Source organism: Hymenobacter sediminicola (assembly GCF_014250515.1).
Taxonomy (GTDB): domain Bacteria; phylum Bacteroidota; class Bacteroidia; order Cytophagales; family Hymenobacteraceae; genus Hymenobacter; species Hymenobacter sediminicola.
Window position 1 is genome coordinate 1,108,464 of record NZ_CP060202.1, and the last position, 56,546, is coordinate 1,165,009.

57 protein-coding genes (2 of these 57 cut by a window edge) are annotated in these 56,546 nt (G+C 57.1%); 30 read left to right on the plus strand and 27 right to left on the minus strand.

Features of this window, described 5'->3' with window-relative positions; genetic code table 11:
• Window positions 1-499 carry the 5' portion of a glycosyltransferase family 9 protein gene (locus H4317_RS04735; protein WP_185889000.1) on the minus strand. The gene continues 527 nt to the left of window position 1, outside the view, so only the first 499 of its 1,026 coding nucleotides appear in the window; the start codon lies at window positions 497-499; its stop codon lies off the left edge, out of view.
• 211 nt (window positions 500-710) lie between these two features.
• On the opposite strand from H4317_RS04735, the gene H4317_RS04740 reads away from it, so the two are divergent.
• From H4317_RS04740 to H4317_RS19455, 3 genes are all read left to right on the plus strand, one after another.
• Complete coding sequence (locus tag H4317_RS04740; RefSeq protein ID WP_185889001.1) at window positions 711-2,006, plus strand: aminopeptidase P N-terminal domain-containing protein; 1,296 nt, start codon at window positions 711-713, stop codon at window positions 2,004-2,006.
• Window positions 2,007-2,333: 327 nt separating this feature from the next.
• The gene (locus H4317_RS04745) at window positions 2,334-3,815 is read left to right on the plus strand and encodes an OmpA family protein (protein ID WP_185889002.1); all 1,482 of its coding nucleotides are present in this window, start codon (window positions 2,334-2,336) and stop codon (window positions 3,813-3,815) included.
• A gap of 266 nt (window positions 3,816-4,081) precedes the next feature.
• Window positions 4,082-5,662 carry an OmpA family protein gene (locus H4317_RS19455; RefSeq protein ID WP_185889003.1) on the plus strand — a complete coding sequence of 527 codons (1,581 nt, stop codon included), beginning with the start codon at window positions 4,082-4,084 and terminating at the stop codon, window positions 5,660-5,662.
• A gap of 339 nt (window positions 5,663-6,001) precedes the next feature.
• Here the strand turns inward: H4317_RS19455 and H4317_RS04755 are convergent, their stop codons facing one another.
• The 4 genes from H4317_RS04755 to H4317_RS04770 all read right to left on the minus strand — a co-directional run bounded on the left by H4317_RS04755 (window position 6,002) and on the right by H4317_RS04770 (window position 9,301).
• Window positions 6,002-6,547 (minus strand): DUF4252 domain-containing protein, encoded by a 546-nt coding sequence (locus H4317_RS04755; protein WP_185889004.1) that lies wholly within the window; start codon window positions 6,545-6,547, stop codon window positions 6,002-6,004.
• Between the two features lie 162 nt (window positions 6,548-6,709).
• Window positions 6,710-8,314, minus strand: coding sequence for a hypothetical protein (locus H4317_RS04760; protein ID WP_185889005.1), 1,605 nt, complete (start codon window positions 8,312-8,314; stop codon window positions 6,710-6,712).
• Window positions 8,315-8,425: 111 nt separating this feature from the next.
• A complete protein-coding gene (locus tag H4317_RS04765; protein WP_185889006.1) occupies window positions 8,426-8,833 on the minus strand; it encodes an EVE domain-containing protein in 408 nt (135 codons plus the stop codon).
• 72 nt (window positions 8,834-8,905) lie between these two features.
• A complete protein-coding gene (locus tag H4317_RS04770) occupies window positions 8,906-9,301 on the minus strand; it encodes a hypothetical protein (RefSeq protein WP_185889007.1) in 396 nt (131 codons plus the stop codon).
• 183 nt (window positions 9,302-9,484) lie between these two features.
• On the opposite strand from H4317_RS04770, the gene polX reads away from it, so the two are divergent.
• The 5 genes from polX (at window position 9,485) to H4317_RS04795 (ending at window position 13,465) form a co-directional block, all read left to right on the plus strand.
• Window positions 9,485-11,239, plus strand: coding sequence for a DNA polymerase/3'-5' exonuclease PolX (gene polX, locus H4317_RS04775; protein WP_185889008.1), 1,755 nt, complete (start codon window positions 9,485-9,487; stop codon window positions 11,237-11,239).
• Between the two features lie 9 nt (window positions 11,240-11,248).
• Window positions 11,249-12,313, plus strand: a complete 1,065-nt coding sequence (locus tag H4317_RS04780) for a glycosyltransferase family 9 protein (RefSeq protein WP_185889009.1) — start codon at window positions 11,249-11,251, stop codon at window positions 12,311-12,313.
• A gap of 94 nt (window positions 12,314-12,407) precedes the next feature.
• Complete coding sequence (locus H4317_RS04785; RefSeq protein WP_185889010.1) at window positions 12,408-12,719, plus strand: phosphoribosylpyrophosphate synthetase; 312 nt, start codon at window positions 12,408-12,410, stop codon at window positions 12,717-12,719.
• Window positions 12,720-12,722: 3 nt separating this feature from the next.
• Complete coding sequence (locus H4317_RS04790; RefSeq protein WP_185889011.1) at window positions 12,723-13,184, plus strand: OsmC family protein; 462 nt, start codon at window positions 12,723-12,725, stop codon at window positions 13,182-13,184.
• 11 nt (window positions 13,185-13,195) lie between these two features.
• Window positions 13,196-13,465 (plus strand): UBP-type zinc finger domain-containing protein, encoded by a 270-nt coding sequence (locus H4317_RS04795; protein WP_185889012.1) that lies wholly within the window; start codon window positions 13,196-13,198, stop codon window positions 13,463-13,465.
• Between the two features lie 129 nt (window positions 13,466-13,594).
• Here the strand turns inward: H4317_RS04795 and serS are convergent, their stop codons facing one another.
• Complete coding sequence (gene serS / locus H4317_RS04800; RefSeq protein WP_185889013.1) at window positions 13,595-14,869, minus strand: serine--tRNA ligase; 1,275 nt, start codon at window positions 14,867-14,869, stop codon at window positions 13,595-13,597.
• 485 nt (window positions 14,870-15,354) lie between these two features.
• Between serS and rho the strand changes: the two genes are divergently transcribed.
• Window positions 15,355-17,499: a transcription termination factor Rho gene (gene rho, locus H4317_RS04805; protein ID WP_185889014.1), complete on the plus strand. Its 2,145-nt coding sequence runs from the start codon at window positions 15,355-15,357 to the stop codon at window positions 17,497-17,499.
• Window positions 17,500-17,657: 158 nt separating this feature from the next.
• Complete coding sequence (locus H4317_RS04810; RefSeq protein WP_185889015.1) at window positions 17,658-18,314, plus strand: DsbA family protein; 657 nt, start codon at window positions 17,658-17,660, stop codon at window positions 18,312-18,314.
• A gap of 75 nt (window positions 18,315-18,389) precedes the next feature.
• Here the strand turns inward: H4317_RS04810 and H4317_RS04815 are convergent, their stop codons facing one another.
• The 5 genes from H4317_RS04815 to H4317_RS04835 form a co-directional block, all read right to left on the minus strand.
• On the minus strand, window positions 18,390-19,013 hold the full coding sequence (locus H4317_RS04815) for a hypothetical protein (RefSeq protein ID WP_185889016.1): 624 nt from the start codon (window positions 19,011-19,013) through the stop codon (window positions 18,390-18,392).
• Between the two features lie 85 nt (window positions 19,014-19,098).
• Window positions 19,099-19,971 (minus strand): UbiA family prenyltransferase, encoded by an 873-nt coding sequence (locus H4317_RS04820; RefSeq protein WP_185889017.1) that lies wholly within the window; start codon window positions 19,969-19,971, stop codon window positions 19,099-19,101.
• Between the two features lie 131 nt (window positions 19,972-20,102).
• Entirely contained in the window at window positions 20,103-20,894 is a 792-nt protein-coding gene (locus tag H4317_RS04825) for a class I SAM-dependent methyltransferase (RefSeq protein ID WP_185889018.1), read from the minus strand.
• A gap of 83 nt (window positions 20,895-20,977) precedes the next feature.
• Window positions 20,978-21,418, minus strand: a complete 441-nt coding sequence (locus H4317_RS04830; RefSeq protein ID WP_185889019.1) for a hypothetical protein — start codon at window positions 21,416-21,418, stop codon at window positions 20,978-20,980.
• Between the two features lie 142 nt (window positions 21,419-21,560).
• Window positions 21,561-22,013, minus strand: a complete 453-nt coding sequence (locus H4317_RS04835; RefSeq protein ID WP_185889020.1) for a hypothetical protein — start codon at window positions 22,011-22,013, stop codon at window positions 21,561-21,563.
• Window positions 22,014-22,087: 74 nt separating this feature from the next.
• On the opposite strand from H4317_RS04835, the gene H4317_RS04840 reads away from it, so the two are divergent.
• The 10 genes from H4317_RS04840 (at window position 22,088) to H4317_RS04885 (ending at window position 29,810) form a co-directional block, all read left to right on the plus strand.
• Window positions 22,088-22,729 (plus strand): hypothetical protein, encoded by a 642-nt coding sequence (locus H4317_RS04840; protein WP_185889021.1) that lies wholly within the window; start codon window positions 22,088-22,090, stop codon window positions 22,727-22,729.
• Between the two features lie 98 nt (window positions 22,730-22,827).
• The gene (locus H4317_RS04845) at window positions 22,828-23,127 is read left to right on the plus strand and encodes a winged helix-turn-helix domain-containing protein (RefSeq protein ID WP_185889022.1); all 300 of its coding nucleotides are present in this window, start codon (window positions 22,828-22,830) and stop codon (window positions 23,125-23,127) included.
• 116 nt (window positions 23,128-23,243) lie between these two features.
• Window positions 23,244-24,860 carry a DUF4153 domain-containing protein gene (locus tag H4317_RS04850; protein WP_185889023.1) on the plus strand — a complete coding sequence of 539 codons (1,617 nt, stop codon included), beginning with the start codon at window positions 23,244-23,246 and terminating at the stop codon, window positions 24,858-24,860.
• Between the two features lie 37 nt (window positions 24,861-24,897).
• Complete coding sequence (locus tag H4317_RS04855; RefSeq protein ID WP_185889024.1) at window positions 24,898-25,137, plus strand: hypothetical protein; 240 nt, start codon at window positions 24,898-24,900, stop codon at window positions 25,135-25,137.
• Window positions 25,138-25,149: 12 nt separating this feature from the next.
• Window positions 25,150-25,554, plus strand: a complete 405-nt coding sequence (locus tag H4317_RS04860; RefSeq protein ID WP_185889025.1) for a hypothetical protein — start codon at window positions 25,150-25,152, stop codon at window positions 25,552-25,554.
• A 62-nt stretch (window positions 25,555-25,616) separates the two neighbouring features.
• Complete coding sequence (locus tag H4317_RS04865) at window positions 25,617-26,141, plus strand: hypothetical protein (protein ID WP_185889026.1); 525 nt, start codon at window positions 25,617-25,619, stop codon at window positions 26,139-26,141.
• A complete protein-coding gene (locus H4317_RS04870) occupies window positions 26,138-26,524 on the plus strand; it encodes a hypothetical protein (RefSeq protein WP_185889027.1) in 387 nt (128 codons plus the stop codon). Before H4317_RS04865 ends, H4317_RS04870 begins: the two co-directional genes overlap by 4 nt.
• Window positions 26,525-26,558: 34 nt before the next feature.
• Entirely contained in the window at window positions 26,559-26,885 is a 327-nt protein-coding gene (locus H4317_RS04875; RefSeq protein ID WP_185889028.1) for a hypothetical protein, read from the plus strand.
• 166 nt (window positions 26,886-27,051) lie between these two features.
• Entirely contained in the window at window positions 27,052-27,288 is a 237-nt protein-coding gene (locus H4317_RS04880) for a hypothetical protein (RefSeq protein WP_185889029.1), read from the plus strand.
• Window positions 27,289-27,437: 149 nt separating this feature from the next.
• Window positions 27,438-29,810: a transglycosylase domain-containing protein gene (locus tag H4317_RS04885; RefSeq protein WP_260625824.1), complete on the plus strand. Its 2,373-nt coding sequence runs from the start codon at window positions 27,438-27,440 to the stop codon at window positions 29,808-29,810.
• A 10-nt stretch (window positions 29,811-29,820) separates the two neighbouring features.
• Here the strand turns inward: H4317_RS04885 and H4317_RS04890 are convergent, their stop codons facing one another.
• The 4 genes from H4317_RS04890 to H4317_RS04905 form a co-directional block, all read right to left on the minus strand.
• Window positions 29,821-30,087 carry a BPTI/Kunitz domain-containing protein gene (locus tag H4317_RS04890; protein ID WP_185889030.1) on the minus strand — a complete coding sequence of 89 codons (267 nt, stop codon included), beginning with the start codon at window positions 30,085-30,087 and terminating at the stop codon, window positions 29,821-29,823.
• Between the two features lie 255 nt (window positions 30,088-30,342).
• On the minus strand, window positions 30,343-31,257 hold the full coding sequence (locus tag H4317_RS04895; protein WP_185889031.1) for a TIGR01777 family oxidoreductase: 915 nt from the start codon (window positions 31,255-31,257) through the stop codon (window positions 30,343-30,345).
• Between the two features lie 111 nt (window positions 31,258-31,368).
• Entirely contained in the window at window positions 31,369-32,040 is a 672-nt protein-coding gene (gene folE / locus H4317_RS04900) for a GTP cyclohydrolase I FolE (RefSeq protein ID WP_185889032.1), read from the minus strand.
• Window positions 32,033-32,440 (minus strand): 6-pyruvoyl trahydropterin synthase family protein, encoded by a 408-nt coding sequence (locus H4317_RS04905; protein WP_185889033.1) that lies wholly within the window; start codon window positions 32,438-32,440, stop codon window positions 32,033-32,035. The genes folE and H4317_RS04905 overlap by 8 nt, the downstream gene beginning before the upstream one ends.
• Window positions 32,441-32,702: 262 nt before the next feature.
• On the opposite strand from H4317_RS04905, the gene H4317_RS04910 reads away from it, so the two are divergent.
• A complete protein-coding gene (locus H4317_RS04910) occupies window positions 32,703-33,410 on the plus strand; it encodes a hypothetical protein (RefSeq protein WP_185889034.1) in 708 nt (235 codons plus the stop codon).
• 83 nt (window positions 33,411-33,493) lie between these two features.
• On the opposite strand, the gene H4317_RS04915 is transcribed toward H4317_RS04910, so the two are convergent.
• Both H4317_RS04915 and H4317_RS04920 read right to left on the minus strand, forming a co-directional pair.
• The gene (locus H4317_RS04915; protein ID WP_185889035.1) at window positions 33,494-34,087 is read right to left on the minus strand and encodes an inorganic diphosphatase; all 594 of its coding nucleotides are present in this window, start codon (window positions 34,085-34,087) and stop codon (window positions 33,494-33,496) included.
• Window positions 34,088-34,113: 26 nt separating this feature from the next.
• Window positions 34,114-37,098 (minus strand): M1 family metallopeptidase, encoded by a 2,985-nt coding sequence (locus tag H4317_RS04920; protein ID WP_185889036.1) that lies wholly within the window; start codon window positions 37,096-37,098, stop codon window positions 34,114-34,116.
• 151 nt (window positions 37,099-37,249) lie between these two features.
• Between H4317_RS04920 and H4317_RS04925 the strand changes: the two genes are divergently transcribed.
• On the plus strand, window positions 37,250-37,672 hold the full coding sequence (locus H4317_RS04925; RefSeq protein ID WP_185889037.1) for a hypothetical protein: 423 nt from the start codon (window positions 37,250-37,252) through the stop codon (window positions 37,670-37,672).
• A gap of 133 nt (window positions 37,673-37,805) precedes the next feature.
• On the opposite strand, the gene rplS is transcribed toward H4317_RS04925, so the two are convergent.
• From rplS to H4317_RS04965, 8 genes are all read right to left on the minus strand, one after another.
• Window positions 37,806-38,183 carry a 50S ribosomal protein L19 gene (gene rplS, locus H4317_RS04930; RefSeq protein WP_185889038.1) on the minus strand — a complete coding sequence of 126 codons (378 nt, stop codon included), beginning with the start codon at window positions 38,181-38,183 and terminating at the stop codon, window positions 37,806-37,808.
• A 183-nt stretch (window positions 38,184-38,366) separates the two neighbouring features.
• Window positions 38,367-39,041, minus strand: a complete 675-nt coding sequence (gene trmD, locus H4317_RS04935) for a tRNA (guanosine(37)-N1)-methyltransferase TrmD (RefSeq protein WP_185889039.1) — start codon at window positions 39,039-39,041, stop codon at window positions 38,367-38,369.
• 20 nt (window positions 39,042-39,061) lie between these two features.
• Window positions 39,062-39,643 carry a ribosome maturation factor RimM gene (gene rimM / locus H4317_RS04940; protein WP_185889040.1) on the minus strand — a complete coding sequence of 194 codons (582 nt, stop codon included), beginning with the start codon at window positions 39,641-39,643 and terminating at the stop codon, window positions 39,062-39,064.
• Between the two features lie 124 nt (window positions 39,644-39,767).
• Window positions 39,768-40,310, minus strand: a complete 543-nt coding sequence (locus H4317_RS04945) for a 30S ribosomal protein S16 (RefSeq protein ID WP_185889041.1) — start codon at window positions 40,308-40,310, stop codon at window positions 39,768-39,770.
• Window positions 40,311-40,499: 189 nt separating this feature from the next.
• Window positions 40,500-41,258 (minus strand): acyl-CoA desaturase, encoded by a 759-nt coding sequence (locus H4317_RS04950; RefSeq protein ID WP_185889042.1) that lies wholly within the window; start codon window positions 41,256-41,258, stop codon window positions 40,500-40,502.
• 242 nt (window positions 41,259-41,500) lie between these two features.
• Window positions 41,501-42,208, minus strand: a complete 708-nt coding sequence (locus H4317_RS04955; RefSeq protein ID WP_185889043.1) for an RluA family pseudouridine synthase — start codon at window positions 42,206-42,208, stop codon at window positions 41,501-41,503.
• A gap of 99 nt (window positions 42,209-42,307) precedes the next feature.
• On the minus strand, window positions 42,308-43,123 hold the full coding sequence (panB, locus tag H4317_RS04960; RefSeq protein WP_185889044.1) for a 3-methyl-2-oxobutanoate hydroxymethyltransferase: 816 nt from the start codon (window positions 43,121-43,123) through the stop codon (window positions 42,308-42,310).
• A gap of 159 nt (window positions 43,124-43,282) precedes the next feature.
• Complete coding sequence (locus H4317_RS04965) at window positions 43,283-46,189, minus strand: putative LPS assembly protein LptD (protein WP_185889045.1); 2,907 nt, start codon at window positions 46,187-46,189, stop codon at window positions 43,283-43,285.
• A 181-nt stretch (window positions 46,190-46,370) separates the two neighbouring features.
• On the opposite strand from H4317_RS04965, the gene H4317_RS04970 reads away from it, so the two are divergent.
• From H4317_RS04970 to H4317_RS05000, 7 genes are all read left to right on the plus strand, one after another.
• Window positions 46,371-47,084: an N-acetylmuramoyl-L-alanine amidase family protein gene (locus tag H4317_RS04970; protein WP_185889944.1), complete on the plus strand. Its 714-nt coding sequence runs from the start codon at window positions 46,371-46,373 to the stop codon at window positions 47,082-47,084.
• A 64-nt stretch (window positions 47,085-47,148) separates the two neighbouring features.
• The gene (locus H4317_RS04975) at window positions 47,149-48,153 is read left to right on the plus strand and encodes an MlaD family protein (RefSeq protein ID WP_185889046.1); all 1,005 of its coding nucleotides are present in this window, start codon (window positions 47,149-47,151) and stop codon (window positions 48,151-48,153) included.
• A 124-nt stretch (window positions 48,154-48,277) separates the two neighbouring features.
• Window positions 48,278-49,906, plus strand: coding sequence for an acyl-CoA carboxylase subunit beta (locus H4317_RS04980; RefSeq protein WP_185889945.1), 1,629 nt, complete (start codon window positions 48,278-48,280; stop codon window positions 49,904-49,906).
• A gap of 23 nt (window positions 49,907-49,929) precedes the next feature.
• Entirely contained in the window at window positions 49,930-50,505 is a 576-nt protein-coding gene (locus H4317_RS04985; protein WP_185889047.1) for a hypothetical protein, read from the plus strand.
• A gap of 515 nt (window positions 50,506-51,020) precedes the next feature.
• Complete coding sequence (locus H4317_RS04990; protein WP_185889048.1) at window positions 51,021-51,593, plus strand: DUF1572 domain-containing protein; 573 nt, start codon at window positions 51,021-51,023, stop codon at window positions 51,591-51,593.
• A gap of 250 nt (window positions 51,594-51,843) precedes the next feature.
• Entirely contained in the window at window positions 51,844-53,571 is a 1,728-nt protein-coding gene (poxB, locus tag H4317_RS04995; protein ID WP_185889049.1) for a ubiquinone-dependent pyruvate dehydrogenase, read from the plus strand.
• 196 nt (window positions 53,572-53,767) lie between these two features.
• The gene (locus H4317_RS05000) at window positions 53,768-54,643 is read left to right on the plus strand and encodes a transglutaminase-like domain-containing protein (protein ID WP_185889050.1); all 876 of its coding nucleotides are present in this window, start codon (window positions 53,768-53,770) and stop codon (window positions 54,641-54,643) included.
• An 83-nt stretch (window positions 54,644-54,726) separates the two neighbouring features.
• Here H4317_RS05000 and H4317_RS05005 read toward each other — a convergent pair whose 3' ends face one another.
• Together H4317_RS05005 and H4317_RS05010 are read right to left on the minus strand one after the other, a co-directional pair.
• On the minus strand, window positions 54,727-55,335 hold the full coding sequence (locus H4317_RS05005) for a redoxin domain-containing protein (protein ID WP_185889051.1): 609 nt from the start codon (window positions 55,333-55,335) through the stop codon (window positions 54,727-54,729).
• Between the two features lie 82 nt (window positions 55,336-55,417).
• Window positions 55,418-56,074, minus strand: a complete 657-nt coding sequence (locus H4317_RS05010) for a 4'-phosphopantetheinyl transferase superfamily protein (RefSeq protein WP_185889052.1) — start codon at window positions 56,072-56,074, stop codon at window positions 55,418-55,420.
• A gap of 170 nt (window positions 56,075-56,244) precedes the next feature.
• On the opposite strand from H4317_RS05010, the gene H4317_RS05015 reads away from it, so the two are divergent.
• A protein-coding gene (locus tag H4317_RS05015) for a WD40 repeat domain-containing protein (RefSeq protein ID WP_185889053.1) crosses the window boundary here: on the plus strand, window positions 56,245-56,546 show its start. 625 nt of this gene lie beyond the right edge of the window; only the first 302 of its 927 coding nucleotides appear in the window; its start codon is at window positions 56,245-56,247; its stop codon lies beyond the right edge, outside the window.

The window sequence follows — 56,546 nt, forward strand, 5'->3', positions numbered from 1 at the left end:
CCACAGCCGCTTCATCAGCGGCGGAAGGGTAGAGGCGGGGCGGCGTGATAGTGCTGCCAGAATTTGACCCTAGCAGGTGCAGGTTGCGCGACACCTCATGCACGCCCGGCCCGATAATATGCGGCACCACCTGCGTAAACCACCGGGAAAACGGGTTCTTATCAAACCCAACCCGCTCCCGCGCCTCAGAAAAAGCCGTCAGAAAGCCTGTGGAGGCAAAGCGCTGCAGCGTAATAACCCGGTCGTAGCGAGTTTTTCGGATCTGCTGGAGCAGGCGCCACAGGCCGCGGTATTTGTCTTTCTTCTTGTCCCAGACCAGCACGTTGCGCACGTGTGGGTGGCCCTGAAGGAGCCCTTCATTGCCTTTGCGCACCAGAAAATCAACGGGCGTGTCCGGCTCGGTGCGGTGCAGTTGCTCCAACAGCGCCGTTGCCAGAATAACGTCGCCAATAAATGCTGTTTGGATCAGCAGGATGGCTTGGCTGGCAGGGGCGGGCATAGAAGGAGCGAGCGGAAAATGGAAGGCAAAAGTACGGTGTCTGCGCCAGTACAGCAGGCAACTAGGTAACGAATAAATAGAACTATGGCTGAAATTAAAAGAGCATGTCCGTTTCTGCAATGCGGCCATGTGCGGCACTCAGAAGCATTCTTCTAACTTGCAGCCGACACTCTTTTAGTGTGTCCCTGAACTTTCACTAAGTCCCGCTCCTATGCGCTACGGCCGTATTGCCCCCGAGCTTTTCACTGAAAACCGCCGCCGCTTCCGCGCGCAACTGCCGCCTGCCTCGCTGGCTATTTTCCACTCCAACGACGTGATGCCGACCAACGCCGACGGTACCATGACGTTCCGGCAAAACAACGATCTGTTCTACCTCGCCGGCGTCGATCAGGAAGAAAGCATCCTCGTCATCTTCCCCGATGCCGTGTTGCCCCAGCACCGCGAAATTCTGTTCCTGAAGGAAACCTCCGAACATATTCTGGTTTGGGAAGGCTACAAGCTCACTAAAGAGCAAGCCCGCGAGCAGTCTGGTGTGCCCACCATTATGTGGCTGGAGTCGTTCAAATCGGTGCTGCCAGCCCTTATGAACGAGGCCGAAAACGTGTTTCTCAACTCCAATGAGCACATCCGGGCCACAGTAGAAGTCGAAACCCGCGACGCCCGCTTCATCAAATGGATTCGGGAGGCCTACCCGCTGCACTTATACCGCCGCGTGGCTCCCATCATGCATCATCTGCGTGCCATCAAGAGTGCCGAAGAAATCCGCCTGATGCAGAAAGCCGCCGACATCACCGGCGACGCTTTCCGCCGCCTGCTAGGCTTCGTGAAGCCCGGCGTGATGGAGTATGAGATTGAGGCCGAAATCTTCCACGAATTTCTGCGCCAAGGCTCCCGCGGGCCAGCCTACGGCAGCATCATTGCTTCCGGGGCTAACGCCTGCATTCTGCACTACGTGTCGAACGACCGGGAATGCAAGGACGGCGACGTGATGCTGCTCGATTTCGGGGCCGAATACGCTAACTACGCCGCTGACCTGTCGCGCAGTATTCCGGTAAACGGCAAATTCACGAAGCGCCAGCGCGACGTGTACGAGGCCGTGCTGCGGGTGATGAAGTATGCCACGTCGCAGCTTGTGGCCGGCAACAGCATTGAAGAATACCACGCCGGAGTGGGCCGCTTCATGGAGCAAGAGCTGATTAAGCTAGACTTGCTCAACGAGCAGGACGTGAAGAACCAGGACCCCGCCGCACCGCTCTACAAAAAATACTTCATGCATGGCACTTCGCACTATCTCGGCCTCGATGTGCACGATGTAGGCGCCAAGTACCGCGTGTTCGAGCCGGGCATGGTGTACACCTGCGAGCCGGGTATTTATATCCGCGAAGAAGGCCTTGGTATCCGCCTCGAAAACGATATTCTCATCACTAAAACCGGCAACGACGACCTAATGAAGAATATCCCGCTCGAAGCCGACGACATTGAGCGCCTGATGCGCGCCGCCCGATAACGCCTCCGGACTTTCGCAAGAAGCCGCTTGATTGAATCAAGCGGCTTTTTTGTTGGACTCAGTCAGGAAGTTTTGGTAGGCTTCAGATGAGAAGTAAGGACGTAGTGGCGTAAGGTCTCGCCGTAGCTCAGCAGTTGGGAATCAGCCAGCAAACGTGGCTGGCAGGAGTGCCGGCAAAGCGGAATAATGCAGTCTGCTCGGGCTTACCAGATGTACTGCACAGTAACTTTCCGCTTGCTCAACAGGTATAGGATGCTACTTCCGGGCGGTTTTGCCTTACGAGGCAGGGCCCGCCGCTGAAGGTTCTGTTCACCAAAACTTCTGGTTATGAGAAACCTCTTAACTCCCACCTTAGCCCTGGGACTGACGCTGCTGGCAGCGGCCCCAAAGGGGCACGCCCAGACTGCCGACCGCAAAACGGCCATCAGCCTCTACGGCAGCGCCTACCAGTACAAAGGCAACTTCGGCTCCAACTTCTGGAAGTGGGGCGACAACAACTACGGCCCCGGCATCAGCATCAACCGCTACCTCACGCCGGGCTTGGACCTGGGCCTGAGCGGTGCCTACGTGGAGCTGAAAAGCACGCCTGAGCAAAGCGCCTCGCGCTTCGGTTCTAACTTCAACACTAACGTGGTGAATGTGAATCTGGCGTTAAAGCTCAAGCTGAATAATGGCTGGGCTCTGAAAGAGGATGCCGTGATTCAGCCGTATTTGCTGGCTGCGCCGGGCTGGGCTTTCACCAGCCGCGAGGGTAGCTTCGTCAGCAATGGTACAACTACTAATCTGGCCGAAGACAAAAGCTACTTCGATGTATTTGGCGCGGCTGGTATCAACTTCCGCGTCAGCGACGCCGTTGGTATTTTCATCCAGACGGGTCAGCACATTCCGCTAAAAGCCAATTTGGACGGTGACCCGGTCCGCGACGATAACAGCTTCGACGACCGGTACCTGCAGCATACTGCTGGCCTGACCGTGGCTTTTGGTAAAGCCAAAGACGAAGACGGTGACGGCGTGCCCGACCGCAAAGACAAATGCCCAGCCACGCCGGCCGGCGTAGCGGTGGATGAGAAAGGCTGCCCACTAGACGGCGACGGCGACGGTGTACCAGACTATCAGGACCAGTGCCCCACGGAAGCTGGCACGGCTGCCCTCAACGGCTGCCCCGACCGGGACGGTGACGGCGTAGCCGATAAAGACGACGAGTGCCCCGACCAAGCTGGTACGGCTGCTCTGCGTGGCTGCCCCGATACGGACGGTGACGGCGTAGCCGATAAAAACGACAAGTGCCCCGACACCCCACGTGGTACCCAGGTAGATGCCAACGGTTGCCCGCTGGTACTCGACTTGGACAATGACGGTGTGAAAGACGACGTGGACAAGTGCCCGAACACTCCGGCCGGTGCCCGCGTCGATGCCAACGGTTGCCCGCTGACTATTGACCCTGCCGTGAAGCAACTCGAGAAGCCTATCCGCTTCCGCACCAACAGCACGGTTATTACGTCCAGCTCGTATCCGGCCCTGAACAAGATGGTACAGGCCCTCAAAGACCACCCCGAGTACAGCCTGCGCGTAATCGGCCACGCTGATAGCCGTGGTACTGATGAGTACAACCAGGGTCTTTCGGAGCGCCGTGCTGGGTCGGTGAAGCGCTACTTCACTGGCAAGCAGGTGAATCCGGCTCGTATCGTAACGGAAGGCCGTGGCGAAGGAGAGCCAGCCGCGCCAAACACGTCAGCCAAGAATATGAGCCAGAACCGTCGGGTAGAATTCCAGTTCGAATTCTTCATTCCTGACAGCCCGCAGCCATAAGTTCAGCTGACACCATTTATCACAAAAGCGGCGAGCCATACGGTTCGCCGCTTTTTTTTCTTTGCCAGTGCCAAAAAGGCGTTGGGAAGTGCCAACGGTAGCTGAACCACAGTGACCTAGTCTGTTTTCAGAGTTACCGGAGGCTATATGTGAAAAACAGAATCCTGTTTAATCACAACCTTACCGCAAGAGAGAAAGTATAGGACCCCGTACTGAGTTAGGCGCCTGATAGGCCCAAGCCAGTATTTCCACACACACTTTCTACTATGAAACACCTTCTAACCACCAGCACCGCGCTGGGGCTGCTACTGCTGACGGCAGCGCCGTCGCAGGCGCAGACTGCCGACAAAAAGACGGCTATCAGCCTCTACGGCAGCGCCTACCAGTATAAGGGCAACTTCGGTACTAACTACTGGGACTGGAGCGCCAATAATTACGGCCCCGGCATCACGTTCAGCCGCTACCTCACGCCAGGCCTGGACCTGGGCCTGAGCGGCGCGTATGTAGAGCTGAAAAGCACGCCAGAGCAAAGCGCTTCGCGCTTCGGTTCTAACTTCAACACCAATGTGGTGAATGTGAACTTGGCGCTGAAACTCAAGCTGAACAATGGCTGGGCTCTGAAAGAGGATGCCGTGATTCAGCCGTATTTGCTGGCTGCGCCGGGTTGGGCTTTCACTAGCCGCGAGGGTAGCTTCAACCAGAATGGTGTAAGCACGGATCTGGCTGAAGACAAAAGCTACTTCGATCTGTTCGGGGCGGCTGGTATCAATTTCCGGCTGGCCGATGGCGTTGGTCTGTTCATCCAGACGGGCCAACACATTCCGCTGAAGGCCAACCTAGACGGTGACCCAACTCGTGACAACGATGCCTGGGATGACCGGTATTTGCAGCATACAGCCGGCCTGACGGTGGCCTTCGGTAAAATGAAGGACGAAGACGGCGACGGTGTTTCAGACCGCAAAGACAAATGCCCAGCCACCCCGGCTGGTGTAGCAGTAGACGCCAACGGTTGCCCGCTTGACGGCGACGGTGACGGTGTGCCGGACTACCAGGATAAATGCCCCACCGAGAAAGGCTTGGCGGCGCTGGAAGGCTGCCCCGACCGTGACGGTGATGGTGTGCGCGACGGCGACGACAAGTGCCCTGACACTCCCGGCAAAGCAGAGCTGCAAGGTTGCCCGGATGCCGATGGCGACGGTGTGACAGATGCCAGCGACAAATGCCCGAATACGCCATCCGGCGTGGCCGTAGATGCCAATGGCTGCCCACTCGACCGTGACGGCGACGGTGTTCCCGACTATCAGGACCGTTGCCCTAACCGTCCTGGTCCGGCCTCGAACAAAGGCTGCCCCGAGATGAAAGTAGAGGAGAAGAAAAAGCTCCAGGAAGCCACGAAGTTCATTCAGTTCGACTTCAACAAGGCCACGCTGAAGCCAATTTCCTTCCCCACGCTCAACGGCTTGGTGCAGATCCTGAACGATTACCCAGACTATTTCCTCGGTATTTCGGCTCACGCTGACAACAAAGGCGACGATGCTTATAACCTCCGCCTGTCGGATGAGCGTGCTGCTTCGGCTCGTGCTTACATGTTGAGCAAAGGCATTCCCGCCGACCGTATCGTGTCGCATGGCTACGGCGAAAGCAAGCCTATTGCCGACAACGCTACTGAAGCCGGTCGTACCATCAACCGCCGCGTGGAGTTCGACGTGTACCTGCCCGGCGACCCAAATCCAGCTGAAACCAAATACGGTGTAGCTCCTGAAATTCCTGCGGCCCCTAAAGCTGCTCCGGCTAAAGCCCCGGTGAAAAAAGCTCCGGCTAAGAAAGCGGCTCCGCGCAAGCGCTAAGCCCTGCCGAACAAAGCTTATATCTAAAAGCGGCCTGCTCTCTGAGCGGGCCGCTTTTTTGTGCGCCTATAGTACTGGAAGAGGGCTTCGTCTGCATCTGCACAGCCTGAATGCGCTATGCTTGCGGTTGTCCTAGCTCTTTCTGCGGAGCCGCTAGATGTGGTTCTAGGTGTTGGCAACAGCAGAGTGAATTGTTGTGCTGGTCTTCACTGTGGCGAATTGTATAGAGAGTCAGCCGGAGACGAAGAAAGCGTAACTGCAACCGGATAGCAGGCATACGAAAAGGGCCGCTCCTTTATGAGGAAGCGGCCCTTTTTACTAGGTCAAACAAGCTGACTCTTACTTAGTCATGTCGGCTACATTCGGCAGGATCTTGACCAGTTGAGCCAGTTGCTCCTGCGTGAAATTGCCGCCGATAGACATCAGCATGAACGAGTCGGGGACACCGGAAACGCTGCTGGTTGCAACTACTTCGGTTACCCGGTCGCCTTGCTGCCGGGTGGCATAGCGGACATTGTCGCTACCAGCACTCAGCGGCGTATACCGCTCATTGGCCAGCAAGCCGTTTACCTCGCTTACCAGGCCTTCCGATACCAGCTTTTCGGCACTATTGCTGGTTGGGGCAAATGTCAGCACCCGGAAACTGCGTACTGATGACAGGGCCTGCGTGAGGTCGTTTTCGCCGCCCAGGCTGCCGAGGCGGCCCAGCAGGATACGGGTCGTGAGGCCAGCACTCCAGTCGGTGGCTTTAAAGCCGGAGCGGTTCTCATACTTATTGAAAAACTCGGCGACTGTGCGGGCCGGATTGCCAGGGCCAGCAGCGCGGCAACCTGCGAGCAGCAATAAGGCTACCAGCGGCAGCCACAGAAACGTACGGATTCTCATAGGATTGGAGAGAGAAAAGGTGATGGGAGAGAAGTAAACGTAGACAATGAGGTATGTTAAACGCTGTTTCCAGCATTTTGGCTACCAGCGTCTAGCTACTTAGCTTCCATGAACCCCATTCTGCTTTCCGTAGGATGTGCTGCCTGCTAGCTGTGCTACACCTCATTCAAACCCGATAGCATTGAGAAAAAACACTTCCCGGTCGGGGGCATGGCCGGCCCGTACGTGCTGGTACCCATAAGCCAAAAACCGGTTGCCATACCACGTAACAAGCCCTTCGTTGCTGGTAGTAGTGGCTTTCTCCTTCGCAGTCGGCAACGATGACGTTTTCAGATTTACGTGCAAGTCGTTGGGCGAAGGAGCAGTCCGGTCAATGATTTTGTAGTTCAGCTTGTCGTCGGTGAGGTAGGCCATAGCTAAGCGGTGCCCATCGGGTAGCACGCAGAGGCGTACGGTCTCGCTCAGGTTGTAGCGCACTACATCCTTCAGCACAAACGTGTTGTCCCAGAGCAGATTTCCCCGCTTGTCGAAGCCGCAGACCAGCGCGTGCGTAATGCGGTAGCCGTCAAACCCCCGGCTGCCCCGGCTCCAGTTACTATTGCCGTAGCCAGAATAGTAGTACGGGTTGTACATGTAGCTAGGGTTGTACAGCCCACCGTACGTATTGTGGCGGTAATACGGAAAATAGACTTCTGCCACCATTACGTAGCCATCTTCAAACGGAATCAGGTCGTGGATGAGCGTACGGTAGCGCAGGCGCAGTACCCGGTCGGCAGCACGCATCTTCTCGCTTTTTTGGCGCAGGCGTCGCGCCCGGCCAGGGCTCATAAAGTCGAAGAAGTGCTTCAGGTTTGCAAAATCATAGAACCGCAGAGAACGGCGCGAGCCGTTGGCCGCAACGCCCGCCGAAAGGTCGGCCGCGAATAGGCCCTGAGAATAGCGCGGGTCGCGCAGGGTGTAAGTGCCGGCCAGCAACCGGCCAGCAGTTGAATCAGCTGCCGGACTGATCTGGGCCGAAATCAGGCCCCGCTCACTTTCTGCCTGCACAAATTCGGAGCGCAGCAGCATACCCCGCGCCGACAGTTGCTTGAGTTGCAGACGCATTTTGTAGCCGTTGGTCTGGCTCATCACAAACTCGGCCCGTTGAGCGGCCGAGTCGGCCAAGAAGGAAAGCTGCGCAGGCAGTGGCTCGTATACAGAGGGCAGAAACTGATGCTTGCCGGTAGCTAAGTCCAGTAGCAGAATAGTCAGGTGATTGTCCACGAGCACGGTCACGAACAGATTGCCGGCCAAGGCCTTTATATCGTATATCTCGCGGGTCAGCTTGGTGTCAAACTCATATGTGCGTAGCTGTCGGCCGAAACCATCCACGGTGGCTACCCACAGCCGGTGCTGCGTATGATCCGACTGAAATAGCGAGTAAACGGTAGTGCCCTCGGCGCAAATCTGCTGCAGCTCATACTCATGAGGCACCGGCAACGCCACATTCCAGAGCGGCTGTAGGCGGTAGTCGTATTTCTGCAGCGCAAACGAATCGTGCCGCAGGCCAGGGCCGTCCTGTTTCACCATTACTACTACGCTGCTGTCCTGCGCAATAGGCTGCACGTTCACGTCGCTGGAGTACAGTTCCAGCGGTAGTTCAAGTCGGGTCGCTTGCGTAGGAGCGTAGGCCGATTCTGCCGGCGTGCTCTGCTGGGCATCAGCATGCCGGGCAGTACCCGCCAGAAATAGCAGTAGCAGTAGCAGGAGTGGGACGAGGTGTTTCATAACCGCAGCCCTGCGCTGTGGGCGCAACAGGGTTCAGTAAGATACGGCGAAGCAGGCGCAAAGTCACGTCTGGTTTCAGGAAAAACCAAGCTCGACACCGCAGCCGCCAGCTTATGCGCCTAACTCCAGAATCGTATCGAATTCTGCGGCTTTTAACGGCATCACTGACAGGCGCGACTGGCGCAGTAGCCCAATCTGGTTGAGGCGTTCATCTTGCTTGATACGGGCCAGCGAAACCGGTTGCTGCAGCGCATGTTGGGGTTTCAGATGCACGGCCACCCAGCCGCTTCCGGCTTCGGCAGTGGCATCGGGGGAGGCCGGGGCTGCTACTTCGGCTATACCCACCACCTGCTTTTCGCTTACGCTGTGGTAATAGAGCACCAAGTCGCCGGGCTGCATCTGCTGGAGGAAGTTGCGGGCCTGGTAGTTGCGTACGCCGGTCCAGTCGGTGCCGCCGTCGCGCAGAAGGTCGGCCCAGGAATAGGCTTCAGGTTCGGATTTGACGAGCCAGTAGTTCAAACGAAGGGAGTGAAGTGAAGACAAAGAGTAGGCAAACTTACGGTGTGCAGCTTCACCACCACCAGCCGCTCTTTACTTCTCTATACGCCGCACCTTCAGCACATCGTTTTCCAGCGACACAATTTCGAGTTGATAGTCGGGGTCTTTCTTATCATCGAGGGAGATGCGCAGAGTATGGTCGTTTTCTGCAGCCCAGGTGCCTTTGTGGCCTTCTAAGCCGTCGGTAGGCGCAATGTCGAACTGGGTGAATATGCCATTGTGTTCAAAGGCGAAGCCCGTACGGCCGCGCGAGGGCGGAAAAGCGTACGTATTGGGCCGGTACACCTGCACGTCGCCCTGGTCTTCTTCGTGGGCGTGCAGCCATGTGCGCTCCAACTGCTTGAGCTTGGTAGCGGCTTTGGTGCCGGGTTGGCAAGTGGCCGCCAGCAACGCCACGCACAGCACGGCCAAAACAGTGAACAAACGCATACAGTACAAGGCTGAGAAGTGAAACAAACTGCCGGCTCAACTACCGGCCACGGCAGGCAAAAGTAGCAGCGAAACCAGTGGTATGGTATACGCTGCCACAACTGCCAGGAGTTTTGCGTCCTCAAGCTACAACTTTGCCCGTACCTTTACCTGCTATCCTTGCCACCCTCACGTTCTACCCCTTTGGACAACCGCGCCCTGATTCGTGCCTTCCGCCTGACGGCCCAGCTGATGGAGCTGCACGAAGAAAATCCGTTTAAAATCCGGGCATACGAAGGCACCGCCAACGCGCTGGAACAGCTCAGTGTACCGGTGGCCGACATCGAGCGGCATGGCCTGCCCGACCGCACTGGCCTGAGCAAAACAGCCGCCGCCAAAGTGGCCGAAATGCTCGATACCGGCTCGTTTGATGAACTGACGCGCCTGCTGGCCGCTACGCCTCCTGGCGTGGTAGAGCTGCTGAAGGTGAAAGGCATTGGCCCCAAGAAAATCCGCAGCCTGTGGAAAGAACTGGGTATCGAAGGGCCCGAGCAGCTGCGCGAAGCCGCCCAGAACGACGAGGTGAGCAAGCTCAAAGGCTTCGGCCAGAAAACGCAGGAAGCTATTCTGGCGGCCCTCGAATTCACGGACCAGAGCCGCGGCAAGCTGCTGTATCCGCAGGCCGAAGAGCTGGCCGAGGACCTACTGGGCCGCCTCCAAGCTGTGGCCGGCGTGGAGCAAGCCGCCGTAGCTGGTGAAGTGCGCCGCCGCCTCGAAACCATCGAAAATGTAGCCCTCGTGGCCGCCACAACTCAGCCTGCGGCTGTGCACGCGCTACTCAATACGTTGGATGGCCTGACTACTGACCCACGCCGTAGCGGCCCGTTTGCGTGGCGAGGTACGGCTACAGCATCGGGCGTGAAGGTGGAAGTGCTGCTGGTGGCTCCGCAGGATTTCGTAAATCAATTGCTGCTGAACTCGGCGGCTGAGGAGCACCTGACCGGCGCGCTGGCCGAAGAAAACCAGCCGGGCCAACCCGCCACGCTACGCCAGTGGCTGAAACGGGAACAATTTGCCTCAGAGCAGGACATATACCAGCGCGCCGGCCTGCAATACGTGGAGCCCGAGCTGCGCGAAGGCCTATGGGAATTGCCGCTGGCTCGCGAAAATAAGCTGCCCCATCTGCTGGAAGATAGTGACCTGCGCGGCTCCTTGCACAACCACAGCACCTACTCCGACGGCAGCCACAGCCTGCGCGAAATGGCCACTTTCCTGCGCGACAACGGCTACGAGTACCTCGGCATCTGCGACCATTCGCAGGCGGCACACTACGCCAACGGCCTGCAGCCGGAGCGGGTGCGCCAGCAGCAGCGCGAAATTGATGAGTTGAACCAGGAATTGGCGCCGTTCCGCATCTTCAAGGGTATTGAGTCGGATATCCTGTCGGATGGCTCGTTGGACTACCCGCCGACGGTGCTCGAAACCTTCGATTTCATTGTCGCCTCGGTGCACTCCAACCTGAAAATGGACGAGCGCAAAGCCACCACGCGCGTGCTGCGGGCCATCGAAAACCCCTACACCACCATGCTGGGCCACCCTACGGGCCGCCTACTGCTGCGCCGCGAAGGTTACCCCCTCGACCACAAAGCCATCATCGACGCCTGCGCCAAGCACAACGTCATCATCGAAATCAATGCCAACCCCTGGCGCCTCGACTTGGACTGGCGCTGGGTGCACTACGCACTAGACCAGGGCGTGCAACTTAGTATCAATCCCGACGCGCACCACACCAACGGCTACGCCGATATGCGCTACGGCGTGTTTATGGGCCGCAAAGGCGGGCTGACCCGCGAGATGACCTTCAACGCCAAAACGGCCGCGGAAGTAGCTGATTATTTCGCCCAGCGCAAAGCCAATATCAAGCCGCCGCTGGAGTTCCAGGATTCGCTGTTTGGGTAGGAGAGACGCATGAAAATCCTGATTCTGCGCTTTTCCTCCATCGGCGACATTGTGCTGACCACGCCCGTGGTGCGGGCTGTGAGGCAGCAGGTGTCAGGCGCGGTGGTGCATTTCTGTACCAAGCCCAGCTACCGCGGCATCATGGCTGCCAACCCCTACGTCGATAAGGTACATTGCCTCACTGGCTCACTACGCGAGCTAGTGGCTGAATTGAAGGCGGAGCAGTTCGATTTCGTAGTGGATTTGCATAACAACCTGCGCACCACGTTGCTCAAAGCGCAACTGGGCGTGAAGTCGGCCAGCTTCGATAAGCTGAACGGCCGTAAATGGCTGCTCGTAAATCTGAAAATAAACACGCTGCCGCCCATCCACATCGTAGACCGATACCTGGCTGCTGCCGCACCGTTGGGCGTGAAAAACGATGGTGAAGGGCTGGATTATTTTATTCCGCCTCAGGACGAAGTAGACCTCACTGTTGCGCTGCCAGCTGGATTTCAGCGCGGCTACGTGGCGTTTGCTATTGGGGCGCAGCACGCTACCAAGCGGCTACCCGTAGAGCGCATCATCGAGTTATGCGGGTTGCTGCGGCGGCCGGTAGTGCTGCTCGGTGGCCCTGAGGATGAGAGTACTGGTCACATCATCGAGTTGGCTTTCGATAAGGGGGCCGCCGCTTCGCCACCCGCCGAGGGCCGCATTCCAGATAGTCCGTACTACTTCCCGGCTCAAGTACCTGGCGGCCAACCTAGCACTGTCATCTACAATGCCTGCGGCAAATTCAACCTGAATCAGTCGGCATCATTAGTGAAGCAGGCCAGCTTGGTAGTAAGCCACGATACTGGCCTGATGCACATTGCGGCGGCATTTCGGAAGGAGATTTTCAGCATCTGGGGCAACACGGTACCCGAGTTCGGCATGTACCCTTACCGCACCGAATTTCGGGTGCTGGAGGTGCAAGGCCTATCGTGCCGGCCATGCTCTAAAATAGGCTACGCGAAGTGCCCGCAAGGCCACTTCAAATGCATGCGCGACATCCAATTCAATCTGGGTTTGCCGCCCGCGCACGATGGCCGGTAGCTAAGGCATCCGTAATTCGGCGGGTTAGCACTGAATCTGGATGCCAGATAGTAGAATTGCGCTATCTTCTGTTTCAGATTTAGCTTTTCTGCCCATGAGCCTTTATTCCTACGACACCCTCAGCGAAGCCATGCACGACTTGCAGCAGCGCGGCTACGACCAAGATTTCAACCTCACCAACGACTACCTGCACTGCCCCGGCCTCGATTTGGAGCTGTACCCGCAGCATTTTCAGGTGCGTGAGGTCTACCGCTTCGAAGGCGAAACCGACCCAGGCGACGAAAACGTGCTATACGCTATTGAATCCAACCAGGGAGTAAAAGGGCTACTGGTAAGCGCCTTCGGGGCCTACTCCGAACCCATCAATGACGAGCTGATGCACAAACTCAACATGCCTCAGGCCTAAGTTATGCTGGAGGCACCTGAGAAATCTGTACTGGTAAAAGTCGGTCCGGAGGCGCTGCTGGCCGATGTGCAGGCCGGCCGCCACACGTGGTTTGTGGATGAGCCCGTAGAAGTTGGCGGCCAAGACCGGGGCCCAACTCCGTACGACCTGCTGCTTTCGGCGCTGGGGGCCTGTACGGCCATCACGCTACGCCTCTACGCCACCCAGAAAAAGTGGCCGCTCGAGGGCATTGAAGTGCGCCTGCGCCACCAGCGCGTGCATGAGCAAGATTGCGAAAAGTGCGAACAGCCCGGCCACATGCTGGAAGAAGTGCAGAAGGAACTTCGCCTGTTAGGTCCCCTTACCGAAGAGCAGCGCCAGCGTCTCGAGCTCATTTCGCAGAAATGCCCGGTGCAGAAAACCCTGACCAATAGTCTGCGCATCGTCACGCGGCTGGTGCCGGCCGATACTGGTTTTTCCGCCTAGAATTTACTGATATGGCTCTTTGTGCTCATCTGTCGGCGCTTGATGCCGACAACCTCTTGGTACCGGATCAGCTTATCTGCCCCGAGTGCGTCGCCCTCGGCGACCGTTGGGTACACCTGCGCACATGCCAGACGTGCGGCCACGTCGGCTGCTGCGACGACTCCAAGAACAAGCACGCAACCAAGCATTTTCATGCTACCCAGCATCCGGTAGTTGCCTCCGCCGAGCTTGGCGAGCAGTGGGTGTGGTGCTACGTCGACGAGCAAATGGCGGAGTACTGAGGCTACATGGTAGGCATATTGCTACTTCCCATTCAACAAATCCTTTCGAACAGAAAAGCGCCTCCCACTGCCAATGGGAGGCGCTTTTCTGTTACTGAAAGCCGAATAGCTAGTGGTGAGAATAAGATTCTAACCGATTTTGCTGAACCCGCAGTAAGAGTGCAACACTTCCGGCAGATGAATACCATCTTCCTGCTGGTTGTTTTCGAGCAGGGCCGCCACAATGCGGGGCAGGGCCAGAGCCGAGCCGTTGAGCGTGTGCAGCAGTTGCGGTTTGCCGTTTTCGGTGCGGTAGCGCAGTTTCAGGCGGTTGGCCTGGTAGGTTTCGAAGTTCGATGCCGAACTGACTTCCAGCCAACGCTGCTGAGCGGCGCTCCACACTTCCAGGTCGAAGGTGAGGGCGGACGTGAAGCCCATGTCGCCGCCGCAGAGGCGCAGCACGCGGTAGGGAAGGCCCAGCTTCTGCAACAGCCCTTCGATGTGGGCTACCATGCCTTCCAGCGCCTCGTAGCTGTTCTCCGGCTGCGTAATCTGCACAATTTCTACTTTGTCGAACTGATGCAGGCGGTTGAGGCCGCGCACGTGCGCACCCCAGGAGCCAGCCTCCCGGCGGAAACACGGCGTGTAACCGGCATTCCGGATGGGCAGCTGGTCAACGGGCACTATTTCGTCGCGGTACAGGTTTGTGATGGGAACCTCAGCTGTCGGAATCAGGTACAGGTCGTCGGCGGTGGCGTGGTACATCTGACCTTCCTTATCGGGTAGCTGACCGGTGCCGTAGCCGCTGGCCTCGTTTACCAGAATCGGCGGCTGAATCTCTGTGTAGCTGGCATTACGTGCCTCGTCCAAGAAAAAGTTGATGAGGGCACGCTGCAGACGGGCGCCTTGGCCTTTGTACACCGGAAAGCCCGCGCCGGTAATCTTGTTGCCCAGGGCGAAATCAATGATGTCGTACTGCTCAATCAGGTCCCAGTGCGGTTTAGCGGCCGCATACAGTTCCGGCTTATTGCCTACTTCCCGCACTACTTCGTTGTCATCGGCCGAAAAACCGGCTGGTACGCTGCTATGGGGCAGGTTGGGCAGCTTGTAGAGGGTCTGTTGCAGCTCTTTCTCTACCTCAATCAGTTCCTCGGTGTGCGCTTTGGTGTGTTGCTTCAGTTCGGCAGTACGGGCCTTCAAAACCTCGGCTTCGGCTTTGTTGCCGGCTTTCATGAGGCCCCCAATCTGCCGGGCCAGCTCGTTCGCCTCCGCTTGAGCCGAGTCGTGGGAGGTTTGCAGATCTTTCCGGCGCTGGTCGAGCGTCAGGATGGCCTGCACGTCGGCTTCGGCAGTTTTATAATTTCTCTTGGCCAGGCCCGCCAGCACGGCCTCGGTGTGTTCTTTCAGGACAGAAACTTGCAGCATAACGGCAGAAAACGCAGGATGTAACACGGCAAAAGTAGAGTAATGATTTCGCAGATTCTACGGCTGCTGTATATTCAGCCGGTAAATTATGCTGCTGGCCCCGCCAACCAAATCTTCCCTTCGTTCGTTCTCAAGTCACTCGCTCCAACCACTTTCCGCATTGCCGGGTCTGCCAGACAGGAATTGGAGGGGAAACAAATACTTTGAAATTCGTAGAATCTGCAAAATCCGTATTCCGGTTTGGCAGTTCGGCCGTATTACGCTAACATTGCGCTAGTAAGCCGGCTGCTGATGCCGGGCCCGTCGATGATTTTCATCTGTCCGGCCCGCGGTTATTTTCCAGCACCACCCGCCCATTACCACCCTTTTCGATTCTCTGCCGTGCTGAATGCCGCTGCTGCGGCTCCCGGGCATTGCCACATTCGCGGCAATGTGCCGCTGTTGGTTGTGCTTCCGCCTGATTTTTCCTCCCCCTCATTGCCCTTATGTACACTATCGAAGAGTTAAAAGACCGTTTGCTTTCTGATCTGAAAGAAATTGCGGAAGAACTCAACGTTGGCAACTTCAAGAAATTAAGCAAGCAGGATCTGATTTATAAGATTCTCGATCAGCAGGCCGTATTGCCTGCCGACAAGCTTCCCCTTAAAGTAAAACCAGCTGCCAAAGCGCGTCTGGAGCCGGCTTTTTCTGACGTAGCCGCCCCAACAACAGCTGCCGATGTTGCGGTTGCGCCGGCCCCACGGCCCGTTGCGGTCCGCTCGCGCGCTGCCAAAGCGCCGGCCGCCAAAACTGCTACTGTAGCCGCTGAGCCATCTGCACCTATTGCCGAGCCCTTGGTAGCACCCGCTCCGGTAGAGGCACCCGCACTCATTGCTGCTCCTGCTACGGAGGTAGCCGCTGAGCCTGCAGTTGCTGCCGAGCGCCCGGTAAAGCCATATCAACGGCCTGAGCGCCGGACCCGGGAGAATACGGGCCGTGGCAGCCGCATTGCCGGCGCTGCCGAAGAATCGGCCGCAGCTATGCCTTCCCAGGCTGCTGAGCTGACTGCTGTGGCATCACCAGCCCAAGTAGTTGCTGATGTAGTAGAAACAGCAGTTCCTGCTGAAACTGTTGCCACCGAAACGGCTCCCGCTCCCCGCATTTTCCGCCCCGAGCGCCAGGAATCATTGCCACGGCCGCTACGTGACCAGCCCCGTGAGCGGGAAGGCCGCGACGGACGGGACCTGCGCAACGGTAGCAGCGACGTGGCTCGCCCGACGGATATTCCGCGCGAGTTACGCCCCGACCAGCAGCCTCGTACAGACCGCCCAGAGCGGGACCCAAACCGCCCGTTGCGAGACCAGACCCGCACAGACCGTCCGGAGCGGGATGGCCTTCGCCCAGAGCGTGACAGCAACCGCCCTGACCGGGAGCAGCGCCGTGAGGACCGCTACGCCGCTCGGGAGCAGCAGCGGCAGCAGCGCCAGGAAGGCGGCCAGCAACAACAGCCTCAGCAGCGTCCCCGCAACGATTTTGATATCGTGATAGAGGGCGAGGGCACGCTGGAAATGATGCCCGATGGTGGCTACGGTTTCCTGCGCAGCCCGTTCTACAACTACCTTTCCTCGCCCGACGACATTTATGTGGCGCCGCAGCAGGTGAAGCAGTTCTCGCTGAAAGCCGGCGACACGGTGAAATGCACTATTCGTCCACCGCGTGAAGGGGAGAAGTATTTTGCACTGGTTGGCGTAGAGACCATCAACGGACGGGCCGTGGAAGAAGCACGTGACCGGGTGCCTTTCAGCAGCCTCACGCCGCTTTTCGCGGAAGAGCGCCTGAAGCTTTCCACCAAATCAAGCCAGTACAGCACCCGCATCCTAGACCTGTTTGCCCCTATCGGCAAAGGCCAGCGGGGCCTGATTGTGGCGCAGCCCAAAACCGGTAAGACGGTGCTGCTGCAGGAAATTGCCAACGCCATCAGCGAAAACCACCCCGAGGTGTACCTGATGATTCTGCTGATTGATGAACGCCCGGAAGAAGTAACGGATATGGCCCGCTCGGTGAAAGCCGAAGTGCTCAGTTCCACCTTCGACGAAACCGCTGACCGCCACGTGAAAATTGCCAGCATTGCGCTAGATAAGGCCAAGCGCCTCGTAGAGTGTGGCCACGATGTCGTGATTCTGCTCGACTCGATTACGCGCCTGGCGCGGGCTTACAATACGGTGCAGCCCGCTTCCGGCAAGATTCTCTCGGGTGGTGTAGATGCCAATGCACTGCACAAGCCCAAGCGTTTCTTTGGGGCGGCCCGCAACGTGGAAAACGGTGGCTCGCTCACCATCATTGCCACCGCCCTCATCGAAACCGGCTCCAAGATGGACGAGGTAATCTTTGAGGAATTCAAAGGTACTGGCAACATGGAACTGCAGCTGGACCGCAAACTGGCCAACAAGCGCATTTTCCCCGCCATCGATGTGCCGGCTTCCGGTACGCGCCGCGAAGACTTGCTTATGAGCAAGGAAGAGCTGAGCCGTATCTGGGTGCTGCGCAAATTCATGGCCGACATGACGCCCGCTGAAGCCATGGAGTTCCTCAAAGACCGCATGAAAGGTACCCGTGACAACAGCGAATTTCTGCTGGCTATGAACGGGTAATTACCTTCTGTTGCCTACTTGATTCTGTCATCCTGAGCAAAGCGAAAGACCTCACGACAAAACGAACTGTTATTGCGACAATCGTTATGTGTGGTAAGGTCCTTCGCGCTGTTCGGGATGACAGTTTTTTGTTTACTCATTTCAACAATTGATTTCCGATGCCCCAACACCAGCCTGCCGACCGTCCCGAACTGCTTTACCTGTTTGATCCGCTCTGCGGCTGGTGCTATGGCATGAGCCCGGTGATACAGCGGGTGCAGCAGGAGTTTGCGGGGCAGCTTGATGTGTCGGTGCTGTGCGGCGGCATGGTGCTAGGCGAGCAGGTAGGCCCTATCCGCCACGACTGGCAGTATATCAGCGGTGCGCTGCAGCAGGTGGAGCGTGTTACCGGTGTAGAGTTCGGGGCTGCGTTTCGGGCGCTGGGCGAGGAGGGAAGCTACGTGCAGGACTCGGAGCCGCCCAGCTGGGCTATCAACGTGTTTCGCCAGCTCAACCAAAGCCAGACGGCCCGCTTCGCACACGACATCCAGGTAGCCTATTTCCGCGACGGGGCCGACCTGAACGAACCGAAAACCTACCTGCCACTAGCTACGGCGTACGGTGTTGATGGGGCCGACTTTCTGCGTCGCCTCACGTTGCCGGAAACCGCCCTGGCTACACGCCAAGAGTTTGCTGCAGTAGCAAAAATTGGGTTGCAGGGGTTTCCTACCGCCATTCTGCGGGTTGGGAGCCAAGGGTATGTACTGGCGCGGGGCTATCAGCCGTACGAAACGTTTGCCGAAGGGCTTCGCCAGGCGCTAGAGCAGGCAGAGTAAATTATTACGCTTGCAAAACAGAAGGCGTCTTCTCTATTGGTAGAGAAGACGCCTTTTTCATAACTGGTAACTTACCTAGCTGCCCAGGCCGGGTAGCTGCACCACCTGCTTGGTGCGGGGCGAATACGCAATGCGCCGCCGGTCTTCCTTGCCTACCAGATACACAAACCCTACCGCATCGGGACGTTTCTGGATATCTTCCCACGTTGCCCGGTCAGCACCGCCTTCCTGGTAGGTATCTTTGGCGGCCAGAGCGGGCTTGCGGAAGTTTTTTTCGGCGAAAAACTCATCCATGCGGCGCCGGATATAAGCTTCGCGCTCCGCAGGAGTGACGGTTGGTGTCTTCATCTCATTCACCATGCTGGCTTCCAGATCAGCAGGAGTAAGTATTTCGCGGAAGATAACCTGGCCGGCAGCGTCTGTGATGGTGAAGGTGATTTCGCCGGTTAGCACGTCCTTGCCGCGCAACGTCAGCCGAAATTCATCCGGAGAAGCCGGCGCAGAAAATACATGGCGGCTACGGACGGTTTTGAGCGTATCGGACTGCGGTGTGGTGGCGCGGGCCCGGGCGGTATCCATCGGCTCCAGCCGCGTTACGGTATCGGGCGTAGTTGCGGAGGCTGGTGGGGCCTGCCGCGTATCGGGCGTGGAGCAAGCAACCAACAGGCCGAAAAGCGGAAAAAGTAACGCGGTACGCATGGCAAGACAGAGCTGATAGTTTCTGCCGCCAATACGCGGTTTGCTTCATTTGTGTTGAGTAGCAACTGGGAAGGAGGCGGCCATGTTACCAGAGTAGCATCAGAATAAAAGCCACGCTCAGGCACACTGATGATACTTGGTTCATGCGCATGGTATGCTCGAAATCGGCAGCAGATGGGTTGCGCCACACCGCCCAGGCCCAGCGGCTAAACAGAAAAACGACCGGCCCGGTAGCCACCAGAAAAATAAGCAGATGCCTGATTTCCTGGCGCAGCCACAGCGCATACGCCAGCATGGCCGCGCCCGTGAGCAAGCCAATAGCTGCAAACACAAACGTACCGCGGATACCCAACAACAGACTCAGTGTCCGGTCGCCCCGGCGAGCATCCTCTTGGTGCTGGTACACTTGTGTAAGCGGGTAGGAACCGCACAGAAACAGGCTGCTCACAAGGGCCAGCAGCAGGTTGGTAGGTTCTGCAATGGCATCCCAGGAAGCCCCAACGCCCACCTGCGTCATCAGGAACGTGAAGGCACCCTGGAATACTACCACCACCAGCGTGCTAAGTAGTGGGTATTTCTTGAGCCGGATACCTTCGTAACTGTAGGCTTTCGAAACCAGCAGATAGACGGCGACCAGCAGGCCAAACCACGGGTTCAGGAGCACGCCGCCCAGCACGGCCAGCCCATCGAACAGATACACCAGATGCAGCAGCTCCACCGATACTTTGGGCGGGTGTTGCAGACCACCAATGCTGCCTTCGTCCCGGTCATAGTAGGAGTTATAGCCGTTAGAAGCCGGGTAAGCCAGCAGGTGCAGCACCACAAACGCGCCTCCGGCCCGCCACCCACTAATCGGCTCCCGCAGGGCACTCAGCCCAAACCAGAAAATGGGCATTAGGTACACAGAAAACGGAATGCGCAGCAGCGGGAGGGCTTTGCGGTAGTTAGGTAGTAGCAAGTAGCAACGCGGAATTAGGGAGGATGAAGCCCGGTTTGGTGAAGCAAGCAGGCCAAGCAACCCGTTTGGAGTTGCTGACGCAGTGCCCGGCTTCAAAGAAGCCCCAATTACTCATTACTAATTATCAATTACTAATTACTCGCTGGCACCCCAATCAGGTAGGTTACCTGCGGGCCCCAGGTGTGGCGGACTTTGCCCGCCTGCCACTCGAAACGGCCTTCCGGATCGGCGCGGCGCGCCAGGGCCAATAGTTGCTCCGGCGGATACATGCGCAGTATAGAAACCGTCCCGTCCCAGATAGTAAACAGCGGAATGAGCGGCACTACATAGGTAAACAGCAGTCGGCTGAGCCGAAAAGGCCGGATAAAGGGAGTGATAAGCAACTGTGCGACGGGCAGCACGGTCCAGGCCAGGAGAATTTCCAGCCACGATTTCCCGGCGCCTTCAAATACCCCAATTCCGGCCTGCTGCCGCACGGCATCCGCCAGTAGCGCCTCCGCGTGCGGTGGCGCGAAGTGGTGAAAAGCCGAAAATACCGTGCGAAAACCACCCAGTTCGGGCGGTACAGCCAATGCGTCTACACTTGCAGGCTCGAAAGAAAGGCCCGGAGTGCGGGCCGATAGCAGCTGCCAGGCTACCGGCTGGGGATACAGATCAGTGAGCGTGACTTGGGCATCTGGAAGACCGTTTTCGCGCAGACTACGCAACACGCCTTCGGTGCCGCCACCCGCGCCAGCGCATAGCTCCAGCAGGTGAGTCGCGCGGCCGGTTTTCAACAGGGCCTCGCGCAGCAGTGGCACAATAGGCTGGTAGGTGCCCAGCGCTGAAATCATGAAGCGCAGGTAGTCCATCATGCCGGCCCGCACAACAGCCGGGAACCAAGGTAGGTCTTCAAACTCGAACAGTTGGAGGCGTAGTTTCACCCCCGAACATACGCAGAACCCAACCGGCGCGGCTGTGCGCTACAGCAAGCCGCCAGATGAATTCCAGAAAGCTCTTGCTGGCCTCAGTAGCCGGATTTCCGGCTGTAGTAGTCGTCTTCAATAACATACGTGCCGTTTGCAGCGCTTCGATGCCGCCAGCGTATGGTCAGGCTTTTCTCCGATAAGCCTAGCACAATACGCTCCTCTAGCGGAATGCCGACGCCTTCCTGAAAGTAGAAGGTTAGCTGGCGCCCTTGCTGCGCAAACACCAGCGGGGCATAGCGAGTATCGGGCGTGTGATAATTAATTATGGAAGAAGACGCTATGGCCATCGGGGCTACAGAAGGGGCTGGTGTCCTCTTTTGCACATAAATGCGTTTGTCGGCGCCATCATAGTAGTGCAGCGTGGCACTGGTCAGATTCCACCGGCCTTCCAGGGAAGCAGGTTCTTCCTTTTTGCAGCTACTGGCACCAAGCAAGGCAAAAAGAGCGAAATACGTTGTACGCGCTATTCGGGTAAGCATGTCAGCTATAGGAGTAGGGAATGTGTTAGGGAAACTACTTGAAGACAACCCAGCACAAAAAAAGGGCCACTTACTATCAGATAGGCCACTACCAGCTGACAGCGGCCCGCCGCGCCACGCCCACCTGGCTCAGGCCCAGCCATCACGCCGCTGCCACCGATGCTACCAGCCACGGCAAGCTCAGGCCGAAAAACAGAACTAGGCTACCTTCCATTCGCTGCATTATTGGAACGTCAAATATGAAAGGAATGCTTAGGCCGGACTGCCGATACAACTGCCAGAATCCCCAGAAAGCCGCTACGGCTCCTTCGAATACCAGCGCCGTACCGAGCAGCAGCCCGGCAGTGGAAGTTGCCTCACGGAACACCCGGCGCATCAACGGCAGCCGCACCAGATTGCCCAGTAAGGCCGGCAGTCCGGCGAGCAGGAATAGAATAACAAGCGTGTAGAGCAGCTCCTCGAATAAGCGGGACAGCCAGTTGGTGCTGTAGTAAAACGACAAGAAAAGCAGGAAAATAGCTCCTAAGAGCAGCATTCCCCACCACCACGAAAGCCAAAAGTGTCGCTTGGCCAGCGTCCAGGAGTCGGGTTTCATAGAATAAATATAGGCTAGTGCTTGCGAAGGCGAAAAACTTTACTTTGCTTTGCAATACAAAGTGCTTTTTAGACATGACGAAGCCTGCCGTAGATCCATTAGTCCAACTCACCGAGATTCGCGCCATTATGGAGCGTTCCTCCCGCTTCATTTCGCTTAGCGGCCTGAGCGGGGTAGGGGCAGGCGTAGTAGCTCTAGTAGGGGCAGGTGCCAGCCACTGGTTTCTGCGCCACGAATACGGCGACCGGGGGTATTTGCGGCTGCTGGAAAGTACCGAGCAGGAGCGCACGTTGGTGCTGCCCTACCTGATGGCGCTGGCCGCCGCCATGATTGGGGCAGCGCTAGCCGTGGCTATTTTCTTCACGTTGCGCCGCGCCCGCCGGACGGGAACAGGGCTCTGGAACAGCATGGGCCGCCGCTTGGCTCTCAGCCTGGCCATTCCGCTGGTGGCGGGCGGCTTATTTTGCCTGGCTTTGTTCGTGCGTGGGGCCGTGAGCCTAGTGATACCGGGGCTGCTACTGTTCTACGGCCTAGCTTTGCTCAATGCCAGCAAGTACACTCTCGACGAAATCAGGGCGCTGGGCCTCACACAGATAGCACTTGGGCTGGTTGCAATGTTGCTGCCGGGGGCTGGATTGTTGTTCTTTGCGCTCGGGTTCGGGCTAGGACACATTGGCTACGGCTTGCTGATGTACAACCGCTACGAGCGTAAATAAGGCGGATGATGCGCAGCAGGTACTGACGGAAGATGGTCGCTCAGCCACAGCCTTCCCCCAGCACCTGACAACTATCAATCGACAACCAATCAGCATCCTTGAAACACGTCATTCACACGCTCAATAAAGCTTTTGACCACCGCGTGCGGCTGGGCGTGATGGCCGTGCTAATGGCAAATGATGCTGTAAGCTTCAATGAACTTAAAGAAGCCCTCGACCTCACCGACGGCAACCTCGCCAGCCACGTAGCCGCACTAGAAAAAGCAGGCTATGTGCAGGTCAGCAAGCAGTTTGTCGGCAAGAAACCCAATACGACTTACACTGCCTCTACGGAAGGCAAAGGCGCTTTTCAGGATCATTTGGCAGCTTTGGAAAAGCTTCTACGTGGGGGGAGCTAATTTTTTTGCCCTTTAACTTTGAAATACAAAGTTCTTTTGAATTGCAAATAAGCATTGGCCAGTTAGCTGCCGCTTACTACCGAAACCATCAAAAACATCATCTAATACCCAGAGCAATGAATACTTCCCTCCCGGTTGCGGGCTCCCGATTTGCGCCTGATGCTACACTGTCAGCGCCTCGTCTCACGCTTACTACTCTGCAGAAAGTGGCGCTGCCGCTCGGGGCCGTGCTCTTCGACCTGCTGTTCTGGCACGAGCGGATGGCGCTGAACATGCTGCTCTACACGCTGCTGGTGGTAGGAGTAGTGCTGGCCGGGCTGCCGCGGCATGCACCGCAGTGGCGCTCCAGATACTTCTGGCTTACGCTGGCCGGCACGTTGCTGAGTGCGGTAGCAGTGGCTTGGTATGGCTCCGGAGCGGCTCGTTTGGCGTGTGTGGCGTCGTTGGCGGTGTGGCTCGGCTACGTAAACCAGCCGCATTTGAAACTGGTAGTGTATGCCCTGGGCACCGCGCTGGGTAGTGGAGCGCAGGCGGTACCGGGGTTGCTGCGCCTGTTGCGGCTGCCAGGCAACTTAGGAGGCCGCGCTAACCGCGCCTGGTTTTATGGCCGCCTGCTGGGTGTGCCGCTGCTGGCGCTGGGTGTGTTTCACGTACTGTTTCTCATTGCCAATCCACGCTATGAAGCCGCGGCCAGTCAGGTTCTGGACATAGTAGGTAAGTGGCTGGATCTGCTGTTTTCACAGTTCTCGGTGCCGCATCTGCTGTTTTTCCTGCTGGGCTTGTGCCTGACCGGAGCCGCGCTGGTACTCGTGCCGGTTCATTATTTCGCCGATAGTGAGTCACGCTTCGGCGAGTTCATTCAGCGGCAGCGCGACCGGGTAGCTTCCTTTGCCGTGCGCCGCCCCGATTTCCGCGAGCAACGTTTCCGGGCGCTTGATCTGCGCAAGGAGTACCTGATTGCTCTGAGCCTGCTGGTGCTCGTAAATGTGCTACTGCTCGCCGTGAATGCCATTGATATCAATTGGCTGTGGTTTGGCTTCGAGCCTGCCCCCGGCTTCGACCTCACCCAATTTGTGCACGAGGGCACCTATGTGCTGATTCTGAGCATTCTGGTGGCCATGGGCATTGTGCTGTGGTTTTTCCGTTGCAACCTCAACTTTTACCAAGCTGGCCTACCACTGCTGCGCACCTTGGCCACGGTATGGGTGTTGCAAAATGCCGTACTGGCCGTGTCGGTGGGGCTGCGCAACTACTATTACATTCTGCACACAGGGCTGGCTTATAAGCGCATCGGGGTGTATGGCTTTCTGCTGCTGACCTTCTTTGGTCTCGCAACCGTGCTGCTCAAAATCTGGCAGCGCCGCTCGGCCTATTCGCTGGTGCGCCTGAATGCGCTGGCTGCATATGCGCTGCTGCTGGGCTTTGCGGTGGGAAACTGGGAAATCTGGATTGCGCGCTACAACCTGCGGCCCGAGCTGCAAACTCTCGACTACGGCTTTCTGCTCGATATGCCCGACCGGGTGCTGCCTATACTCGCCGCCCACCAGGATGTGCTGCCCCAGCGCCAGCTCGTGCACGAAATCTACGATGGCACCTGGACCAAGCTGGAGCCTACCGAAGCGGCCAAACGCCTGCGCCAGCGCCTCCAGGATTTCCGTGCCGCGCAGCAGGCCCGCAACTGGCCTAGCTACAACTACGCCGACTGGCAGGCCTACCAGGAACTGGCACAATAACCGGCTACTATTTCACCTGATTTATTCCTCGCAAGCTATGCTTCTCCGACTTTCGCTTACTCTCGTGGCGCTGCTCATTTGTGCCGGTGATGTGGCAGCGCTGGCCGTTCTGCTAACGTGGCAGGAGCGCGCCGCCGACCCCGATTCGCGCCGCCTACGCCTACTGCGTGCGGTGCTGCCCGCTACCAGCGTGCTGCTGCTGGTGTTGCTGGGTACTATTTTCTCTCTGATGATGCTGTGGTCGCCGCAAGGAGCGGAGGCGTTGGCTAGCCTCTAATTCTGCTGCTCTATGGAAATCGTGCCAGATGAAATGCTGCAATCGGGCTGGCAGCCCCGGCCGCAAGGAGCGCCTTCGGCGGGACATGCGCTGAGTGTACTGGTAGCCGTATGCGCGGTGCTGTGGGTGTGGAATATGGACTGGTGGCCGCTCCAGGAAGCCCCAAAATACCGGCTGGTTGCGCAAGTCTTATACAGTTACTGGACCTGCGCGCTACTAGTGCTGGGCAGCAACTATAGTGTGTTCCGTTGGGCAACCCGGCCACTATGGAAAAGCACGCGCCCCGATACTACCAGCACCCTTGTGCTGCTGCTCTGCCTGGTATTTCATGCGGCGTGGGTGCTTCTGCTAGGGTTTATCGGGTTGCTAGCCGTGGCTTTTAGCGGTTCCAGCGAAGGGCTTTTCCAAGGTCTCTGACTGCCCTGCTGCCGCAGACCTCGGCTATTGCTTCGTGTATCATTTCCAGCTTTTACATAATCATGCTTCCTACTCCCAAAACCCCCTCGCTGAATCCGTATCAGCGCCTGGCGCGCACCACCATCGAGCACGCCCGCACGTCATTTCTGATTCCGATTTTTCAGCGCCTGTATGGCTGCAACAACACAAAGGTGCAGCTGACGCAGTTACAAGCGTTGCCGCCCGGCACGCTGGGCCGCGGCGTAGCCGACATCCTGGCCCGCTACAATCTGCAGCTGATTCCTCACTATGAAAATCACGACCTCAAGCATGTGTTGCTCGGCTATGATATGACCCCGGAAGACGAGTTGAAGCTGAAAGCCTTTATGCTCGGCAACGGCGACTATTCCATTACCTGCATCGGGTTTCTGGCTCTAGCGCTGCTTACGCCGGAGTTGTGGCCGGAACTCACGGAGCACTTCCGCCGGGGCCGGCACACGCTACCAGTCCGCCACTGGAGCCTCACGGAATACGCTACGCAGCAAGTGGAGCAACTACGCGACCAGATAGGATTTTATGAGGCGCAGGAAAGCGCGCAGCCTATATGAGTTGGCGCCACCTGATGTGGCCAGCCGATGCCACCATAGCAGAGCGGCTGTTCCGGTGGGTTTCGGTGCTGGGCGGGCTGAGTATCGTCGCGAGCAAGCTGCTGCCCTCCCCAGGCTACGGTTTCCCGATTATTAATCTGCTGATTCTATGGCTTGGCATTCCGAGCATGCTGCTGTTCCCATTTCTGGCTAGCCACCTGATGCGGCAGGCTGCTGCTCGCCGCATTACCGACGATGCCTGGCGTGGAGTGCTGCGGGCGGGTGCCGCTGTACTGCTCCTAATAGGGATTGTGCAGGCGCTTATACTGGTGTTGCTACTACTGCTTTCTCAAGTGTCATTCGAGTTCGAGCCCCGTGCTGATGGCGACAGTTTCTTCGGTTAGAGCCTGTGGGCGTTTCTCCTTGTTCCGCTTCATCATGAACGAACTTCAAGCTTTTGCCGCCCGTGCCCTCAGGCTGCTGCCTACTTCCCTTTGGTGGGTATTGGGCCTACTTGTGGGCGCTTTCTTCAGTATCAAGCTGGAGAAAGAGCTTTTCCCTAATACACCTACTGCAGTACAAGTGGCACGAGGCATGGCGGCGGCCTGTGCCTTGGCTGTGCCACTATTGGGCGTATGGTGGCTGTGGCGAGTAGCAGGCAGTCTGGAGCATTCGGGCTGGCGCCTGCTGTGGTATCTGGCCGCCGCTGGTGCCACTGGCCTGTTGCTCCTACTACTAGCGCTAGGCCTGATGATACTGCTGTAAGAAGCCATGTAGGCAGAAATGTGCCGCCGCTACGGACAAAACAGCAAAATGTTGGGATAAGCAGAAAATAAATGGTTATGCAGAGAAGCCTTCTGGCCGCTCTACCGGTCTTGCATAGTACCTGACCCGCTTATTAGGCCTGCCCCACCTTTTGCTAGTGTAGTTTATGTTGCTTCAGTGCTTCCTTACGTTTATAGTGCTTTTGGTATGTGGCGGAGCCGTAGCGGCATTAGCCACCATCCTTACCTGGCAGGAACGGGCCCCATCGGCGGCTGTCCGCCGGCAGCGGCTAGTAGGCGTAGTGCCCGTCACCAGCTTCCTGCTGCTGGTGATGCTGGGTGCCATTTTCTCCGTCATGATGCTATGGTCGGGCCAGGGAGCTGATTTGCTGGCGACCCTGTAAGCTCATCCGAACAGATCATTGCAAATAGTTAGCGGACTGCATATGGCAGGCTGCCGGCCAGAGGCGTGCTGTTTTGCACGGCACCTATCTGGTATATTTGTGGTTCCTTTGGCTGCTTCTCCGGAAGCCTGCTGAACAAACCACCCTGCATGTCCGCTCCGAAAGCTCCGAAAACCCCTGCTACCCCCCGGCCACGCCGGCCTTGGTCGAACCGCCTGGCGCGGGCATTCTGGGCCCTTTTTGTGGTTGGCGTAGGTACTTTCCTGCTCTATCCCATCTTGGTCAGCATGAACTTTATGTTCCTCTTCGGCAAGTCGCCGAGCTTGGAGGAACTGGAGGACCCGAAGGTGGAGCAACCTTCCGAAATCTATACTGCCGATGGAGTGCTTATCGGTAAGTATTTCCGCGAAAACCGGGTGCCAGTGCCACTGAGCAAGATGTCGCCACTGCTCATCAAGGCGCTTATTGCTACCGAAGACATCCGTTTCTACGACCATTCCGGCATCGACCTGACGGCGCTGGCCCGTGCTGCTACCGGCGTCATCACCGGCAATAAGAGCGGCGGCGGCTCTACCATCACACAGCAGCTTGCCAAAAACCTGTATAACACCCGCCGCGGCGAAACGCGCGGTGGCCTGGGCTATATTCCGGTGGTAAGCACGCTGGTCAGTAAGACCAAGGAGTGGCTGACCGCTGTGGAGCTGGAGCGGCGTTACACCAAAGAGGAAATTCTGCGGATGTATTTCAACACCGTTGAATACGGCTCGAAGGCATACGGCGTCAAAGTAGCTGCCAAAACCTTCTACAGCACCTCGCCCGACAGCCTCACCGCCGACCAGGCGGCTATGCTGGTGGGTATGCTCAACAATCCCACGGCCTACAACCCCCGTTTCCATCCCGAAGCCGCCCTGAAGCGCCGCAACCTAGTGCTGACGCGTATGGGGCAGGCCGGATTTCTGCCCAAAGCCGAAGTAGCTGGCTTGCAGCAGCAGCCTATTGCCCTGAAGTACCAGGTAGAAAAGCATATTGATGGCCCGCCTACCTACTTCCGAGGTGCCGTAAGCCAGTTTGTGAATGCATGGTGCGAGAAAAACGGCTACGACATGTACCGTGACGGCCTGAAAATCTATACAACCATCGACTCACGGATGCAGCAGTATGCCGAGGAGTCGGTGCAGGACCGGATGCAACGGCTGCAAAAGCAGTTCGACAATTTCTGGCGCAATCGGGACTCCAATCCGTGGGTAGATGAGGATGGAAAGGAGATTCCCAACTTCATCGAAACCCAGATGAAGCGCACGGAGCAATACAAGGAACTAGCCGCCCGCTACAAAGGCCGTCCCGACCTGTTGGAAGCGGCTCTCAATGCCAAACATCCTACTAAGGTATTTACCTGGAAAGGCGACGGTGACACTACACTTCTGCTTTCCCCACTCGATTCGCTGGCGTACTACAAGCACTTCCTGCACGCCGGCATGATGACCATGGACCCCTTCACGGGCCACATCAAGGCCTGGGTTGGTGGCCTCAATTACCGTTTCTTCCAGTACGACCATGTGAAGCAGGGCCGCCGCCAGGCTGGTTCCACCTTCAAGCCCTTCGTTTACCTCACAGCTCTTGATAACGGCTATTCGCCCTGCGACCGAATCCGGGATGAGCGAGTGACCATCAAGTATGTGGAGAATGGCAAGAACATGGAGTGGAAGCCCGACAACGTGACCCGTGAGTACACCGGCAGCAACATGACGCTGCGGCACGCCATGGCTCGCTCGGTAAACTCCGTAACGGCTCAACTCACGGAGCGGGTAGGCTGGGAAAACGTGGCCAAGTATGCCCACAAAGTAGGCATCAAGAGCCCGCTGCTGTCGGTGCCCAGCATTGGGCTGGGCTCGGGCGGCGACGTGAGCGTGTACGAAATGGTGAATGCCTACAGCACGTTCGTGAATCAGGGGTTTCAGTCGGAGCCATTGATTGTAACGCGCATCGAGGACCGCAACGGTAACGTCATCAAGCAGTTCGACCCCAAACAGCGGCGCGCTATTCCGTCGGAAACGGCGTGGTTGATGCTCTACATGCTGAAAGGCGGCATCGAAGAGCCCGGCGGCACTTCACAGGCGCTGTGGGACTACGAGCTGTGGAAGAAAAACAATCAGATAGGTGGCAAAACCGGCACCACCTCCAACTACTCCGATGGCTGGTATATGGGCGTGACCAAAGACCTCGTGACCGGTGTGTGGGTGGGCGGCGAAGACCGGAGCATCCACTTTCAGGGCTCACAGCAAGGCGAAGGGGGCCGCACAGCACTGCCTATCTTTGGCAAATTCATGGAGAAAGTCTACCAAGACCAGGATCTAGGCATCACCATGGGGCCATTCCCGAAATACCCTGGCAAGATTGCGCGTAAGTATGTCTGCGTCACGGAAGCACCACGGCGTCGCGTAGAGCCAGTCGATTCCATTGTGGTGGACAATTTGCTGGAAAACCTCAATAGTGGCGCCGTAGCGGTACCGGATAGTTTATAGACAGTTAGTTCTACCGCTCACAGCCGCAGTCGAGGCACTCTTGGAGCGTAACGAACGGTACTACGCCATTGCAGCCTCCCCAAGTGAAGGGCTTACACTTTTTTTCTATCGGGTCGAAATAATAGCGCACCATGGCGGCGTTACACATGCCCTGATCAGGCACGAGCAGGCAAGCAGCGGGGAGGGCAGCCGGCTCCGGAATGTCGTTGTCTTTACGGCAGCAGGTGGCCGAAGAAAGCAGCACAGTGGCACCCAGCAGGAGTAAGGTTTTCTTCATATAGGCAGGAGCCTATTCTTCGGCTGACGGTTGCATAGGACGGCGAAATGGCTCCGGCGGAGCGCAACCAAGACCGTTAACAGCACGGCCGCAACTACCGCAGAAAGGCCCCGAAAGCGCAGCCGCTCCTGATTAATTGGGTGCCTGCCAACTAGGGCGAAGTTGGGACGGTAGTACAGCTGGCAGTTTAAAGTGCGTGAGCAGCAACAGCAGAAATACCAACGGCACTCGCAAAAGCATCCGCATCTACGCTGCTTATTCCTCCCCGTAAAACGATTCTAGGGCCGCCTTCAGATGCGGATACTCGAACGTGAAGCCTTGGCGCAACACCTTCTCGGCGCTGACGCGTTGGGAAGCCAGCACAATCTCGCTCATCTCGCCCATCATCAGGTTCAGGGCAAACTCCGGCACTTTGGGCAGCACTAACGGGCGGTGAAGTACCGAGGCCAAGGTTTCGGTGAATTCCTGGTTTGTGACCGGGTGCGGCGACACGGCGTTGTAGGTGCCCTGCCACTGCGGCTCTTCCAGCATCTGAATCAGCAACCGGCACAGGTCATCCAGGTGAATCCAGGACATAAACTGTCGGCCCGAGCCCAGCGGTGCACCCGCCATCATCTTTACAGTACGGGCCAGTGGTACCAGCGCGCCCCCTTCAGGGCTGAGCACGATGCCAATGCGCGAAATAACCGTGCGAATCCCCAGCTTGTCTACATCAAGGGCCGCTAGTTCCCATTGCCGCGATACGTCAGCCAAGAAATCATCGGCAGGAGCGGGGGGCGTTTCCTCATTTACTACCCGGTCGGCGCTGTCGCCATAAATACCAATGGCCGAGGCTGAAATAAACGTGCGGACATGGTGGTTTGGCTTGGCCAGTTCACGCGCCAGCAAAGCCGTGCCACCAAGGCGGCTGGTCATGATGTCGCGCTTGCGCTCATCTGTCCATTTCCCTTCCGATACGCTGGAGCCGGCCAGGTTAATGATATAGTCGGCGTACCGTACGGCCGCTTCATCAATCACGCCGGCACTTGGGTCCCAGCGGAAACTACGGTAGTGGCTGGTTGCAGGCTTGCGGCTGAGCAGGGCCACTTCGTAACCGGCATCAATGAGCATTTCGGCGAGGCGCGTGCCAATCATGCCGGTGCCACCGCTGATGAGGACTTTTCGGGACATTGGGGAAGAGCTGTTTGCTGTAGGGGCAGCAGGGGGTAGCAGGATAAACTATACGAGGCAGTGCAAAAACCTAGCGGAAAGCTAACAGCTTACGCGCAATTGCCAACAGCGTTATTTCCCTATCAGCCGCAAAAATTCGGCGCGTAGGGTGGCATCTGTCCCAAAGGCTCCGCTGTACTCTGCCGTAATCGTGGAGCTGCTGGTATCATTCACTCCGCGGCTCATAACGCATAAGTGGTCTGCCTCAATCAGCACGGCTACATTGTCGGTGTGCAGGCTCTGCTTCAACTCTTCCGCAATCTGGCGCGTGAGGCGTTCCTGCACCTGCGGTCGGCGGGCATAATACTGCACCACCCGGTTGAGCTTGCTCAGGCCCACCACGTTTTCGCCGGGCAGATATGCTACGTGCGCCTTCCCAATAATCGGCACAAAGTGGTGCTCACAGCAGGAGAAAAGTGTAATGTCGCGCTCCAGCAGCATCTGGCCGTATTGGTAGCGGTTGTCAAACAGTCGCACATCGGGGCGGTGCTCCGGGTGCAGGCCCCGGAACCACTCCTGCACGTACATCTTGGCTACACGCCGGGGCGTACCTGCCAGACTGTCGTCCGTAAGGTCGAGGCCCAGCAACTGCATGATTTCCCGGAAGTGGTCTGTAATGCCCGCAATCTTTTCCTCATCACTGAGCACAAAGGCATCAGCTCGAAGCGGGGTATGTAAATCGGCGGGCAGATGTGCGTCGGCAGGGCGCAGGTCGCTGCCCGGAACGGGCACGGCATTATCCATGGTATTCTACAAAATTGCGCTCAGTCTCATACAGTGTGACTGAGAGGGCCAGCGGCGCAGCAAGGTGTGGACGCAGCCGGTTCCAGATGACTACCGCTATGTTTTCGGCGGTAGGATTAAGGTGGCGAAATTCTTCCGTATCCAAATTCAGATTCCGGTGGTCAAAGGTATCCAGAATCTCGCGTTTGATGAGGTCACTCAGCCGCTTCATGTCATAGACATAGCCTGTCTCAGGGTCCGTCTCACCTGTCAAACGAACGATGAGTTCGTAGTTGTGGCCATGGTAGTGGGGATTGTTGCATTTGCCAAACACACGCTGGTTTTGCTCGTCGCTCCAGGCAGCATTGTGCAGGCGGTGGGCGGCATTGAAGTGCTCTTTACGGCAGACGGTTACGGGCATAGTTGAGGTCAACAGAGAGACAGAAGGTTTGTTTGTTCTACGCAGATATGCTCCTGAACGGAGCAGGGGTATGCGAATTGATAAATGGTATTATTTGTAGTTAAACAATATATAATATAACCTATTGAATAAAAGTAAACTTAGGGTAAAAAAAAGGAGAGGCGGCCTAGCGAGATGATAGGACTGTAGTTAAATTTGGTGAGCCGGATTACGAAAACCGGACATAACTGAGACTTCCCTTTCTTTTAATTACTTCATACACATGAAAAAAGGCGTACTCCTCTCTCTGCTGATGTTTGTGCTGACGGTGGCTGGCTACGCGCAGAAGTCACCCGTCGACGAAACAGAAATGGCCATCAAAGGCATTCCGCGTAAAGGCCAACGAGTGACTATTCAGCTGGACAGCAAGCGGGTTGATGAATCCTGGAAAAAGCAGCTTGATACCCAGTTCGGCAGCAAAGTAAAAGCCGACAAAGGCGTTTACTCCATGGATGGTGTGGTTATCGAGGACATTTCCAAAACCCCTATCCGGGTTATCAGCAAAATTGACGCTACCCCAACCGGTACGTCGGTGTGGTGGTCAATTGACTTGGGCAATGCTTACTTGGGCAAAGATGCCACGCCGGTACAGTGGAAGTCGGCAGAGAAATACCTCAAGGACTTTGCTCGTATGCTTTACCGTGAAGACCTTGCTGTGCAGGTTGCACAGGCTGAACGCTCCCTAGTGTCGTCGCAGGACAACCACATGGCTGTGATTCAAAAGTCGGATGCTATCAAGAAGGACATCGAGAAGAATAAGCTGAAAAAGGCTGAAATTCAGCAGCAGCTGGCGCAGAACGCCGCCGAACTGTTGCAGTACAACAACCTTATTGACTTGAACCTGAAAGAGCAGGAAGCTGCCCGCACCGACATTGTGAACATGCGCGTAGCACTGGAAGCTGTGAAAGAGCGTATGAACAAGATTGAATAGGTTTCTGCCCTATTCACAAGCTCACAAAAAAGCCCTGCCGGATTTCGGTAGGGCTTTTTTGTGAGCTTATTGGGGTGCAGTTTTTATTTCATGGCGGCTCGCACCTGCTGCTCGGCCGCTTTTTCGTCCTTCCAGCTTACAATTCGGATTTCGCCGCGCCTGCCTAGGTGCAGGTACCATTGCCGGACTACTTCCCGGGCACCGGGGTAGTTGCTGATAAAACTCTGCCAGGAGTCAGCTTCGGGCAGAATTTGCTGGCTGGGGCGCGCAGGTACGGCCAGCACTACCGGGCGCATAGTGCCATTGTCGTCGAGGGTGAGCAGGCCGATGGGGAGTACTTCCAGCACGGTGCCACTCGGCTGTGCTTCTGCCAACACCAAGGCCGCCAGCGGTGGCGAGCCAATAGGGCCCGCGGCAGTTCCGGGGATGAAGCCACTGTTGCCGGGGCAGGGCAAAAACTCCACCACTAGGTCGAGGCCGGCACGGCGTTCTGGCACAAAGTTGCCGCTGGCCGCATCGTAGCGCTTGGCGTGGTTGGTACCGGCCGGCATTTCTACCACTACTTGCAGCAGCTTGCGTTCTGCCGAAAAAGTTGACAGCTCCCCAATGTCCGTGCGGCAGCCGTACAGCAACATGCTGTTCAGCAACAAAAGCAGAGCACCACCAGAGAAGCGCATACGGAAGGATGGAATTACTCCAAAGACTACTGGGCCAACTGCTCGTCAATGAGTCGGAAGGGGCTCAACTGGTCGAGGCGAAGCACGAAGCGAATCTGGTTTGTGAAATCTTTGCCGCTGGAAGGAAGGCCATTGGCATACTGCGAGCCAGCAACTGGGAAGTAGAAGCTCAGCAGCTTGCTGAACAGAGGCACCGCAATACCGGCATCATAGAAAGCGCGCTGGGCACCACCATTCTCGGTGACTACAGTAGATTCCTGGGTAAGGCCAAAGTCGGCAAACAGCCCCAATGAAGATACCGGTAAATCGGCCTGCAGATTGAGCGTGGTGAGCCAGCGTCTGCTAGCTACGAGCAGATAGGCCTTGAAAGCCCCATCCCGGCCATCAAACTGGTGTTGCTGCGCGGCTAGGCTAGGCGAAATCTGCTGGCGGTCCAGGAACATTGTTTGGCGACGGTAATCAGGGCTGCCGCTCAGGCCAATGTAGAAAGGCGCGTCATTGGTTTTGTTGAGAAAACTGCCGCCGAACAGCCGTACCGAGAAGCTTTTCTTGGACGAATAATAGCGCAGATAGCTTACTTCAGCCCGTAACAGTGCTGCAGAAGTACGTACGTTGTCATCGGTCAGGCTGGGAGTGAGGTAGTTGAATTCCCCTTTCACGTTCCATTGATACAAGGCATTACCAGCTTTCAAGCCGTATTCCACCGACTGAATGCTGGACGTAGTGCCGGCATCCTGGTCGTCGATGGCCGTGTTGGCCAATTTCACGGTATGCTGTGGGGCATTGAAAGCTGAATGGGGAAACGAGAGTGTAAGGCTAGGCTCCACTTTGCGGTAACGCTCGAAGCGTTGCAGCAACACCCCAACTACGGCGCGGCGCGTCACCCGCTCCGGCAGAATGTTGAGGTTCAGCATCCCGATGCCGTTCAGTTCCCGCTGGTTGAAGCTATACATGGGCATGGCGAGGTAGCTGAACTTCTTGACGTTCACCAAGCTGTTGTAAAACGCTGCGCCCAGCATGAACTTGTCCGACGTGTTTGCGCCCAGCACCGGCATCCAGTTGATGGCCGCCTGGTCCCAGCGTTCCGGACTGAACAGCGGCCGTAGCCGGATCTGCTCCAGGGCCCGGAGGGAGCCGGTTGTTTTCAGCCGGTCGTCGCGGCGGTTGAGCTGCGGAGTTACGTAAGCCGGGTCGGCTACCACGGCCGCTACATTCTCGTTGCGGAACCATAGAATGGCGTCATCTTCCTCATCAGTGCGGGCAAACGGCTGGGTCCATTTGGTTTCCAGAACATTGCCACGGGCATCCAGCGTCGCAACCGGAAATGGGAACGGGGCCGGCGAATCGTTGCGGACCAGCACCTTGCGCTGCCCCTTTTCTACCTTCGACTTGGAGAGCACCGCATTGTATCGATGCTGGCCGTTGAGCATATCCTGAAAGAACCAGCCCAACTTTTGACCTGCTACGGCCTCAAACACCACCTGCATGTCTTCCGGATAGGGGTGGCGGAACTTCCATTGCTCGTAATAGGCATGCATTGCCTCATCAAACTTCTCCTGCCCCAGATAAGAAGCTAGGTAGTGCAGCAACGAAGCTGTTTTGCTGTACACAATGATGCCGTAGTTGAGCTTGCCGTATTCTGCGGAAGTGAAATTATTCACTGGCTGATCGAGGGAGCGGCTGGCTACGGCCTGGTAGGGGATTGAGTTGACGGCCGCATTGGGCAAGCCGTCCAGCGTCAGGGCCCGGGCGCCGGCGCCTTTCGTGGGTAGGCCCAACAAGCCGCCAGTGCCGCCGTTGCGTTCCGCCACGCGGTTTTCGATGTAGGAGTTTACTCCTTCATCCATCCAAGCAAAGTCTCGCTCGTTGCTAGCCAGAATACCGTAGAACCAGTTGTGGCCCACTTCATGCACAATAGCGGAAGGCTGCGTCACGGTCACCATCGGATATTCCATGCCCGAGCCGGCACTCAGAGCGCCATCCACGGCCGTAGCGGCGCTGTACGGATATTCGCCTACCCAGCGGGAGTAATACACCACCGCCGAGTCTACGTCCTGAAGCCCTTTGAGCCACTTCTCGGCCTCTTTGTTGGTAAAGAGTACCCAGGTATCAACCTGGCGGCCTGAAGGCAGTATAACACCGCTTTTCAGCACATTGAAGCGTTTATCGGCGAACCAGGCAAAGTCGTGCACCCGGTCTTGGGTATAGCGCAGGGTTTTGGTCTCGGGCGCAGAAAGCGGAAACGATAAATCAGAGCCAAAATCGGCTTGGGCTTTCTTGGTTGCGGTAGCTGCTGCCAGCTGGTTGAGGCGCTGCTGCTCCTCGGGGTTTTGCAGTACACCCGTAGCGCCTACCGTATAGTTGGCGGGCAGTGTAATGCGGACGTCAAACGAGCCGAATTCTGAGTAGAACTCGCCTTGGTCCAGATAAGGCATAGCATGCCAGCCTTTCCGGTCATACACGGCTGGCTTCGGGTACCACTGCGTAATCTGGTAGCTCTGCTCTACATGCCCGAAGCGCGAAAATGAATCCGGAATCTTTACTCGGAACGGAGTTGTGATAGTAATGCTGGCACCGGGCGCCAACCGCTGGGGCAGCGTCAGCTTGGCCATATCAGGATTTGCCAGGTCCAACTCCAACTTAGCTGGTTGGCCGTTCACCTGAAAGTCAAGCTGATCTATGTAGCCGCGCTGGTCTGGTCCGGCAAAGTGAAACTTCCGGCTGCCGTTGCGTAGCTGCTGTTTCGCAAACGCGGTGTTGTCGTCGCGGTAAGCGTTGGGCCACAAATGAAACCAGATGAAGGGCAGCGCGTCGGGTGAGTTGTTAGTGTATACTAACTCTTCCCGGCCTGTTAGCAGGTGCTGCTTGTCATCAAGCGTTACATCAATGGAGTAGTTCACCTGTTGCTGCCAGTAAACAGCCGATTTTTGGGGAGTAGCAGTGGGAGCAGACTGCGCAACCGCAGCCCCGGACATAACCAGCAGCCAGAAACTGGCCAGAATACTTTTCATATGCAGCAGCAAGAGGCGAAACGATACGCTGAAACGAAAGTAAGGGTCTGCCGCGTATTGGCACGCTTCGGTTTCATAACCTTTCCGGAAAGGGCTGCGTTTGCACGTGTATTCCCATTCTCTCGCTGGCCGGGAGCTAACCTTTCTGACTATGTCATTCCACAAACAGCCTAAAGACGATACCCAACATCAAAACCATCTGGACGGCGCCGCAAAAATCCTCGGTAGTGATTTGCAGGAAGAAGCCGACCGTTCCGGTCTCGACAACCACTTTCAGCGCTGGATTGAAGATCTAAAAGATGTCAACAACCCGGAATTGCACCAGATAGTGGTAGACATGCAGGAGTTGAAGGCGCATTTCAACGGCGGAGCCATCGACAAAGATGTGGTGTCGCGCCTGTTGCGCCGTCTTGGTGATAACACGACAAAAGCAGCCGTTTTCGCCGAAAACCCCAATACCGCCGAGCGGGTTGTGAAGCTAGGCGAAGCACTGAGTGCTGCTGCCAAACAGGTATCCGGTGCGCAAGCATCAGCTGAGCAGGACTTGAAACAGGATTCGGCTGCTAATAGCTAGCTGAAATACTATAGACCACACAAAAAAGGCGCCTCATCAGAGGCGCCTTTTTTGTGTGGTCTATAGCTACTGTTAAAAGCAAAAGCCGGTTTCTGCTGAGAGAAACCGGCTTTTGTATAGACAAGCAGTACGCTTATGCTTCGGTAGCAACCACCGTGCGACGCTTCTCTTTGATACGAGCAGCTTTGCCCGACAGGCCACGCAGGTAGAACAGACGAGCACGACGTACTTTACCGCGACGGATTACTTCGATCTTGTCGATGTTTGGCGACAGGAGGGGGAAGATACGCTCGGTACCAATCTGGTTGGAGATTTTCCGAACCGTGAAAGTCTCACCGTTTGAGTTGGAGTTTTTGCGCTGGATAACTACACCCTGGAACTGCTGAACGCGCTCCTTGTTGCCCTCACGAATCTTTACGTGGACGTTGATGGTGTCGCCGGCAGCAAAGGCGGGGAAGCTGGCGCGGCGCTCCTGGGATTCCTGCTGAATAAAATCGAGTAGTACGCTCATGGCTGAAAAAACTGTGAAGGACGGCCGCGCCGCCCGAGGGGTTTCGGGTAAAGAGGCGCAAATATAGCCCTCTGTTTTGATGATTACAACTGTGAGAATCTGCTACCTGTGGAAATGTGAGGAATATGCGTGCTAGAGGCAACATCCTTCCGCTATTTCGCACAGCGTCTTGGCTTTCACAGCTTAAGAAAGCAAATCTGGGCGGCGCTGGCGAGTTCTTTCCAGAGCTTGGTCGTGCCGCCAGACGTCAATTTTGGGGGTATTGCCAGAGAGTAGAATCTCAGGGACGGATTGGCCCCGCCACTCCGCCGGCCGGGTATATACTGGCGGTGCAAGCAAGTTATCCTGAAACGAGTCGCTCAGGGCCGATTCTTCGTTGCCCAGCACGCCCGGCAGCAACCGCACCACCGCATCTACTAGTACTGCCGCGCCCATTTCACCCCCACTCAGTACATAGTCGCCAATGCTGATTTCGTGGGTGATATAGGCCTGCCGAATCCGCTCGTCGACCCCCTTGTAGTGCCCGCACAAAATGAGCAGGTTGCCCGCCAGCGACAGTCGGTTGACAAGTGGCTGACGTAGGGTTTCGCCGTCGGGCGTTAGGTAGATGATGGCGTCGTAGCTGCGCTGAGCCAAAAGCTCATCGAAGCAGGCTGCAATGGGTTCTACACGCAGTACCATGCCGGCCCCACCTCCAAACACATAGTCATCAATCTGACCGTGCTTGTTGATGGCGTAACGGCGCAGGTCGTGCAACTGGATTTCGGCCAGCCCTTTGTCCTGTGCACGCTTCACGATGGAATGCGCAAAGGGGCTGACCAGCAAATCCGGCTGGCACGTCACGATATCGATACGCATAGCTTGGCAGAATAGAGTCGCTACGCTTCTTCGAACTCGTCGGGCTCGTCCCGCTCACGCGAGGGAGGCGTCAGATACACATCCAGCAAGCCTTCCGGCAGATTGACATGCAGTGTCCGGGTCGCTTGGTCGGCGTGCGATACTAGCTCGTCTACTACCGGAATCAGCACCTCCTGACCCTGGTAGCGCATCGCCAGCACATCCTGCTGCGGCAGTTCGTAGAATGCTTCCACCGTGCCTAGCTCGCCTAGCTGTTCATCCACTACTGCATAGCCAATAACATCGTGGAAGTAGAACTGGTCTTCTTCCAAGGCTGGCAACTCCTGCAAAGGACGGTAGAGCTTGGCGTTGCGCAGTGGCTCAGCCTCTTCTATCCGGTCTATGCCCTTGAGCTTGAGCAAAGCTCGCTCGTTGGACTGGGGTTGCAGCTTTTCAATGTCGTAGGCAACTAGCTTGCCGGGGGTAGCCGGCATTTCCAGCCACACCGACTTCACCTTGCGGTAAGAGTCCGGATTGTCGACGTCCAGAAAGGCTGCCACAAACCCTTTCAGGCCATGTGGCTTCCCAATAGAGCCCAGCAGGTAGCAGTCATCTACGGTCATGGAGAGGTATGATTAGGGAATTAAGGAATTAGGTGATTAAGGAAGAGGAATCCGGCAGCCGAGGCGGCCAGACTCTTCATTGCTTAATCACCTAATTCCTTAATCACTAGGCAGGCACCAGAAATTAAGCGCCGGCTTCTTCCGTCGTTTCGGCCGGAGCTTCAGCGTCGGTCGTTTCACCTTCGGCAGCAGGAGCTTCCGTTGGAGCAGGCGTGTTTTTCTTGCGGATAGCTTCAGCGCGAGCCTCTTTTACTTTAGACTCAGCAGCCAGGGCAGCCTTGCGGGCTTCGTCCTTAGCCGTACCAATGTTGGTACGCTTGCCTTCGATTTTGGCGTCTTTCTGCTCTTTCCAGGAAGTGAAACGCTCGTCAGCAGTTTCCTGCGAAATAGCGCCTTTGATAACACCTAGCTGCAGGTGCTTGCGGTAAAGCACACCACGGTAAGAGAGCATAGCACGTACCGTGTCGGTAGGCTCAGCACCTTTCATGATCCAAGCGAAAGCCTTTTCGCCATCGAAGTTGATCGAGGCAGGGTTCGTGTTGGGGTCGTAGGTACCGATTTTTTCGATGAAGCGGCCGTCACGCGGAGCGCGCGAATCGGCAACAACGATATCGAACTGAGCGGCCTTTTTGCGGCCGCGACGGGCGAGGCGGATTTTAACTGCCATAAACCGGGTTGGTTAAGCGACGCAACTCGTGCGTCTGGTTGAAAGTGAGGCGCAAAGGTACGCAGAGAATCGGCGGATTGAAAGCGCCACGCAGATTCAATCAGATAGTAATGGCTCTGGCGCGACAGGAGTACATAAAAAAGGCTGCCCGTACGCACGGGCAGCCTTTTTTAGCTTAAAAAAGAATGGCTAGGCTGCTACCTGCAGCTTTTGCGCCGTCACTTTGCGCTTGATTTTGATGATGCGGGCCTTGTCCAGCGTCCAGATAGCAACGTACGTCGGATCAAACTCCCACCATTTCACGCCGAAGTTGACGCGCATGGGCAGCTTGTGGTGGTTGTTCTGAAACAACTCCCCGAAAGCCAGAAAATCCAGCGCCAGCGTGTTTTTGGAATGGTCGTGGTTGTCGAAGTTCTGGTAGCCGTATTTGTGGCCGCCCCAGTTCACGATGGCACCATGAATCGGGCCCATCAGGAAGTGGATCGGGAGCAGCAGATACTGCCACCATGCCGTAGCGAAGTTGATATAGAACAGCACGTACGCTGTACCCCAGCCCAGGCGCGAATACCATTTGTCACCGATGTTCTCAATCAGGTTCCACTCCGGATAATCACCTTCGAATCGCTCGGCGGCAGCGTAGTTGCGGTTCAGCACATCGTTATAGATGTTCTTCGTCTTCCACATCATCGAAAAGGCGTTCGAGGAGAATAGCGGGGAGTGTGGGTCCATCTCCGTGTCGGAGTAGGCATGGTGCATGCGGTGCAGTAGCGCATAGGCCCGCGGGGACAGGAACGAAGAACCCTGGCAGATGTAGGTGAACAGGAAAAAGAACCGTTCCCAAAACTTGTTCATGGTGAACATCTTGTGCGCGGCGTAGCGGTGCAGATAGAACGTCTGCGTAAACAGCGACAAGTAGTAGTGGGCAACAAAGAAAACGAGAATCGCCATGGGCAAGGATAGTTAAAGGCAGCGTCCGGAACGGCTGGTGTTCTAACGCGCAAAAGCCCGAAAGCCGGGGTTTAGTTCAGAAGCCGTTTTACAAAACTACTGCCACGCTTGCCGGGAGTGCAATTTGCCTCTATAAAAGGCCAAAATGTTATTCATATACTCCTCCACCAAATAAGCAGCGGCGCCGACTACCAGTGCGAAACACACTTGCAGTCGGCGCCGCTATTGGTACTGCTAGAGGTTTAGTAGTACGCCTGGGCTGCTTCCCAATGAGGCATTTCGGGCAGCGGAGCCACAAACACCATCTCCTCCTTGGTTACCGGGTGCTGCAGTTGCAACTGGCGGGCGTGCAGTGCAATGCTGACGTCGGGTAGCGGAGATAGAAAGCCGTATTTTACGTCGCCGACAATAGGAGTGCCAAGGCCAGTGCTGAGTTGCACCCGAATTTGGTGCGGACGCCCCGTAATGGGATTCACCTGAATAAGCCAGCGGTTGCCGGCCTGGCCCAGCACCTGAAAGTCCAGATCCGACTTCAGGCCCTGCCCATGACGTTCCGGATAGGCCTTGGTGGTATTGCGGATAGGGTCTTTCACGAGCCAGTGGGTCAGGTGGCCGCTGGTAGGCTCAGGACACTTGCCGGTGAGGGCCCAATACGTTTTATGAATCTTGTTGTCGCGGAACATCTCATTCAGCCGGCTCAGCGCTTTGCTGGTTTTGGCCAGAATAACGATGCCGCTCACGGGCCGGTCGATGCGGTGCGCTACACCTACAAAGGCGGCGCCGGGCTTTTTGTATTTGAAGCGCAGGTATTCCTCAGCCTTGGCCGAAAGGGGCTCGTCGCCGGTAGCGTCGCCCTGCACGAGCAGGCCGGCTGGCTTATTGATGACGAGCAAATGATTGTCTTCGAACAGAATTTCTTTCCGTTCCGACCACAGATTCGGACGATTCACTTTGGGGCAATGAACAATTAATAATGAGCAATGAGCAACGGCGCAGCCGTGCGTATCAATGGCAATTGTTTGTTGCGCACGGCTACTTGCTCATTGGGTTTAGTACGCTTCTTCCTTGCTGGGGAAGTCGCGGTTTTTTACGTCCTGAATGTAGCGCTGCACGGCGTCGCTCATCAGGTCACCTAGTTCGGCGTAGCGGCGCAGGAAGCGGGGCTTGAACTCTTTGGTAATGCCCAGCATGTCGTGTACTACCAGCACCTGACCATCTACGTCGGGGCCGGCCCCGATACCAATGACGGGAATGGTGAGCTTCTCGGCTACTTGCTTGGCCAGCGTCGACGGAATCTTCTCCAAAACTACAGCAAAGCAGCCTAACTCCTGGAGCAACATGGCATCTTCAATCAGCTTCTGGGCCTCGGCATCTTCCTTAGCGCGGACCGTGTAGGTGCCAAACTTATAGATGCTTTGTGGCGTGAGGCCTAGATGGCCCATCACTGGGATGCCGGCCGTAAGAATACGGGTAATAGACTCGCGGATTTCGGCGCCGCCTTCCAGCTTGATGGCGTGTCCTCCTGATTCCTTCATGATGCGGATGGCGGAGCGCAACGCCTCCGATGAATTGCCTTGGTACGAGCCAAACGGCATATCGACCACCACCAAAGCGCGCTTCACGGCACGTACCACGCTGGAGGCATGATAAATCATCTGGTCGAGGGTGATGGGTAGCGTGGTTTCGTGGCCCGCCATTACGTTGGAGGCCGAGTCGCCGACGAGCAGTACATCAATGCCCGCACCATCGAGAATGGTCGCCATTGAAAAGTCGTAGGCGGTGAGCATGGAGATTTTCTCACTGCGCTGCTTCATGGCCAGCAGTTGGTGCGTGGTCACGAGCTTGACTTCCTTGTGCTGGGACATGAGCTTAGGTCTTGGTTGGGTAAAAGCTTTGTTGAACTGAGGTGAGACGCAAAACACGCTCCACCAGAAACCAAAGCTGCGGATTTTTCAGAAAAGAGCCGGCGACAGTCCACTTATACCGCCTTCTGCATGACGCGCGCCATGTATTGCTGCTACCGGCTAGTAGTTCAGGAACGTGCGGTTACGGTTCAGCTTCAGGTCTTGCAGCAGCGACGATTTGGCGGCAATAGTGATGAAATACCCCTGGCCGTAGCCACGGAATGGCCGCCAGTTGCCCGTAATCTGCCAGCAGTGCAGGTCGCGGTAAATGTCGAGCGAAGTGAAGGCCGGAGTTTTGTTGATGAAGTCGTAGTTGGTGGTGTAGCCGATGCGCAGGTTGTTGGTCAGTTTCACGGAGCCGCCCAGGTTAAGCGAAGCCGACGTGAAAGCCCGGGGGCGGGTGTAGAGGATGGTAGTGGGCCGCACGCCGGGGTCGGCATAGAGCATGGAGAAGCCGGTGGTCATTTCCCAAGGCAGCTCAAAATCCACATAATCCTCGTACGGATTAATCGGGTTCGGATTGCCTAGAGCCGGGTCGTTGACGGGAGCCACGGCACGCGGCACGTTGGATTTCTTGTTCGGCTTCGCGGCCGGGTTGAACTGGTAGTTCATCTGCAGCGAAGCCGTAGTGAGGCGGGCCAGTCGGCGGCTATCCTGCTCAAATAGATATTTATCAATTGCAACGCCGGAAGTGTCGCGCTGATAGAAGTCAAATGAGGCGCTCATTGTGATGCTGAGCTTCTTGGCAACCTGCGTCCGGAAAGAAGCGGACAGAGGTGTAAGTTTCAGCGAGTCTGCCAGAAAATTGTAGCCAAAGCCGAAATCCAGTCCATCAATTAGACTGACTTTGTTGAAAGGAGTGGTGCCTGTAGTGTCGTTGCTGTTCCGCACCTTCATTTCCACGGCATTCTGCAACGAGAAGCTAATTTGGCTCTGGCGCTGCCCGGCAGGTGCGCCATACAGAAAGCCCTCATAGCGGGAAAAGATACGCGTGTCGATGACCCGGCCTGACGCGTCTCGGATGGAGCCCAGCGGCAGGTTGAGAGACTGGTAATAGTTGGGGTTGCGGGAGGGCGCAAACTGGTAGCTGATGTTGGGCGTAAGCTTGTGGCGTATTGCCTGAAACTTGCGGGTGCCTTTGCGCACCAGTGTGCCATAGATGCTGGTGCCTAGATTGAGCCCACCAGAATAGCTGGAAAGCCGGTTGAAGCTGGCGACAGTATCAATACGAATGGCCTGCGCGGCAGAGTTGTAGCTGTAGTCAAGCTTCTTGAAGTACCACAACTCGTTATAGCTGATAGAAGGCGTCAGGTTCAAATGTTTCAGGAAGTTGATGCTGCCCAACTGAATCTGAAAGTCATGGCGCAGGCCGGTTTGTGAGTTGCGAAGCAGCTTTGAAATGTTGTCGAGTTTAATAGGAATGACGCTACTGGTAGTAGTGCCACCTAAAAGGGGAATACCGGCAAGCTGCCGTGCGTTTTGCGTGTTCGTGACGGTATTCTGGCCCGTGAGCGAATAGGAGAAGGAAAGCTGCTCGTAGTAGCGGCCACGTGGCGTGATGCCCAGCCACTGGTACGGATACTGCCGCGCCACCTGCACGCTCACATCGGGCAGAATGAAGCTCATGGTGCCAGTGCCCGTGTTCTGGGTCTGGCTCAGGTTGAGAGAGTAGTTGATGGGCGCGTTGCGCAGTTGTTTGCTGTAGCTGATGCTACTGGAAAAAGCCGGCGTGAGGTAGCGCCGCACGTCGTAGGAGTTCTGCTGGTTGTAGTCGGTGCTGCCGGCACTTACGCTGGCCGAGAAACGCCCGCCACCGGGCCGGGGCGTGGGCGAGTGGTTCCAGCGTAGCCACATGGTTTGGGGCTTGCGAGGCTGTCGGAAGTTGTTGGTAGCACTCACGCCATCCTGCTGCAGAATCTGGTTGGCCGGGCGCGACGAAAACTCGAAGCTGAGCAGGCCATTGTAGCGGTAGCGTTTCAGGTACTGCATTTCGGCCATACCGCGCCAACCACCAAACTGTTGCTCGTTTCCGGAGTATATGTCGCCGGTTACCCGCAGCCCGATATTGTCGTTGGCGGCCCAGTAGTAGCCCCCGTTGCGCAGGAAAAAACCCCGGTCTGTCGATTGGCCGAAGGTGGGGATGATGAGGCCCGAAGCCCGGCTCTTGCTGGGAGAAGGGAAATAGCCGAACAGAAAGCCCAGCGGGGTAGGAATGTCGCTGATAACCAGATTAAACGGTCCGGTTACTACTTTCTCCCCCGGAATCACCTTCATCTTGCTGGCATTGATGTAGAAGTGCGGGTGCTCCAGGTTGCAGGTAGTGTAGCGCCCGTTGCGCCCAAATATTTCGTTGAACTGGTTTTTCTTGATGACTTCAGCGTGCACGTAGCCTTCGCCCTGTTGGGTGACGGCATCGGCAATCTTGCCTTTTTTGCTCTTGAAGTTGTAGTTGATTCGGCCCGCCTGGTAGGTTTCGGCGCCGTTCTTGAACACCGGACGGCCCCGGGTTTTGCCCGTCGAGTCCTGCGTTCCTTCGGCCGTGAGTAGGTTGTTGCTGTAGTCTACCGTAATCAGGTTGGCCTTCAGGTTCATCTCGCCGTAGTCCACGGTGGCGGCATCGTAGAGAATGGCCTTCTTTTCGCCCACTATAAACCGGATGGAGTCTTTGGCGGCGTATTTCACAGTAGTTTCTACACTGCCTTTGCGGCCACCAGCGGCTACGTTTAGAGAATCGGGTGAGCCGCCAGGAGCGCGGCGCACCAGGCCGCTGGTATCGGCGGCAGTGCCGCTACGGGGGCGCTGCAGGCCGGAGCGGGCCGTATCGGCGCGCAGAATCTGGGCCGGGCGGCGCACATCGGCCGGAACGGACGTAGCTGGCTGGCGGGTGGGGGTGGGCACCTGGGCGAAAGCGGGTGCCGCTAGCAGCCATAACAGAGCCAGCAGCGCAACTGCGGGCCGGCAAACCGGCAAGCTAAACTGTGGCCAGAACATAATCGTATAGTCAGGGAAGGGCTCAGGTGCGGCCACGTAGTTTTATTCGTTTATTTTGTGGCGGTTTGCAAAGGTAGCGCGTCGCTGCCCATCACTAACGAAGTCTGTGCGGAATATTGTCGCCTTGTGTGCGGTGGGGCTGGTCTGTTTTTCCGGCGCACCAGCTGCCCGGGTGCCGGAATCTTCGGCACCCCATCCTGAATTCTCGTCTAAGCCGCTGGCCTACCGCCTGCGTACCGTGGTGCTCGATGCCGGGCATGGCGGCAAAGACCGGGGCTGCGCTGGCGTAAAAGCCCGCGAAGCCGATGTGGCGCTGAAAATCATTCTGGCGCTTGGCCGGCAGATTGAAGAGAACATGCCGGACGTAAAGGTTGTATACACCCGCAAAACCGATGTGTTTGTGGAGCTGGCCGACCGGGCAGGTATCGCCAATAAGCACAACGCCGACCTGTTCATCTCCGTCCACTGCAATGCCAGCAGCCCGGCGGCCAATGGCACCGAGGTATGGACGATGGGGCCGCACAAAACCGACGCCAACCTGGCCGTAGCCAAGCGCGAAAATTCCGTTATTCTGCAGGAAGACAACTATAAAGAGCAGTACAACGGCTTCGACCCAACTTCGCCACAGAGCCATATTCTGTTTTCGCTCTACCAAAGTGCGCACATCGTCAACAGTATTCGGTTTGCGCAGAAAGTGGATAAGCAGTTCCGGACCACGGTGGGGCGGCCTTCGCGCGGCGTGAAACAGGCCGGCTTTCTGGTGCTCTGGAAATCCACGATGCCCTCGGTGCTGATTGAGTCCGGCTTCCTGACCAACCGGCAGGAAGAGGCGTATCTGAACGATAAGGCCAATCAGACGTATATGGCCTCGGGCATCTACCGGGCTTTCCGCGACTATAAGAACGAGTTGGAAGCCATGAACGGGGAATAACCCGTTGGGAAGCCATCCTGGCAGCCGGTCCTCTCCTATATTTCACCTCCAACGATAGACCACCGTGTCGAAAGAAATTAAAGTGGCCCTGTTGGGCATTGTGGCCATAGTGTTGCTATATCTCGGGTTTAACTTCCTGAAAGGCAGCAACCTGCTATCCTCAGACCGTACGTACTTCGCCACATATGACAACGTGGACGGCCTGACCATCGGCAATCCGGTCATCCTGAACGGTATCAAGGTGGGGCAGGTGAAGGAAATGAAACTGATGCCAGAGCAGGCCAACCGCGTGCGCGTGTCGCTGGAGATGCAGAAGGACGTGGTGGTGGGCGACTCGACCGTGGCCAGCCTGAGTGGTTCGCTGCTGGGCTCCAAAACCATTACCCTGTTTCTGGGCAAAAACTCAAAAGTGTATGATGGCGGCGAAGACCTGAAATCTTACACCGTGGCCAGCATTACCGACGCGTTTCAGGCCAAGGCGCTGCCCGTGCTCGGCACCGTCGATTCGACGCTGATTAAGGTAAACAGCTTCCTGAATAAGGACGCCCGCCTGAGCTTACAGGCTACACTGCAAAACGCCCAGGGCAGCACTGAAGCGCTGAAAAACCTGCTGATTATGAATCAGCGCAACATCAACGAAATAACGACCAACATGGCGCGCCTTACGGCTGACTTGAACAAGACCAGCGCCAAGTTCGACCGGATTGCCAGCAACTTCTCTACTCTCAGCGACTCGCTCAAGAATGCCCCGGTAGGTCCTGCCATGCGCAAGCTCAACGCCACCATGACCGAAGCGCAAAGCACCATGACCACGCTCAACCGCTCCCTCAGCGACCAGAAAGGCTCCCTGGGCAAGCTCATGAACGACACGCTGCTCTATAACAATCTCAACGCCACGGCTGCCAGCACCAACACGCTGCTCACCGATTTTCAGGCTAACCCCAAGCGCTACGTGCATTTCTCGGTGTTCGGGGGCGGCAAGGACAAAGCCAAGAAAGAAGTAGAAACCACCACCGTGAAGCCCAATGGTACCGTCACGGAAACCGAAACCAAGACGACAATAAAGTAGGGTGCTCCCACAAACGGCAATCCTCTTACCTTTGAATCCGCCCCGCGAGGGGCGGATTTTTTGTTGCCCCTCTGTCATTCATCAGTTCAGAATGACAGCCTTCTGCCTCCCCAATTCCCACCAGATGAACCTCGAATTCAACAAAAACGAAGACAGCATTAAGCAACTCAACTTTCAGCTAAAAAAGCGGCTGGAAAAAGTGCAGCTCGGCGGCGGCGAGAAGCGCATTGCGGCGCACAAAGCCAAAGGCAAGCTCACGGCTCGGGAGCGTATTGAGTACCTGCTCGACAAGGACTCGGAAACCGTGGAAATCGGGGCGTTTGCGGGGGAGGGGATGTACCAGGAGGAAGGCGGCTGCCCCGGCGGCGGTGTGGTAGTGGTCATTGGCTGGGTGCAGGGCCGGCAGTGCGTGGTAGTCGCCAACGACGCCACCGTGAAGGCCGGCGCCTGGTTCCCGATTACGGCCAAGAAGAACCTGCGGGCCCAGGAAATCAGCATCGAAAACAAGCTGCCCATTATTTATCTAGTCGATTCGGCGGGCGTGTACCTGCCCATGCAGGACGAAATCTTCCCCGATAAGGAGCACTTCGGCCGCATCTTCCGCAACAACGCTGTGATGAGCAGCATGGGCATCGTGCAGCTGGCCGCCATCATGGGCCCGTGCGTGGCCGGCGGGGCCTACCTGCCGATCATGAGCGACGAGGCCATGATTGTGGACGGCACCGGCTCGGTGTTCCTGGCGGGGTCCTACTTGGTGAAGTCGGCCATCGGCGAATCCATCGACAACGAGACGCTGGGCGGCGCTACCACGCACTCCGAAATTTCGGGCGTCACGGACTACAAGTTTGCCACCGACGAGGAGTGCCTGGAGCACATCCGCAACATCTTCGACAAGCTGGGCGGCCACGCCACAGCCGGCTTCTCGCGCAAAACGCCCGCCGCCCCTAAGGAAAACCCGGCCGAAATCCTGGGCCTATTGCCCGCCGACCGCGCCAAGCCCTACGACATGATGGACATCATCAAGCGGCTGGTCGATGATTCGGAGTTTGAGCCTTACAAGGACCTCTACGGCCAGACGCTGCTCTGTGGCCTCGCCCGCATCGATGGCTGGGCCGTGGGCATCGTGGCCAACCAGCGCAAAATCGTGAAGACCAAGAAGGGCGCTATGCAGATGGGCGGCGTCATCTACTCCGACTCGGCCGACAAGGCGGCGCGCTTCATCATGAACTGCAACCAGAAGCGCATCCCGCTGGTGTTCCTGCACGACGTGTCGGGCTTCATGGTGGGCTCGCAGAGTGAGCACGGCGGCATCATCAAGGACGGCGCCAAGATGGTGAATGCCATGGCCAACTCCGTGGTGCCCAAGTTCTCGGTGGTCATTGGCAACAGCTACGGCGCCGGCAACTACGCCATGTGCGGCAAAGCTTACGACCCGCGCCTCATCGTGGCCTGGCCTACGGCCCAGCTGGCCGTGATGAGCGGGGCCGCCGCTGCCAACACGCTCCTCCAGATTCAGGTAGCCTCGCTGAAAGCCAAAGGCGAAGTCATCACGCCCGAAGCCGAGAAGGAGCTGCTGGACCGCATCAAAGCCCGCTACGACGAGCAGCTCTCGCCCTACTACGCCGCGGCCCGCCTCTGGGTGGATGCCATTATCGACCCGCTGGAAACCCGCAAAGTCATTTCCCAGGGCATCAGCATGGCCAACCACGCGCCCATTGAAAAGGCGTACAACGTGGGCGTAATTCAGGTATGAGTGGCCTAAGAAATTAAAGCCTGATGATAACCATCGACCAATCCCAGTTCCTTACGAACCTGCGGTCAACTCAAGCTTATTGTCAACATCAGCTAGAGCAGAAAGAAAAAGTTGAATGGACTGGGTTGCGAAGCACGATTAATCCGGTTTGTAAGGACGGTGAATGGTTCGCTCATATGCCGGGTCCCATTGATGAGAAGCCAATTCCTTGGGCTGAATGGAACAAGAAATCGGACCCTTATCTGCATGATTCTTTTGTCACACTATTCTGTAGGCAACTTGAATTCAAAAATACTGTGTCCGGCAAACTGAGTTATAGTGATGTTTTTCGGGGGAAAATACTTGTCGTAGAGCATGGGCAAAACATACCTGATGGTGCTACTGAGCCAGAAACGAGTGGATTTTTTGATGAATGGGATTTGCCTCCAATCGATACGTGGTTTTATAACACATACAGTGAGCCTAATGGAGGGATTCTCTTCGCATGGATTCCCGAAAAATTTGTTGAGTTAACTGATAAAGCCATCGATATTCAATTTCTGAATATTCTCCACTGGTTTGAAAAACCGAGTAGTTGGAATGAATCGGTCATTATTTAGCATCAGTTCTCAAAAACCCTCTACTTTCTGACTGACCGGCTGCAACGGGGCAGGTAAAATCACCGCCGCCTACGCACTGCTGTCGGGGCTGCCGCGAATCCGTGAATGCCGATGAAATTGTGTGGGGCTTCGTATCGTTTCAGCCCGAGACGGTGAGCATGCAGGCCTGAACGGTGTAGAGACGCGTAGTCGCGTCTCGTCGTTGAACGACCGGCACCGCGCCCGTTAAACAACCTCAGCAACGACGAGACGCTATAACTCGGTCCGCCGCTACCACTTGGTACGGCGGGCCGTTGCGTTTGCGGGCGGGCCAGTTCCGGTGAGAAAGAGGCCGGATACGATTACATTGGAGCTCATTCCCATGGGAAGTGGCCGGATATATTTATTTTCAAGCACTTCCCCACAGGAAGTGTCTGGATACAATTGTTTCGGAGCACTTCCGCAGTGGAAGTGCCCGGATGCAGTTGTTTTTGCTCACTTCTTACCGGTAACTGTAGCCGCTGGCTTCTTTCCTCATGGATACCGACTACCTCACCAGCGCCCGCAAGCAGTTTGAATACTACAAGCTGCTCGGCGACCAGACCTTTGCCCAACTGCCCGACGAGGCCCTGTTTTGGCAGCCCAACGCCGAAAGCAACAGCGTGGCCACCATCGTGAAGCATTTGTGGGGCAACATGCTTTCCCGCTGGACCGACTTCCTGACCACCGACGGCGAGAAGCCCTGGCGGCAGCGCGAGGCTGAGTTCGACAACGACCTGGGCACCCGGGCCGAGGTGCTGGCGCGCTGGGAAGCGGGCTGGAGCTGCTTGCTGGCGGCGCTTGACTCGCTTACTCCTAACAACTGGGACCAGCCGGTGTACATCCGCAATCAGGGGCACACCGTCACGGAGGCCATCAACCGGCAGCTGGCGCACTACCCGTACCACGTGGGGCAGATTGTGTATATCGGGAAGCTGGTGCAGGCGGGGCAATGGCAGTCGTTGTCGATTCCGCGCGGAAATTCAGCCGCTTACAACGCCGAGAAGTTTGCGCAGGAGCCGCACCGGGCGCATTTCACCGACGAATATCTGGGACCACCCAAGCAATAGCAGTATACCTGTCTTCGGCAGTTATGGTCGCTGCCACAACAAAAAAAGTCCCGGCCACCCGCCGGGACTTTCTGCGCCAGCAACTGCTACCCACCCATGTTCGTGTAGCACTTTACTTGCCCCAAAGGTCTGGCTGGCGCATGACCTACGTGTTGCCGGTAGATTATGCTTGTATGAGGCCCTTGGTGGCGGTGCGCGTCGTCCGTACCGGTAGTAGGATCGTATAGCCTTCGGACTTAACCTGAAGACGATGGCGAAGAAGACCGTTTCTGAAATAGTAGTAGATACCCTTGTGGCGGCCGGCGTCACACGGGTGTATGGCGTGGTGGGCGACTCGCTCAACGGCATCACCGAAGAAATCCGGAAGCGGGACGGCATTGAGTGGATACACGTGCGCAACGAAGAAGCCGGCGCGTTTGCGGCCGGCGCCGAAGCGCACCTGACGGGCACGCTGGCCGTGTGTGCCGGTAGCTGTGGCCCCGGCAACACGCACCTGCTCAACGGCCTTTACGACTGCCACCGCAGCCGCGTGCCGGTGCTGGCCATTGCGGCCCAGATTCCGAGCATCGAAATCGGGACGCAGTATTTCCAGGAAACCCACCCCGAAAACACGTTTAAGGAGTGTAGCGCCTACTGTGAGCTGATTGGTATAGCCGACCAGGCCGTGCGCACTACTGAAATAGCCATCCAGACTGCCCTGACGCAGCGCGGCGTGGCCGTGCTAGTCATTCCCGGCGACATTAGCCACGAAAAAGCCGAAGCTCCAGCGCCGCGCCTGCCCGTACTCCGCAGCCGCCCCACGTTGGTGCCCGCCATCGAAGACCTGCGGGCCGCTGCCGACTTGCTCAACACCTGTTCCCGCGTCACGATTATGGCCGGGGCAGGCTGCGCCGGTGCCCACCCCGAGCTGCTGCAGGTGGCCGAAATACTGGGCGCGCCCGTGGTGCATGCCCTGCGCGGCAAAGAATACGTGGAGCCAAACAACCCGTATGATGTGGGCATGAGCGGCCTGCTGGGCTTCACCTCCGGCTACCATGCCCTGATGGACGCCGACGCCCTGCTCATGCTGGGCACCGACTTCCCGTACACCCAGTTTCTGCCGCAGGAAGCCCGCAATGTGCAGATTGATGTGCGGGGTGAGCACATTGGCCGGCGGGCCCGCATCGAAGTAGGGCTGGTCGGTGACGTGGCGGCCACTCTTCAAGCGCTGCTGCCGCTGCTCAACCACAAGCGCGACCGGGCTCATTTGGAGAAGGCACAGGAAAACTACCGCGAGGCCCGTCAGGACCTAGACGAGCTAGCCACCGGCGAGGCCGGCGACACCAGTATGCACCCGCAGTACGTGGCCCGGTTGCTGAACGAGCAGGCCGCCGAAGACGCCATTTTCACCTGCGACGTGGGCACACCCACTATCTGGGCAGCGCGCTACCTGCGCTTCAACGGCAAGCGCCGCCTGATTGGCTCCTTTAACCACGGCAGCATGGCCAATGCCATGCCCCAAGCGCTGGGCGCGCAGCTCACATATCCGGGCCGGCAGGTAGTAGCCCTAGCTGGCGACGGAGGCTTTGCTATGCTGATGGGCGAACTGCTGACGCTGAAACAGCTGAAAACGCCCGTCAAAATCGTCATCTTCAACAACAACAGCCTCGGGTTTGTAGAGCTGGAAATGAAGGCGGCCGGCATTCTGGAATACGGCACCGAGCTGGAAAACCCCAACTTCGCGGCCCTCGCTGAAGCGGCCGGTGTGCGCGGCATCCGAGTAGCAGACCCCGCCGACCTGCCCCAGGCCATTGCCGACATGCTGGCCCACCCCGGCCCCGTGATTCTGGATGCCGTGGTGAAGCGTGCCGAGCTGTCGATGCCGCCCACCATTGAGGCGGCCCAGGTCAAAGGCTTCAGTCTCTACACCCTGAAAGCCATCATGAGCGGCCGCGGCGACGAAATTCTGGAACTGGCCAAAACGAATCTGCTGCGGTAGCGAAGCTTCGCTTCTGACCGTCATTCCTCTGCTTCGGCTCTGTCTATACTCGGAATGACGGTTCAGAGGTATTGCAGATGTGGCATTTGAACAATCTGGCCTGCTAAACGTGTTAGTTTTGGGCAACCGGGGCCGGGAAACCGTGTCGGTTGCTTTTATTTGCTGAACCTGACCTCCGTACGAAGCACCTCTTCTCTTGACCAACAAAGAAATCAAAGCCCTTATCTCCCTGCTCGACGACCCAGAAGTCGCGCCGCAGATTCAGGAGAGAATCCAGACGCTGGGCGAGAGTATCATTCCGTTTCTGGAAGAATCGTGGGAAGAAACCCTGGACCCGCAGCAGCAGCAGCGCCTCGAAGACCTGATTCACCATCTGCAGTTTGAGGGGTTGCAGCAGCGCCTGCGCGTGTGGCGCGACTCGGGCGGCGAAAACCTGCTGGAAGGCATGTGGCTGCTGAACTCGTTTCAGTACCCCGATGCTGATTTGCAGAGCCTCAACCGCGCCATTGAGCAGCTGCGCTTCGAAGTCTGGACGCTGCTACGCCCCGAAATGCTGCCCACCGAGCAGGTGCAGGTGCTCAACCATGTGTTGTTTCGGGCGCATAAGTTTGCGGCCAACACCCAGAATTTCCACTCACCGGCTAACTCTATGCTGCACCGGGTGCTGGAAACCCGGCGTGGCAATCCGCTCACGCTGTGCGTGATTTATCTGTTGGTGGCCCAGCGCCTCAAGCTGCCCGTATTCGGCGTGAACCTGCCCAACCTGTTTGTGCTGACGTACCGCCCCGAAACTCCGCTGATTGAGTCCTTCTACATCAATTGCTACAACCGCGGACTCATTCTGACCCGCACCGACATCGAGCACTACATCGCGCAGCTCAACCTGACCTCCAACGACATTTTCTACGAGCCCTGCTCGCACCTCGACATTCTGCGGCGGGCCCTGCGCAACCTGCAACTTAGTTTCGAGAAGCTGCAGGAACCCGCTAAAGCGGCTGAAGTGGCTCAATTGCTGACTATCCTCACCAACGAAGAGCAGCCTGCCACCGACGCTCCTGAAGGCGAAGAATAAGCGAATCATCTAACGTCAAACGGCCTTCCCACTGTGCAGTAGGAAGGCCGTTTGACGTTAGATGATTCGGAATGACAGGCGGCTTAGTTACGCTTGATGAGGCAGCCGGCGCCGCGCTTGTCTGCTACGCCAGCCGGTCGGCCGGCCAGCACGTTGTCGAGGGCCTGCTGCAGGTAGCGTTCCTTCACGTCGCCTTCCACCAGCGGGTTGTCGTCGATGGCTCCTTTATAGCGCACCGCAAAACCATCGGCGGCAGGTTGCAGCAATACCACTTCGGGCGTTTTGGTGGCGCCCAGCAGGCTGCTCACTTTTTGGCCTTCGTCGGTGAGCAAGGGTAGGTCGGCGGTGGCTTTGATTTTCAGCTTCTCGGCCTCGCCTAAGTCGGTGCTGGCTTCGAGGTTGATGGGCGCATTGATGAACATGAACTGCACACCCCGGCCATTGTACTGCGAGCTAAGCGCCGCCAAGCGGTTCTGGTACAGCTTGGAGTAAGCACAGCTTGGGTTCAGAAACACCACCACTACGGCTTTGCTACCAGTATAGCTTTTCAAGGCCACATCAGCGTTGGCGCTGTTTTTCAGGCTGAAGTCGCTCACGGTGCGGCTACCCTGGGCACGGGCCACGCCCACAGCGGCTACCGTGCAAAACAGCAGCGCCGCAGCGGCAATGATGGAAATTCGGCGAAGAGACATAGGAGGCGAAATGGTGAGTTGGTAAGCTGGTGGCTGTGTTGGATACGTGCTTGTCCGGCAAAACGTCAGACTCAGGGCCTTTCTAGCCACCTGTTTCACTGATGGTGTAAGTTAGGATGTAATCGGGAGCTGGGCGCTGATAATGGATCTGGTGTTGGCTGCGGAAGTTTTCTAGGAGCAGGTGCCCCGTCAACACACCTGCCTCCCGCAACCCAAACGGGTCGAGCACAATTTGCTCCTTAAACACCAGGCCCCGGCGGCTATGCAGCTTGTAGAGTGTTTCTTTGGCACTCCAGTATAAGCTGTGCTTCACTGCTTCGCTGCCGGCGTCGGCCCGTTCGGCTTCCGATAGAAACCGCGGCGCCAACTTTTGCGCTTTGGGTCTTACCAATTCAATATCTGTGCCAACGGCTGCGCCCCGCGCTACCACAGCTGCCACCCACTCGCCGGAGTGCGACAACGACACGCCCAATTCTGGCAGCTGCTCGAAGAACGGACGGCCATTAGCGTCGTTGCTGAGGGTAGCTGGTATATCGGTCAGCTCCTGTAGCAGGCGGTGGGCCAGCACGCGGCCCGCCAGCCACTGGCGGGTGCGGGTTTCGTCGCGGCCATAGGGGAAGCGGGCGGTGTAGTGCAGCAAGTCCGGCAGCAGAGGCCACAGTGCCTCAATTGGCTCCGTGAGCTGCCACAGGCCCAGCAACGCCTGGCTGGAAATAGGAGAGAGGGAATGAAGCGGCAAAGCCAGAGTCGGTAGTGTGTATGGATAAAGGTAGCGCGCTGCCGGCGCTTGCGCCGAACTTGAGAGGGGTAAAGCAAACAGTTTTGGATAAACACACGGCCTGAATAAGATTCTTCCCAAGCGGCGCACAGCAGCTACTGCTACCTTTGCCGCTCTAGATTTATTTTTCCATGCCCTTCCTCCACCGCCCGCAGGTTCAGAAGCTCGCCGCCCTTACCGGCCACCTCGATTGTGTGTATGCCCTGGCCGGCACGTCCGGCGCCGATACGTTCTACTCAGCCGGCGCCGATGGCATGGTGGCTGTCTGGCACACTGATGAGGCTGCGCAGGATGGCGCGTTGGTGGCGAAAGTGGAAAACTCAGTGTACGCGCTGCGGCACCTGCCCGACCGAAATCTGCTCGTCATCGGCCACAACTTTCAGGGAATTCAGGCAATTGATCTGGCCGAGAAAAAGCTGGTATTTGCCACCGC

Excerpts from the sequence above, each read along its gene's own strand:
- H4317_RS04740 (WP_185889001.1), top strand. The coding sequence starts at position 711 with ATGCGCTACGGCCGTATTGCCCCCGAGCTTTTCACTGAAAACCGCCGC.
- H4317_RS04745 (WP_185889002.1), top strand. The coding sequence starts at position 2,334 with ATGAGAAACCTCTTAACTCCCACCTTAGCCCTGGGACTGACGCTGCTG.
- H4317_RS19455 (WP_185889003.1), top strand. The coding sequence starts at position 4,082 with ATGAAACACCTTCTAACCACCAGCACCGCGCTGGGGCTGCTACTGCTG.
- H4317_RS04755 (WP_185889004.1), bottom strand. The coding sequence starts at position 6,547 with ATGAGAATCCGTACGTTTCTGTGGCTGCCGCTGGTAGCCTTATTGCTG.
- H4317_RS04760 (WP_185889005.1), bottom strand. The coding sequence starts at position 8,314 with ATGAAACACCTCGTCCCACTCCTGCTACTGCTACTGCTATTTCTGGCG.
- H4317_RS04770 (WP_185889007.1), bottom strand. The coding sequence starts at position 9,301 with ATGCGTTTGTTCACTGTTTTGGCCGTGCTGTGCGTGGCGTTGCTGGCG.
- H4317_RS04780 (WP_185889009.1), top strand. The coding sequence starts at position 11,249 with ATGAAAATCCTGATTCTGCGCTTTTCCTCCATCGGCGACATTGTGCTG.
- H4317_RS04785 (WP_185889010.1), top strand. The coding sequence starts at position 12,408 with ATGAGCCTTTATTCCTACGACACCCTCAGCGAAGCCATGCACGACTTG.
- H4317_RS04790 (WP_185889011.1), top strand. The coding sequence starts at position 12,723 with ATGCTGGAGGCACCTGAGAAATCTGTACTGGTAAAAGTCGGTCCGGAG.
- H4317_RS04795 (WP_185889012.1), top strand. The coding sequence starts at position 13,196 with ATGGCTCTTTGTGCTCATCTGTCGGCGCTTGATGCCGACAACCTCTTG.
- serS (WP_185889013.1), bottom strand. The coding sequence starts at position 14,869 with ATGCTGCAAGTTTCTGTCCTGAAAGAACACACCGAGGCCGTGCTGGCG.
- rho (WP_185889014.1), top strand. The coding sequence starts at position 15,355 with ATGTACACTATCGAAGAGTTAAAAGACCGTTTGCTTTCTGATCTGAAA.
- H4317_RS04810 (WP_185889015.1), top strand. The coding sequence starts at position 17,658 with ATGCCCCAACACCAGCCTGCCGACCGTCCCGAACTGCTTTACCTGTTT.
- H4317_RS04815 (WP_185889016.1), bottom strand. The coding sequence starts at position 19,013 with ATGCGTACCGCGTTACTTTTTCCGCTTTTCGGCCTGTTGGTTGCTTGC.
- H4317_RS04830 (WP_185889019.1), bottom strand. The coding sequence starts at position 21,418 with ATGCTTACCCGAATAGCGCGTACAACGTATTTCGCTCTTTTTGCCTTG.
- H4317_RS04835 (WP_185889020.1), bottom strand. The coding sequence starts at position 22,013 with ATGAAACCCGACTCCTGGACGCTGGCCAAGCGACACTTTTGGCTTTCG.
- H4317_RS04840 (WP_185889021.1), top strand. The coding sequence starts at position 22,088 with ATGACGAAGCCTGCCGTAGATCCATTAGTCCAACTCACCGAGATTCGC.
- H4317_RS04850 (WP_185889023.1), top strand. The coding sequence starts at position 23,244 with ATGAATACTTCCCTCCCGGTTGCGGGCTCCCGATTTGCGCCTGATGCT.
- H4317_RS04855 (WP_185889024.1), top strand. The coding sequence starts at position 24,898 with ATGCTTCTCCGACTTTCGCTTACTCTCGTGGCGCTGCTCATTTGTGCC.
- H4317_RS04860 (WP_185889025.1), top strand. The coding sequence starts at position 25,150 with ATGGAAATCGTGCCAGATGAAATGCTGCAATCGGGCTGGCAGCCCCGG.
- H4317_RS04865 (WP_185889026.1), top strand. The coding sequence starts at position 25,617 with ATGCTTCCTACTCCCAAAACCCCCTCGCTGAATCCGTATCAGCGCCTG.
- H4317_RS04870 (WP_185889027.1), top strand. The coding sequence starts at position 26,138 with ATGAGTTGGCGCCACCTGATGTGGCCAGCCGATGCCACCATAGCAGAG.
- H4317_RS04875 (WP_185889028.1), top strand. The coding sequence starts at position 26,559 with ATGAACGAACTTCAAGCTTTTGCCGCCCGTGCCCTCAGGCTGCTGCCT.
- H4317_RS04880 (WP_185889029.1), top strand. The coding sequence starts at position 27,052 with ATGTTGCTTCAGTGCTTCCTTACGTTTATAGTGCTTTTGGTATGTGGC.
- H4317_RS04885 (WP_260625824.1), top strand. The coding sequence starts at position 27,438 with ATGTCCGCTCCGAAAGCTCCGAAAACCCCTGCTACCCCCCGGCCACGC.
- H4317_RS04890 (WP_185889030.1), bottom strand. The coding sequence starts at position 30,087 with ATGAAGAAAACCTTACTCCTGCTGGGTGCCACTGTGCTGCTTTCTTCG.
- H4317_RS04895 (WP_185889031.1), bottom strand. The coding sequence starts at position 31,257 with ATGTCCCGAAAAGTCCTCATCAGCGGTGGCACCGGCATGATTGGCACG.
- folE (WP_185889032.1), bottom strand. The coding sequence starts at position 32,040 with ATGGATAATGCCGTGCCCGTTCCGGGCAGCGACCTGCGCCCTGCCGAC.
- H4317_RS04905 (WP_185889033.1), bottom strand. The coding sequence starts at position 32,440 with ATGCCCGTAACCGTCTGCCGTAAAGAGCACTTCAATGCCGCCCACCGC.
- H4317_RS04910 (WP_185889034.1), top strand. The coding sequence starts at position 32,703 with ATGAAAAAAGGCGTACTCCTCTCTCTGCTGATGTTTGTGCTGACGGTG.
- H4317_RS04915 (WP_185889035.1), bottom strand. The coding sequence starts at position 34,087 with ATGCGCTTCTCTGGTGGTGCTCTGCTTTTGTTGCTGAACAGCATGTTG.
- H4317_RS04920 (WP_185889036.1), bottom strand. The coding sequence starts at position 37,098 with ATGAAAAGTATTCTGGCCAGTTTCTGGCTGCTGGTTATGTCCGGGGCT.
- H4317_RS04925 (WP_185889037.1), top strand. The coding sequence starts at position 37,250 with ATGTCATTCCACAAACAGCCTAAAGACGATACCCAACATCAAAACCAT.
- rplS (WP_185889038.1), bottom strand. The coding sequence starts at position 38,183 with ATGAGCGTACTACTCGATTTTATTCAGCAGGAATCCCAGGAGCGCCGC.
- trmD (WP_185889039.1), bottom strand. The coding sequence starts at position 39,041 with ATGCGTATCGATATCGTGACGTGCCAGCCGGATTTGCTGGTCAGCCCC.
- rimM (WP_185889040.1), bottom strand. The coding sequence starts at position 39,643 with ATGACCGTAGATGACTGCTACCTGCTGGGCTCTATTGGGAAGCCACAT.
- H4317_RS04945 (WP_185889041.1), bottom strand. The coding sequence starts at position 40,310 with ATGGCAGTTAAAATCCGCCTCGCCCGTCGCGGCCGCAAAAAGGCCGCT.
- H4317_RS04950 (WP_185889042.1), bottom strand. The coding sequence starts at position 41,258 with ATGGCGATTCTCGTTTTCTTTGTTGCCCACTACTACTTGTCGCTGTTT.
- panB (WP_185889044.1), bottom strand. The coding sequence starts at position 43,123 with ATGTCCCAGCACAAGGAAGTCAAGCTCGTGACCACGCACCAACTGCTG.
- H4317_RS04980 (WP_185889945.1), top strand. The coding sequence starts at position 48,278 with ATGAACCTCGAATTCAACAAAAACGAAGACAGCATTAAGCAACTCAAC.
- H4317_RS04985 (WP_185889047.1), top strand. The coding sequence starts at position 49,930 with ATGATAACCATCGACCAATCCCAGTTCCTTACGAACCTGCGGTCAACT.
- H4317_RS04990 (WP_185889048.1), top strand. The coding sequence starts at position 51,021 with ATGGATACCGACTACCTCACCAGCGCCCGCAAGCAGTTTGAATACTAC.
- poxB (WP_185889049.1), top strand. The coding sequence starts at position 51,844 with ATGGCGAAGAAGACCGTTTCTGAAATAGTAGTAGATACCCTTGTGGCG.
- H4317_RS05005 (WP_185889051.1), bottom strand. The coding sequence starts at position 55,335 with ATGTCTCTTCGCCGAATTTCCATCATTGCCGCTGCGGCGCTGCTGTTT.